Annotated in this window: 50 protein-coding genes and 1 pseudogene (1 of these 51 cut by a window edge); 31 read left to right on the top strand and 20 right to left on the bottom strand. The window is 54.1% G+C overall.

The annotated features are described in order from the left end of the window. The 4 genes from PLIM_RS14595 to PLIM_RS14580 form a co-directional block, all read left to right on the top strand. Window positions 1–283: the 3' portion of a GTP-binding protein gene (locus PLIM_RS14595; protein WP_013111095.1), read on the top strand. The gene continues 872 nt to the left of window position 1, outside the view; 283 of the gene's 1,155 nt are visible here — the last part of the coding sequence; the start codon falls outside the window, past its left edge; it ends in the stop codon at window positions 281–283. A gap of 83 nt (window positions 284–366) precedes the next feature. Continuing rightward, window positions 367–1,599, top strand: a complete 1,233-nt coding sequence (locus tag PLIM_RS14590) for a radical SAM/SPASM domain-containing protein (RefSeq protein WP_013111094.1) — start codon at window positions 367–369, stop codon at window positions 1,597–1,599. A gap of 225 nt (window positions 1,600–1,824) precedes the next feature. After that, window positions 1,825–2,871 (top strand): DUF1559 domain-containing protein, encoded by a 1,047-nt coding sequence (locus tag PLIM_RS14585; protein ID WP_013111093.1) that lies wholly within the window; start codon window positions 1,825–1,827, stop codon window positions 2,869–2,871. A 159-nt stretch (window positions 2,872–3,030) separates the two neighbouring features. Then, the gene (locus tag PLIM_RS14580; protein ID WP_013111092.1) at window positions 3,031–4,602 is read left to right on the top strand and encodes a glycosyltransferase; all 1,572 of its coding nucleotides are present in this window, start codon (window positions 3,031–3,033) and stop codon (window positions 4,600–4,602) included. A 41-nt stretch (window positions 4,603–4,643) separates the two neighbouring features. Here PLIM_RS14580 and scpB read toward each other — a convergent pair whose 3' ends face one another. From scpB to proC, 4 genes are all read right to left on the bottom strand, one after another. Beyond that, window positions 4,644–5,555, bottom strand: coding sequence for an SMC-Scp complex subunit ScpB (scpB, locus tag PLIM_RS14575; protein ID WP_041401841.1), 912 nt, complete (start codon window positions 5,553–5,555; stop codon window positions 4,644–4,646). 84 nt (window positions 5,556–5,639) lie between these two features. Beyond that, window positions 5,640–7,550, bottom strand: a complete 1,911-nt coding sequence (locus PLIM_RS23025) for a polysaccharide biosynthesis/export family protein (protein WP_013111090.1) — start codon at window positions 7,548–7,550, stop codon at window positions 5,640–5,642. Next, window positions 7,547–8,698 (bottom strand): hypothetical protein, encoded by a 1,152-nt coding sequence (locus tag PLIM_RS14565; RefSeq protein WP_013111089.1) that lies wholly within the window; start codon window positions 8,696–8,698, stop codon window positions 7,547–7,549. Before PLIM_RS14565 ends, PLIM_RS23025 begins: the two co-directional genes overlap by 4 nt. Before the next feature lie 262 nt (window positions 8,699–8,960). Further along, window positions 8,961–9,800, bottom strand: a complete 840-nt coding sequence (gene proC, locus PLIM_RS14560) for a pyrroline-5-carboxylate reductase (RefSeq protein ID WP_013111088.1) — start codon at window positions 9,798–9,800, stop codon at window positions 8,961–8,963. Between the two features lie 389 nt (window positions 9,801–10,189). Here proC and PLIM_RS14555 point away from each other — a divergent pair, with 389 nt between their 5' ends. The 6 genes from PLIM_RS14555 (at window position 10,190) to PLIM_RS14530 (ending at window position 14,623) form a co-directional block, all read left to right on the top strand. Further along, window positions 10,190–11,248 carry a prenyltransferase/squalene oxidase repeat-containing protein gene (locus tag PLIM_RS14555; RefSeq protein ID WP_013111087.1) on the top strand — a complete coding sequence of 353 codons (1,059 nt, stop codon included), beginning with the start codon at window positions 10,190–10,192 and terminating at the stop codon, window positions 11,246–11,248. Between the two features lie 14 nt (window positions 11,249–11,262). Further along, window positions 11,263–11,703, top strand: a complete 441-nt coding sequence (locus PLIM_RS14550; RefSeq protein ID WP_196349456.1) for a hypothetical protein — start codon at window positions 11,263–11,265, stop codon at window positions 11,701–11,703. A 72-nt stretch (window positions 11,704–11,775) separates the two neighbouring features. Continuing rightward, complete coding sequence (locus tag PLIM_RS24590) at window positions 11,776–11,949, top strand: hypothetical protein (RefSeq protein WP_013111085.1); 174 nt, start codon at window positions 11,776–11,778, stop codon at window positions 11,947–11,949. 435 nt (window positions 11,950–12,384) lie between these two features. Then, window positions 12,385–12,705, top strand: a complete 321-nt coding sequence (locus tag PLIM_RS14540; RefSeq protein WP_148227126.1) for a hypothetical protein — start codon at window positions 12,385–12,387, stop codon at window positions 12,703–12,705. Between the two features lie 170 nt (window positions 12,706–12,875). Beyond that, the gene (hisF, locus tag PLIM_RS14535; protein WP_013111082.1) at window positions 12,876–13,661 is read left to right on the top strand and encodes an imidazole glycerol phosphate synthase subunit HisF; all 786 of its coding nucleotides are present in this window, start codon (window positions 12,876–12,878) and stop codon (window positions 13,659–13,661) included. Between the two features lie 107 nt (window positions 13,662–13,768). Then, on the top strand, window positions 13,769–14,623 hold the full coding sequence (locus PLIM_RS14530; protein WP_013111081.1) for a M48 family metalloprotease: 855 nt from the start codon (window positions 13,769–13,771) through the stop codon (window positions 14,621–14,623). A 159-nt stretch (window positions 14,624–14,782) separates the two neighbouring features. On the opposite strand, the gene serA is transcribed toward PLIM_RS14530, so the two are convergent. Next, complete coding sequence (gene serA / locus PLIM_RS14525) at window positions 14,783–16,423, bottom strand: phosphoglycerate dehydrogenase (RefSeq protein WP_013111080.1); 1,641 nt, start codon at window positions 16,421–16,423, stop codon at window positions 14,783–14,785. Window positions 16,424–16,817: 394 nt separating this feature from the next. Between serA and PLIM_RS14520 the strand changes: the two genes are divergently transcribed. The 6 genes from PLIM_RS14520 to PLIM_RS23020 all read left to right on the top strand — a co-directional run bounded on the left by PLIM_RS14520 (window position 16,818) and on the right by PLIM_RS23020 (window position 21,694). Further along, entirely contained in the window at window positions 16,818–17,426 is a 609-nt protein-coding gene (locus tag PLIM_RS14520; protein ID WP_041401839.1) for an RNA polymerase sigma factor, read from the top strand. Between the two features lie 412 nt (window positions 17,427–17,838). Continuing rightward, window positions 17,839–18,813, top strand: coding sequence for a DUF1559 domain-containing protein (locus PLIM_RS14515; protein WP_041401837.1), 975 nt, complete (start codon window positions 17,839–17,841; stop codon window positions 18,811–18,813). Between the two features lie 195 nt (window positions 18,814–19,008). Next, window positions 19,009–20,175: a caspase family protein gene (locus tag PLIM_RS14505; protein WP_013111076.1), complete on the top strand. Its 1,167-nt coding sequence runs from the start codon at window positions 19,009–19,011 to the stop codon at window positions 20,173–20,175. Between the two features lie 137 nt (window positions 20,176–20,312). After that, window positions 20,313–20,765 carry a peptide-methionine (R)-S-oxide reductase MsrB gene (msrB, locus tag PLIM_RS14500; RefSeq protein ID WP_013111075.1) on the top strand — a complete coding sequence of 151 codons (453 nt, stop codon included), beginning with the start codon at window positions 20,313–20,315 and terminating at the stop codon, window positions 20,763–20,765. A gap of 52 nt (window positions 20,766–20,817) precedes the next feature. Continuing rightward, the gene (locus PLIM_RS14495) at window positions 20,818–21,300 is read left to right on the top strand and encodes a hypothetical protein (RefSeq protein WP_041401832.1); all 483 of its coding nucleotides are present in this window, start codon (window positions 20,818–20,820) and stop codon (window positions 21,298–21,300) included. Between the two features lie 4 nt (window positions 21,301–21,304). Then, on the top strand, window positions 21,305–21,694 hold the full coding sequence (locus tag PLIM_RS23020) for a hypothetical protein (protein WP_013111073.1): 390 nt from the start codon (window positions 21,305–21,307) through the stop codon (window positions 21,692–21,694). 162 nt (window positions 21,695–21,856) lie between these two features. On the opposite strand, the gene PLIM_RS14485 is transcribed toward PLIM_RS23020, so the two are convergent. Continuing rightward, window positions 21,857–22,093, bottom strand: coding sequence for a pepsin/retropepsin-like aspartic protease family protein (locus PLIM_RS14485; RefSeq protein ID WP_013111072.1), 237 nt, complete (start codon window positions 22,091–22,093; stop codon window positions 21,857–21,859). Continuing rightward, window positions 22,090–22,323: a hypothetical protein gene (locus tag PLIM_RS14480; protein WP_013111071.1), complete on the bottom strand. Its 234-nt coding sequence runs from the start codon at window positions 22,321–22,323 to the stop codon at window positions 22,090–22,092. Before PLIM_RS14480 ends, PLIM_RS14485 begins: the two co-directional genes overlap by 4 nt. Before the next feature lie 360 nt (window positions 22,324–22,683). Here PLIM_RS14480 and PLIM_RS14475 point away from each other — a divergent pair, with 360 nt between their 5' ends. The 3 genes from PLIM_RS14475 (at window position 22,684) to PLIM_RS23015 (ending at window position 26,039) form a co-directional block, all read left to right on the top strand. Next, window positions 22,684–23,661: a sulfurtransferase gene (locus tag PLIM_RS14475; protein WP_013111070.1), complete on the top strand. Its 978-nt coding sequence runs from the start codon at window positions 22,684–22,686 to the stop codon at window positions 23,659–23,661. Window positions 23,662–23,717: 56 nt separating this feature from the next. After that, on the top strand, window positions 23,718–24,686 hold the full coding sequence (locus PLIM_RS14470) for an inorganic phosphate transporter (protein ID WP_041403705.1): 969 nt from the start codon (window positions 23,718–23,720) through the stop codon (window positions 24,684–24,686). Between the two features lie 162 nt (window positions 24,687–24,848). Beyond that, window positions 24,849–26,039 (top strand): RluA family pseudouridine synthase, encoded by a 1,191-nt coding sequence (locus PLIM_RS23015; RefSeq protein ID WP_013111068.1) that lies wholly within the window; start codon window positions 24,849–24,851, stop codon window positions 26,037–26,039. 491 nt (window positions 26,040–26,530) lie between these two features. On the opposite strand, the gene PLIM_RS14460 is transcribed toward PLIM_RS23015, so the two are convergent. Both PLIM_RS14460 and PLIM_RS14455 read right to left on the bottom strand, forming a co-directional pair. Further along, window positions 26,531–26,887 carry a Rid family hydrolase gene (locus tag PLIM_RS14460; RefSeq protein WP_013111067.1) on the bottom strand — a complete coding sequence of 119 codons (357 nt, stop codon included), beginning with the start codon at window positions 26,885–26,887 and terminating at the stop codon, window positions 26,531–26,533. Between the two features lie 358 nt (window positions 26,888–27,245). Continuing rightward, window positions 27,246–28,265, bottom strand: a complete 1,020-nt coding sequence (locus PLIM_RS14455) for a DUF1559 domain-containing protein (RefSeq protein WP_013111066.1) — start codon at window positions 28,263–28,265, stop codon at window positions 27,246–27,248. Between the two features lie 196 nt (window positions 28,266–28,461). Between PLIM_RS14455 and PLIM_RS14450 the strand changes: the two genes are divergently transcribed. Then, window positions 28,462–28,869, top strand: coding sequence for a hypothetical protein (locus PLIM_RS14450; protein ID WP_013111065.1), 408 nt, complete (start codon window positions 28,462–28,464; stop codon window positions 28,867–28,869). A gap of 176 nt (window positions 28,870–29,045) precedes the next feature. Here PLIM_RS14450 and mqnC read toward each other — a convergent pair whose 3' ends face one another. Together mqnC and PLIM_RS14440 are read right to left on the bottom strand one after the other, a co-directional pair. Beyond that, window positions 29,046–30,254 (bottom strand): cyclic dehypoxanthinyl futalosine synthase, encoded by a 1,209-nt coding sequence (gene mqnC, locus PLIM_RS14445; protein WP_013111064.1) that lies wholly within the window; start codon window positions 30,252–30,254, stop codon window positions 29,046–29,048. After that, a complete protein-coding gene (locus tag PLIM_RS14440) occupies window positions 30,223–31,119 on the bottom strand; it encodes a menaquinone biosynthetic enzyme MqnA/MqnD family protein (protein WP_013111063.1) in 897 nt (298 codons plus the stop codon). The genes mqnC and PLIM_RS14440 overlap by 32 nt, the downstream gene beginning before the upstream one ends. A gap of 235 nt (window positions 31,120–31,354) precedes the next feature. Between PLIM_RS14440 and PLIM_RS14435 the strand changes: the two genes are divergently transcribed. The 3 genes from PLIM_RS14435 to PLIM_RS14425 all read left to right on the top strand — a co-directional run bounded on the left by PLIM_RS14435 (window position 31,355) and on the right by PLIM_RS14425 (window position 34,019). After that, a complete protein-coding gene (locus PLIM_RS14435; RefSeq protein WP_013111062.1) occupies window positions 31,355–32,668 on the top strand; it encodes a homoserine dehydrogenase in 1,314 nt (437 codons plus the stop codon). A 102-nt stretch (window positions 32,669–32,770) separates the two neighbouring features. Beyond that, entirely contained in the window at window positions 32,771–33,331 is a 561-nt protein-coding gene (locus tag PLIM_RS14430) for a DUF2760 domain-containing protein (RefSeq protein WP_013111061.1), read from the top strand. Between the two features lie 157 nt (window positions 33,332–33,488). Beyond that, entirely contained in the window at window positions 33,489–34,019 is a 531-nt protein-coding gene (locus tag PLIM_RS14425; protein WP_013111060.1) for a hypothetical protein, read from the top strand. A gap of 296 nt (window positions 34,020–34,315) precedes the next feature. On the opposite strand, the gene PLIM_RS14420 is transcribed toward PLIM_RS14425, so the two are convergent. The 5 genes from PLIM_RS14420 to PLIM_RS14400 all read right to left on the bottom strand — a co-directional run bounded on the left by PLIM_RS14420 (window position 34,316) and on the right by PLIM_RS14400 (window position 43,650). Then, complete coding sequence (locus tag PLIM_RS14420; RefSeq protein ID WP_013111059.1) at window positions 34,316–34,837, bottom strand: hypothetical protein; 522 nt, start codon at window positions 34,835–34,837, stop codon at window positions 34,316–34,318. A 74-nt stretch (window positions 34,838–34,911) separates the two neighbouring features. Beyond that, complete coding sequence (locus PLIM_RS14415) at window positions 34,912–36,969, bottom strand: TolC family protein (protein ID WP_013111058.1); 2,058 nt, start codon at window positions 36,967–36,969, stop codon at window positions 34,912–34,914. Window positions 36,970–37,126: 157 nt separating this feature from the next. Beyond that, complete coding sequence (locus PLIM_RS14410) at window positions 37,127–37,462, bottom strand: Mpo1-like protein (RefSeq protein ID WP_013111057.1); 336 nt, start codon at window positions 37,460–37,462, stop codon at window positions 37,127–37,129. Window positions 37,463–37,837: 375 nt separating this feature from the next. Beyond that, the gene (locus tag PLIM_RS14405; RefSeq protein ID WP_013111056.1) at window positions 37,838–42,349 is read right to left on the bottom strand and encodes a PVC-type heme-binding CxxCH protein; all 4,512 of its coding nucleotides are present in this window, start codon (window positions 42,347–42,349) and stop codon (window positions 37,838–37,840) included. 167 nt (window positions 42,350–42,516) lie between these two features. After that, window positions 42,517–43,650, bottom strand: coding sequence for a Gfo/Idh/MocA family protein (locus tag PLIM_RS14400; RefSeq protein WP_013111055.1), 1,134 nt, complete (start codon window positions 43,648–43,650; stop codon window positions 42,517–42,519). A gap of 406 nt (window positions 43,651–44,056) precedes the next feature. Between PLIM_RS14400 and PLIM_RS14395 the strand changes: the two genes are divergently transcribed. After that, window positions 44,057–45,217 (top strand): XylR family transcriptional regulator, encoded by a 1,161-nt coding sequence (locus tag PLIM_RS14395; protein ID WP_013111054.1) that lies wholly within the window; start codon window positions 44,057–44,059, stop codon window positions 45,215–45,217. A gap of 8 nt (window positions 45,218–45,225) precedes the next feature. Here PLIM_RS14395 and PLIM_RS14390 read toward each other — a convergent pair whose 3' ends face one another. Further along, window positions 45,226–45,987, bottom strand: coding sequence for a hypothetical protein (locus PLIM_RS14390; RefSeq protein WP_148227125.1), 762 nt, complete (start codon window positions 45,985–45,987; stop codon window positions 45,226–45,228). Between the two features lie 394 nt (window positions 45,988–46,381). Between PLIM_RS14390 and PLIM_RS14385 the strand changes: the two genes are divergently transcribed. Continuing rightward, window positions 46,382–46,927, top strand: a complete 546-nt coding sequence (locus tag PLIM_RS14385; RefSeq protein WP_230849316.1) for a division/cell wall cluster transcriptional repressor MraZ — start codon at window positions 46,382–46,384, stop codon at window positions 46,925–46,927. 371 nt (window positions 46,928–47,298) lie between these two features. On the opposite strand, the gene PLIM_RS14380 is transcribed toward PLIM_RS14385, so the two are convergent. Then, a complete protein-coding gene (locus PLIM_RS14380) occupies window positions 47,299–48,714 on the bottom strand; it encodes a hypothetical protein (protein WP_013111051.1) in 1,416 nt (471 codons plus the stop codon). A 392-nt stretch (window positions 48,715–49,106) separates the two neighbouring features. Between PLIM_RS14380 and PLIM_RS14375 the strand changes: the two genes are divergently transcribed. Beyond that, window positions 49,107–49,481 (top strand): hypothetical protein, encoded by a 375-nt coding sequence (locus tag PLIM_RS14375; RefSeq protein ID WP_013111050.1) that lies wholly within the window; start codon window positions 49,107–49,109, stop codon window positions 49,479–49,481. Window positions 49,482–49,703: 222 nt separating this feature from the next. On the opposite strand, the gene PLIM_RS14370 is transcribed toward PLIM_RS14375, so the two are convergent. Next, window positions 49,704–50,279 (bottom strand): nucleotidyltransferase domain-containing protein, encoded by a 576-nt coding sequence (locus PLIM_RS14370; protein WP_013111049.1) that lies wholly within the window; start codon window positions 50,277–50,279, stop codon window positions 49,704–49,706. Window positions 50,280–50,592: 313 nt separating this feature from the next. Here PLIM_RS14370 and PLIM_RS14365 point away from each other — a divergent pair, with 313 nt between their 5' ends. The 5 genes and pseudogenes from PLIM_RS14365 (at window position 50,593) to PLIM_RS14350 (ending at window position 57,068) form a co-directional block, all read left to right on the top strand. After that, complete coding sequence (locus PLIM_RS14365; protein WP_013111048.1) at window positions 50,593–51,138, top strand: hypothetical protein; 546 nt, start codon at window positions 50,593–50,595, stop codon at window positions 51,136–51,138. A 178-nt stretch (window positions 51,139–51,316) separates the two neighbouring features. Continuing rightward, the gene (locus PLIM_RS14360) at window positions 51,317–54,706 is read left to right on the top strand and encodes a DUF1549 domain-containing protein (RefSeq protein ID WP_013111047.1); all 3,390 of its coding nucleotides are present in this window, start codon (window positions 51,317–51,319) and stop codon (window positions 54,704–54,706) included. 33 nt (window positions 54,707–54,739) lie between these two features. Then, window positions 54,740–56,185, top strand: coding sequence for a DUF1501 domain-containing protein (locus tag PLIM_RS14355; RefSeq protein WP_013111046.1), 1,446 nt, complete (start codon window positions 54,740–54,742; stop codon window positions 56,183–56,185). Window positions 56,186–56,520: 335 nt separating this feature from the next. Further along, window positions 56,521–56,622: pseudogene (locus PLIM_RS25050) on the top strand (type II toxin-antitoxin system YoeB family toxin); the annotation flags it as partial. A gap of 56 nt (window positions 56,623–56,678) precedes the next feature. Further along, window positions 56,679–57,068 (top strand): hypothetical protein, encoded by a 390-nt coding sequence (locus tag PLIM_RS14350; RefSeq protein ID WP_013111045.1) that lies wholly within the window; start codon window positions 56,679–56,681, stop codon window positions 57,066–57,068. Window positions 57,069–57,192: 124 nt separating this feature from the next. Here PLIM_RS14350 and PLIM_RS14345 read toward each other — a convergent pair whose 3' ends face one another. Continuing rightward, a complete protein-coding gene (locus tag PLIM_RS14345; protein ID WP_041403699.1) occupies window positions 57,193–57,597 on the bottom strand; it encodes a hypothetical protein in 405 nt (134 codons plus the stop codon). Window positions 57,598–57,671: the final 74 nt, after the last annotated feature.

Below are 57,671 nucleotides of genomic sequence, written 5' to 3'. Positions count from 1 at the left end.
TCTCAAAGCGATCGGGCTCTGGGAAGGTTTCTTTGGTGTGGCCAACCTCACCAGCAGTGACGGCCCGGCTGAACTCTCCCTCCCTTCGCGATGTGCCGTCCAGGAGGCGGAAGTGGTGGTGAATGCCCGCGTCGCCATAGACCCCGAGAGTCTGCAAGATCTGGTGATCGCCAGCTTGCAGGCCGTCGCTGATGAACTCGGAGTTCAAGTCACCTTGCGACAGACGCAAAGTTTTCGGCCCGGACGCCCGAATCCGACCCATCGACTCGCCACCACAGTGTAAGATGTTTTCGATGTTGAGTCTGAAAAATCGTCGTTGATAGATCAAACATCTGGCAGAGATCTTATCGCCAGAGAGGCATGTTTATGTACCTTGAATTTGCTGCCCGCCTGTTAACCGTCACTGATAAACGCCTCGCCTGGAAACTGGCCTGGAATATGGGCGTCAAAGGCGCCCTCTCGGTGCATAAATTCAAACAAAGGCTGAAGCAGGGGGAGAGCTTTCCACCCTTTTTATACATCTCGATTATCAACAGTTGTAACCTCAGGTGTCAGGGATGCTGGGTCGATGTTGCTGCCAAGCAGCAGACCATCAGCCTCGAAGCCGCCAACAGGTTGATCAATGATGCGAAGAAGGCCGGCAACAGCTTCTTCGGGATCGTGGGTGGTGAGCCCTTCATGCATCCACAGCTGCTCGACATTCTGGCCAGCCACCCGGATTGCTACTTTCAGGTCTTTACCAACGGGCACTTTATTACACCAGAGGTCGCCCGCCGATTACGACAGATCGGGAATGTCACTCCGCTCATCAGTGTCGAAGGAACCGAGATTGTCAGCGATGAACGACGCGGCCGGTCGAATGTCCTCAGCAAAACGATGATGGGTCTGCAGAACTGCCTCAATCAACGCCTCGTCACGGGAGTTTGTACAAGTGTCTGCAAGACGAACATCGACGACCTGCTGACAGAAGCCTGGGTTGACCGCCTGATTGAAATGGGTGTGCTCTACACCTGGTTCCACGTTTACCGGCCCATGGGCCCTAATCCACAGCCTCAATTGGCACTCTCTCAAGCGGAGCAACTGCGAATTCGCCAGTTTGTCGTCAACATTCGGGCCACGAAGCCCATTGGAGTCGTCGATGCCTACTATGATGGAGAAGGGCGGGCCCTGTGCCCGGCTGCCACAGGCATTTCCCATCATATCAGTCCGTGGGGAGGCATCGAACCCTGCCCGATTGTGCAGTTTGCCAAAGAGTCGATCCACGATGAACGGCCCATTCGCGAAGTCTTCCGGCAATCAGTCTTCCTCGAAGACTTCCGCAAGCTCGCTGCTTCTTCGACACGGGGTTGCATTGTGCTCGAACGACCAGACCTGCTGAAGCGGCTCGTCGAAGATCACCAGGCTCCCGATGGCACTGCGAGAAAAACAGCACTGGCTGAACTCGAAGCGATGGAAAAACTTCCCTCTCAGGGAACTTCCACACCCGAGCAGCTCATCCCCGAGAAAAGCTGGGCCTACCGCCTGGCCAAGCGCTGGTTCTTCAACGACTTCGGCGTCTACGACAAAGCCGCAAAAGCACCTCATCGTTACATGGCGTAACGCGTTCTCTTCCCGTCTCATGCCTGTTTGTTTATTTGTTGGTGGAGATACTTAGGAAAATCACCGGTGAGTGCTGCTGTTTGCCGTCAAATTAAGGTTTTTATGTGATCTGGATCAGCGACTTCAGAAATTCTGTTGATCATCCTTTGGTCTGATGCTCATGATGCCTTGACACGTACGAGCTCGCTCGTCGCCGTCTTTATGTGTGGTTTTCGGAGCTGCAAAATGTTGCCTGCCTTGAAGGCACGATCACGTTCGAGTGGTTTCACGCTGATTGAATTGCTGGTGGTGATCTCGATCATTGCGATTCTGATGGCACTGCTGTTGCCTGCGGTACAGCAGGCACGTGAAGCGGCTCGCCGCACACAATGCCGGAACAATATCAAACAGCTGGGCATTGCACTCCACAATTATCACGACAATCACGGCACTTTGCCCCCCGGCCTCATCGTCAGGCTGGCAACGAACAACACTCAGGATCTTCCCAGTCGATTTGCTGCAGTTCTCGATCAGAATCGTCATCTGGGGACGAACTGGATGGTTTCCCTGTTGCCTTACATCGATCAGGCACCCCTTTACAATCTGGTCGATATCAACACCCCGCTCAGCGTTGCCAGTGGAAACAATGCCACAGTTCGCAGCACTACCATTTCCGGATACTTGTGTCCCTCCGATGCCTTCAATGGTGCCCCTCTCGAACGATACAACACTTTTGACAACACGGGGGCAGCAACTACAGCTGGCAGACCCTGGGCTCGCGCAAATTATGGTGCCAATCTCGGTCGCGAAATGTACGAATGGCAAATCCAGCATCGAGCCACGCCGTCACAAAAGAAAGGGGCCATGGGGTTTGGCTCAGGTTCAAAGTTCAGTGAATTCACGGATGGCACCAGCAACTCGGCGATGGTCTGGGAGATTCGTGTCGGCGTAAATAATCAGGATCCGCGAGGAGTCTGGGCTCTGGGCCGCTTTGGTGCGAGTCTCGTTGGCGGTTGCGACGTCGGGACATCTGGCCTGGCCGATTGCAGTGGCATCAATGCCCGGGATGCATTTGCTGACGATGTCGATGGTTGCACGAACGCACCGCAAAATGGAATGGGCTGTGCATTCGACCGGGGCGATGGAGAAGTGGCACCCCGCAGCATGCATACCGGTGGCGTGCATATGCTGCTGGGGGATGGAAGTGTCCGGTTCATCTCTGAGAATCTCGATTTTACTGTTCACCGAAATCTCAACAGTATATCCGGTGGCGAACTGACTTCCGAATTCTAATGACCCGGTTCTCGATAGAGCCAGGTCGTCAAGACTCTGATTGATAATGGTCTGTTTCACACGGACGATTCACTTAAAGGATCGTCCAGTCATTGAACTTCAAGAAATCTCTTAAGTGAATCCAGTTCTACTTCGAGAATGGGATGCAGGGAGACCGCAATGGTCTGGTTAATTGTTGCCGGGTTGATTGCTGTCACGTTGCTCACATTTGTGATGACAATCGCGCAACTCGACCTGTACCGTCGCTACTGGCTCTCGGTACTTCGCAAAGATCGCCAGCGCGAGGTACCACCCCTTCCTGAGTCACTACCGCGAGTGACCATACAACTCCCCATTTACAATGAGTCTCCCGTCGTTCATCGACTCCTCGAAGCCGCTTCACGAATTGACTATCCTCATAATCTCTTACAGATTCAGGTGCTTGATGACTCGACAGATGACTGCTCGAAAATTCTCGTCGACAAAGTCGCCGAGATTCAACAGCGAGATCCCAGCCTGAACATCCAGTATCGACATCGCATCGATCGTACAGGTTACAAAGCCGGAAATCTGGATGAAGGGACCACCTGGGCGACAGGTGAGTTCATGGCCATTTTCGATGCTGATTTTGTACCGAAACCAGACTATCTTCAGCAGACCATCCGCTACTTCCAGAACGAAGAAATTGCTATCGTTCAAAGTCGATGGGGACACCTGAATCCTGACTCGTCAATTGTGACTCGAGTTCAGCAATTCTTTCTGGATGGACATCTTTCGGTCGAGCAGAGAGGGCGAGGCGATAGCGATCTGTTTTTGATCTATAATGGATCCGCTGGCATCTGGCGAAAACAGGTCATCGTCGATTGCGGCGGCTGGATGACAACGGCCGCCATTGAAGACGTGGATATGAGTTATCGAGCCCAGTTGCGCGGAAAAAAGATTGTCTATCTCGAAGACTACACGACACCAGGTGAGTTACCCGATTCAATGATCGCCCTCAGGCTGCAACTCTTCCGCTGGTGGAAGGGAAATCTGCAGATCGCTATTAAGTATATTCGCCAGGTCTGGCAAAGTGATTACCCGCTTATCAAGAAGCTACATGCCACGACACACCTGTTTGGCCCTCTGATGTCCGCAGTAACATTTGCGAATATTATTCTCGCAGGGGCTGTGCCGCTGATTGTGACGTGGTACCCGGAAACTCGCTATTGGTTGGCATCGACACTACTGGGGGTAGCACTCATTCCCGTCCTGTTTCTAGTTTACGGCACCGGAAGAATCCGTTTTGGTGAAGGCAGTCGTTGGCAAAAGATATTGGGTATCATTCCTTTGGGAAGCATGCTGATGGTGCTGCATTCCGGACTATCGTGTCAGCATACGGTCTCTGCTTTTGAGGCTTTTTTCGTTAAGAAGAATGTCTGGGTCGTCACTCCCAAAGGGTTTTCCAGCACAGGCGCAACACAGGCAAAACGTCGCCGCATCAAGATTCCATGGTATTTCTGGCTGGATGCACTAGTCATTATCTACCTCATCGGCTGCGGCTGGATGGCCTTGATGTTTCAGTTTTATATGATTGCGGCCCTGCAGGTGCTTTGGATCTGTGGCTTTCTTTGGGTTCTGGGTGGATCTTTGTGGGAGGCGAACAAAGACCAGAGAGCCTTCTCTTTGTCATCTACCCAAAAAGATCGTTTAGAAAACACAGCGGCAGAACTCACACCTGGCCCACTGGAGAGTGCCAGTCTAGCGTCTTGAGCCGCATGTTCCGCATCGACTTCTGGGGAGGATCACCAGGCTTACTTCAGCGAGAATGTTTCGATGCGTGGTAGATCCGCAAGTCGGCGGAGCTGGAACAGGCTCAAAAATCTGGCTGTTGTGATATAGTGCACAACCTTCGGATTTTCAGCATCACGTTCAACAGCCAGTAGCTCATGTCGCAGAAGCTGCTTTAAGTAAGGGCCTGCAGGTACTTCGTAGATTTCATTGACTTCGCGCTCTTCAATCGGCTGGTGATAGGCCACGACCGACAGCACCTCAATCGCTTCTTGCGAAAGCTTGATTTCCTTGGGCCCCTGGCCATAGGTTTTCGCTCGAAGTTTTTCAAACTCCGCACGCAACGAAAGACGATAAACCCCCTCCTGATGAGTCACCTCATAAGGACGTTGTTGATCATCGTACATATGTTTAACTTCACCAATCGCGAGTTCAATCCGTTGATCGGTGATATCGTTACGCAGAATTTCTCGCAGTCTCGCGATGGTCACAGCGGGCTCACCCACAAACAGACAGGCCTCGATGACTGATCTGACAGTCGGCTCATGGCTGCTTGCTGTCGATGCTTTTGCTGGTGGAGTCGCAGCAGATGGATTCATTTCCGCCTGGGCCATTTTCTCCACATGAGTGTCAACGAAAGCATCATTAACCCGGTTTTCACCCGTCGTGGATACTCTCTGCTCAATTCCTCCACCTAAATGATTCGGGATCGATTGAGAGACTGCGGCAGTCGGGTCGATCGGATTTATTGCGCCGGCTGCCAGTTCATCAATAGGCTGCTGCGAGTAGGCTTCTTCAGCTGCCTCACACGCTTCGAGAGCCAGGCGGTAAGCCGCTTCAAGATCATCGACATCCCAGGTGGGTTCATTGACAATGGCGCCATCACCAGCGTCTGGCTTCTCTTCTTCCTCAGAATTGTCCGGAAAGCTGCTCATAAGAGTTCAAAGCCATACAGCGACTGGATAATCAACAGACTACGGCTTTGTTATAGATAGTCCGCTGACCACCAGTAAAGAGAATTAATTACCGTTGTTGCTGTTTAATTGTGCTGCAGCGACACCGAACAATGCGCCTTCGAGCAGATTGCGTTCAATAAAGGCTCCGCAGGCTTCGAGTTTGGTATATTGCAGTAGGATATAGTCACCCGGTTGAATGATGATCCGTTCTGCCGGATTGCGTAGTGCATGGTACAGATTGATCTGAATCGGCACCTGCGTGCCATCGGGCATGGGGCGGATCACAATCGCATTCGAGGCACTGATCGTCACATCATTATTGAGTGCCGACGTTCCACCGATTTGTCGTGATGAACCCTGCGAGCGACCTTGTCCCTGGGCAATCGCAATGGCGCCCAGAATATCAACATCGTAGTCACGGGGAAGTGTATATTGACCACCGCCTAATAGACCACCGGTATAGAAGACGTCTGTATCACGGGACTCGATGAAAATGATGTCACCATCATTGAGGGTGATATCGTGCTCGTGGAAGTCGATCTGTTCGCCCGGTTTGAGGCGAATCGGAATGCGAATGATCTCCGGGTTGTCGATCGTAGGAATTGAGTCTTCCTGGTAGCTGTCAAAAAATGCGGGTGTGGGTGCTCCGAACATCTGATGGCCCGTGGCAAACCTTTGAGTACCATCCCACGGGATCACCGGGGATCCCGTCACAACTCCATAAGTCGGTGCAGCTTCCAGTGGAGAGTTCTGAGGTGGGAGATACTGGCCATAGGGATTGGCTGTAAACGGTAATGCCTCGTGGCTCTGCTCATTTCCACGCCAGGTGGGGCCGGGTGGTGCCGCGAGCTGATCCGTCTGGTGCCGCGCAGGGATGACCGGCCCCCCTGAATTGTAAGCCGCTGATGGCGCCGCCGGTGAACTTCCATACGCCGAAGGGTTCGGGGGAGCTATCTGCGAAGTGGGCTGCGAAAAACCAGGTAACGCGGGATGGCTCGAACTGGTTGATTGCGAGGGATAGCCGCGACTAGGCTGGAGAGCAGGATCTGAAAATCCGTTGAAGTGATTCTGCCGTGGAGATCTGTTCCCAGGCCAGTTGACATCTGCGTAAGGATCAGCCGATTGTCCGCGAATCACAGGCTGATTTTGAGCGTTACGCCCTGAGTTCAAAGACAGTCTGGGCCTGGAGGGCTGTTTTTGACTCACAGGTGTCGTCTGAATCGTAGCTGGGTAAGGGGGCTGTCCATGCTGGCCAGCATGCCTGGCGCGAATGATATAGACTGCGTTTTCGGCATCGAGCCCCGGTAAACCGCCTGTATCGGTCAGTGCATGCAGAACATCATTCTTGTAAGCAGGGAGCGCGACAATCTTGCCGCTGCCCCGCTTGATGACACCGATATTGAGCTGGCCTTGCGCAGCCACATTCGCCTGCTGGCTGGCTTCCTGGCGGATCACCAGCACTCGATAGAGCCGTGGTTGTTGAAGTGCCAGGCTGATCCGTTGATGCGGCTGCAGGATCTGCTTCGGTGAACTATAGGCATGTCGAACGGCTTGTTCGGCCTGAATGATGGTTAAACCACGCACAGGCAAAGCACCAATCACGGGGAGCGAGATCGTACCATCTTCACGGACAGGGAGCGGATATCCCAATGAAGGTGGCACATCGTTCGTCAGCGGAAAGTGAACGGGCGGGACATCTTCTTTACGTCCCAGCAGACCTTCAATATAGACACCCAGAACATCGCCACTGTCGAGCAGATAAGCGGCGGGCACCGGCTGACGTAACAGCGAAAGGTCAATCGTGCGCTGATCGGCTCGCGAAGGGCCTCGCAATTCATCCGGCAGGTAGCGGGCCGGGACTCCGGACATCGGGTGAAAGGCTGCACAGCCACCCAACGAAACGATTGCCACCCATGAGAACATCATGAGTAAAGCCAGCCTGGATGTCTGCAGATGTGTGTGTGACAAACTCATCGCTGCACACTCCCGGAATACATGCTGGCATTCGCTTCTGGTGTTGTCATTTCAATGTATTGAGCGGCACGCGAGGGTTGACTGTTTGGTCCAGAAAACCCGCCCGTCATGGGGATCGCAGCTCGATTCATCCCTTGTGCCGGTGCTGGAAAATAACCTGCCTGTTGAACGGGTCGAGTCGGCCCATACCGGTTTTCACGCGATGCCCCCCAGTTCGGCTGAGCGGGAGGCGCCTGATAGACAGGTGGCGGCTGATAGCCGGGTGGTGGCTGTAATGTTGGTTGTGGCTGTGCGTGCGAGGGCAGAGCCTGATAAGGCTGTGCTTGAAACGGCTGTGCTGGCCCTTGTGGCCAGGAATTCGCACCTGCAGGAGCCGAGCCCGGTGGTACAACAGGCGGTGAATACTGGTTCATCGAGGGAGCTTCAGGCAGCGGTTGAGGTCCCTGATTCGTTCGATGGGGCTGAAAATTCCCCGGAGTCGGCGGCATTTCTGGCAGTGGTTCCATCGGATGTGGCATCGAAGTGATCGGAGCGGCTTGCGGCGCAATCACAGGTGGTGCTGACCATCCATTTCGATCGAGAGCGTTGCCCTGATGATGCTGTTCTTCCGGTGTCAGATAAGGCTTATCGGTCGAAACCACACGATTGAGGTCGGCAGCCTGACTGCGTGTCGCATAATCCAGACCTGTCGCGTAGCCATCGAACCATTCTTCAACAAGTGGCCGACCGGCTCCCGAGCGGTAATAGGCCTGCCAATAGCGAGACGGTGCCACTGCAGGGACTGCCTGAGGTGCTCCCATCGCCACATCGACAAAGGCCTGTTCAAACCCTCGGCGGAAGTCTTTCGTCACTGGCTGATTGCAGGTCGAGGAATAAGCCGCCAGATGACGGCAGGCACACTTCTTAGCAGTGTGACGCGTAAGATGATCGTCAATCCAGGGTGTGTATTCGTGGTGCAGGTGCATCTGTGATGGCGTGCAATCGATACATCCTTCCGGCGAAACTGTCGCGCAGCCACCGGCCAAAAGGCCCAGGCAGCCGGCAAGCGAAAGACTCGTGATCAGCCGGTGCATGTTTCCATCCATCCACAATGACTCACAGCCACCCATCATGGCCATGAGCACCATGGATGGTGCCAACATGTCCATTCGGCGACTTTCCCCCAGAAAAGCCGGGATGACTCCGCACCTTGAGCGCGATGACGCACTTTGAGTTGCCGAGCAACCGACTTCGTCATGTCTGGTATCGGAGGAGAACCTGCCAAAGAATGACGATTTTTCCGGATTTCTTGGTTGTGCCGAAAAAACCAGTGGCGAACATTTTGTTCGTAATCGATGGATATTACTGGGTTTGCAGCAATTCAGCCTCGCGATGGGACTCGTTCCCGGAATCCCGGCGATCCACAAGATTTTAACGGGGTGGTTGGCCGAGTTCTTTGGCTCGTTGAGTGGCAGCCACCACCGCCGTCATGAGTGCAGCCCGTAATCCTCCCGATTCGAGGGCATGCAGACCGGCGATGGTTGTCCCGCCGGGGCTGGTGACGGCATCTTTTAAAGCTCCGGGATGCTCTTTGGTGGAAAGCACCATCTGGGCAGCACCCAGCACGGTTTGTGCCGCCAGACGAGTTGCAGTCGCTCGCGGCAAACCGACTCTCACGCCACCATCACTCAAGGCTTCAATAATCTGATAGACGTAAGCCGGTCCACTGCCGGAAAGCCCGGTTACCGCATCCATCAGTGATTCCGGAACTTCTTCGGCTACACCGACCGTTTCGAGAAGCTGACGAACGATCTGAGAATCACTCGGGCGATTGGCAGATGCTGCTTGTGTCCCTTGGGAGAGCGCAAAGGCTGAAGCACCAGCTCCGACAAGTGCTGGCGTGTTCGGCATCACACGCACAATTCGACCGGGCCCGCCGAGACCTGCTTCCAGTGTGGCGAGAGTAATCCCTGCTGCAATCGAGATGATCAGCTTTTCCCGGCTGGTACTGACTTGCGAAAGTGTCTGTAAAACACCCGCCATCGATTGAGGTTTGACTGAAAGAAAAATCACATCGGCCTTCTCTGTCAGCATCGCAATCGAAGGGCAGATCTGCCCACCCGTGACTGCGGCAAACTTCTCGGCCGAAACCGACGAGACATCGCAGGCCAGGAGTTGATCTTTTTGTATCAGACCTGCGGAAAGCATCCCGCTGGCGAGTGCTGTTGCCATTTGACCGGAGCCAATGAAGCCGATTTTCCCTGAGAACATGCGTTCGTCGCCTCTGGAAGATGTCAAAAAATTCAGAAATACGGTGGGATGTTCTACCAGCGCCAGGATTTCCTTCGACAAGAGCGTATCACAGGGAGGCCCGGTTTGTCTTTCAACTCGCTTGGTGTTGCAAATCACATGGTCTTTCAGATCACAATGGCTCGCCCGAATCGGTCATCACGCAAGGAGGCAGCGTTCGATTCATCATGGTTGAGCAAAACGGCGTGCTGCTCCTTTCGAAGGAAATCAAAAGGTTTCGAGAAACATTTGACCGAAACTCGAATTGCGGGCTCATCCGGTGCGGGTTAATGTCGAAGGAACGTTTTTGACGGATCTATCATTGCCTGCTGAACATCGAAATTGGGCTGGCAAATGCAGGGAGAGTGAAGATGACCGCGAACTTCTTTCAGAACATGGCAGGCCGGGGCTTGCTGCCGGTTTGTGCGGCGATGGCTATCGTCATGGCATTGAGTCCCTGCGCATGGGCACAAAAGAAGGATCCCCAGGTCCGCATCAGTGCTCTCAAGGGATTGGACTGGCTGGCCTCTGAACAGCACCGACAAGGCTACTGGGAAGCGAATGGCGGTCAGTATCGCGTGGCGATGACGGCGCTGGCTGGTAATGCCATGCTCTGCGAAGGGAGTACCACCACTCGCGGGAAGTATTCCAAGAACATCAGTCTCGCAGTCGACTACCTGCTCGAGATGTCACAGCCCAATGGCTTGATCGGCTATAAGAACGATTATCACTACACCTACGGTCATGGCTTCTCCATGCTCTTCCTCTCACAGGTCTTCGGCGAAGAGGAAGATGCAAGGCGACGGGATCGACTCAAAGAAGTTCTCACCAAGGCCGTGCAGTTTTGCGGCGAAGCCCAGACGGCCGCTGGAGGCTGGGGTTATGTTTCAGCGAAGGATGGCAACGATTTTGATGAAGGCTCAACCTGCGTGACGCAAGTCCAGGGCTTAAGAGCCTGTCGCAACTCGGGGATTCCCGTTCCTAAAGAAGTCGTCGATCGAGCGGTCGAATACATCAATAAATGCACTGCGGCTGATGGTGGTGTGCAATATAGTATTCGAGGGGGAGGGTCGAGGCCGCCCATTACAGCCGCCGCCATTGCCTGCCTGTTTAACTCCGGCGAGGCCAATGACGATGCCCTGGCTCAAAAGTTATTGAAATACTGCGAGAAGTCGATTGTCGGCACAGGAAATCAATCCCAGTTCTTCGGCCACTGGCACTACACACACTACTATTATGCCCAGGTGCAATATCGACTGGGCGATGAGAAGTGGAATAAATACTTTCCCGAGATTGCCAAAGAGATCATGCGAAAGCAATCCGCCAACGGTGCCTGGAAAGAAGGCCACGTCGGCCCGGTCTACACCACCGCCATGAACTGCACGATCCTGCTGATCGAAAACGGCTATCTACCGATCTATCAGCGATAATGGAACGAGCCGTGGTGAATGGCAAACCGTGGCTTTATCGATGCTTCACTAAGGCGACGATTTCCACAGGCGATCAACGTCAGTATGGCCCGCGCTGGGTGACGTCACGCAGAGCCTTATTGCGTGTTTACGAAGACCGTCTTGAATGTGGCAACTGGAAGATTCCTTACGGCGAGGTCACTGATGCCGTGCTGTACTCGTTTCGGTCAACCTTTTTGAGAATCCCGGGGTACATCTTGACGGTGACAACACCGGAAAAGACATATCACTTTGGCTTGAATGGCTGGGGAAAATTCTGGAAAGGCGAATTGCCCTTTCCCGTTCGTCGCGAGCGGGGACAATTGAAATTCACCTGGTTCAGTGTCGCGGTTCGCGTCCTTCTGCTCGCTTATCTGCTCTATGCTATGGGAACGTGGCTTTGGTCCCTGGGATGGCAAACTCCATCTGGTCAGTGATCATGATGAAACAGCACAGGCCATCTAACGAACTGATCAATTTCCCATGAATGTCAAAACAGGTGGTTTGCCATGAATGATCAAGCTCAATTCGCTGTCGGCTGGGGAACACTCTCGTTGATCAACGCGGGCCTCGCTCGCGCCTATGATCGCAGTGGCCTCATCTGGTGGCTTCTCTCCCTCCTGCTCGGCCCCATCGCCACCTTTCTACTGGTGATCCTCGGGAAAGCCCGGCCATTCGTTTGAGGGTTGAATTTTACTTGGGAGTAATAACTTCGGGTGGCACGTCCCTGAGGTCTTCCGAAGGGCGTGGTTCTCAATTAATGGCGTCAAGTCGCGATCTCCGTCGGTTTCATTTGATGGGCCACTATTAAGTGAGGCCGTACCCTATTCCATAGGCAGATATGGAAATTCGATGCACATTCAAACCGATGCCGATGGCAAGCCTCTTTTCCGAAAACTCAGGAAGAGATTCGATCATCTCAGCCAACCCAGGGAACTCACTTTCTCATCCTATCGAGGCCACCAGTTCTTCTTGAAAAGGCGTCCCTGCGAATGGTTTGTGGAGTCACTTGAGGAGGGTCTGCATCAGGGGAATGTGGATCTCTGGTGCTGGGTGATAATGCCGGAGCACGTTCACCTGATCGTTTCGCCACGCGATCCCCTCCTGGAAGTCGGAACGTGGATTGGCCGAATCAAACAAATGTTTCGCGCAAAGCTGTTGCGTGGCTTAAATCAGAGGCTCCTCACTGGCTGGAGCATATCACTGTGAGGGAGGGGAACAGAAAGAAGCATCGATTCTGGCAACCCGGCGGTGGGTACGACCGCAATATCACCCACGAAACCACGCTGGAGTCGATGATCCAATACATTCATCTGAATCCCGTGCGGCGAGGACTCGTCAATCGGCCCGAGGAATGGGAATGGTCGAGTGCGGCTGAGTTTTCTGGCTTGCCTCCCAGTCATTTGCCGGTAGATCGGACTTTGCCTCATATCAAGTAAGGAGCCATCTGTCTTTAGATGAGCCGGCAGACCACGCCCTTCGGAGGACCTCAGAGCGTGCCACACATCGTCAGAGCTTACGAGCGATTTCCTCGAATGGCTGTCAACTTGCCAGAAGTGGACTTAGCTGCCATTCTTGTGCAGAAAATCGTTTCTTTCCGGGTGGTGCCATGCTTTATCAGCGAATTATTCCCTGTCTCGACGTGCATGCAGGACGCGTCGTGAAGGGTGTGAACTTTCTCAATCTGCAGGATGCGGGCGATCCCGTCGAAGTGGCTGCCCGATACGAGCGCGACGGGGCCGATGAATTGGTCTTCCTCGACATCACCGCCAGCCACGAGGAGCGAGGCATCATCCATGATGTTGTCCGCCGAACCAGCGAAGTCTGCTTCATGCCTCTGACCGTGGGCGGCGGCATCCGCAATCTCGACGACATCCGCACGCTGCTCCAGGCGGGTTGCGACAAGGTCTCGATCAACTCGGCAGCCGTCAAAGACCCCGAATTCGTACGGGCTGCCGCACTCAAGTTCGGCAAGCAGTGCATCGTCGTCAACATCGATCCCCGACGAGTCACGCAGCCCGATGGTTCCGTCAAGTGGGAAGTCCACATCAATGGCGGCCGCAAACCGACAGGTCTGGAAGCAGTCTCTTGGGCGAAAGAGGTTGAACGTCTGGGCGCTGGTGAGATTGTCCTCACTTCCATGGACGCCGATGGCACCAAGGACGGCTACGACTTTGAAATGACCCGCGCCGTGGCGGATGCCGTCGAAATCCCCGTCGTCGCCAGCGGTGGTGCCGGGCATCCCGAGCACTTAAGGCAGATTCTACAGGAGGGCCACGCCAGTGCCGCCCTGGCAGCCAGTATCTTTCATTATGGCACGCACCCCATCGGCGAAACCAAAGAGTACCTGCTCAAGCATGGTGTGCCCATCAGGCTGAATCAGCCCATTCCCTGATGATCCCGGCAAATGGAGTGGTTGAAGTCATCGCGAGCGTTGTAGACTTTAACCGTGAGTTCGATCGGCTTTCAGATGGCAAACTTTATCAAGTGTGAGGCAGTGCGATGTCTTACGGAAATCAGCCTCGGCGTCGTGGGTTTCGAGTTCAGATCCTGATTGGACTGGCGATTGCCGGGTTTGCTCTGGTGAGGTACTTCGCCAGTCTGGATGTGAACCCCGTGACGGGTGAACGCCAGTTTGTGGCGATGTCGCCTCAACAGGAATTGGCACTGGGCCAGCAATCGGCTCCAGAGATGGCGCGCGAAATGGGGGGCGTGGTTCCGCCCAATGACCCCAGAGCCGCCATGGTCCGGCAAGTGGGGCGAAAGCTCGTGGAATCTTCCAAAGCCAAAGACAGCCCCTGGCAGTTTCAATTTCATCTCCTGGCCGACCCGAAAACCATCAATGCCTTTGCACTCCCGGGCGGGCAGATTTTTATCACGATGGGGCTCTATTCTCGATTGGAGAACGAAGCTCAACTGGCGGGTGTCCTGGGGCATGAAATCGGCCATGTGATCAATCGACACAGTGCCGAGCATATGGCCAAAGGTCAATTAGGGCAGATGCTGGCCACAGCCGCTGGAGTCGCTGCCAGTGACGAAAACAGCAGTGGCAGAAATGCTCAGATGGCAGCCATGGTTGTCCACCAGATGCTGCAGATGAAGTACAGCCGGGGAGATGAATCCGAATCGGATGCGTATGGTCTGGTGGCAATGGTCGAAGCGGGGTACGACCCCTCGCAAATGCTGGGCGTCATGCGAATACTGGCGGAGGCCAGCCAGGGGAACCGTCAGCCCGAGTTTCTGGCTTCGCATCCGCATCCCGAAAGCCGGGTTCAACAAATCGAGGCCTGGCTCGAAAAGAATTATCCAAAGGGCGTGCCATCAAACCTCACCGATGGTGGTTCACTGAATTCTTAGTTGCTGGCCTGTGGCAACATGCACACTGTGCCGGGCTCATAGCCCGGGATGAGCATGCCCAATATCTCTGTAATTCATCCACAACATTGTCCCGCTGCATGCTTGCCCGGGGCTGCAAGCATGCCACGAAACTCTTGTCATTTTCTTAGGAAATGCGTTTCAAACCGATTGCGTCGTCAACCAGGGGAGTGGATTACCAGCCTTGGGAAGACGCAGCAGTTGGACGCTCGTAACAGCTGGATTTGCCTGCACTGCAGCGAGTGCTTCGGCAGAGGGTTCATTATCGAGATTCAGAATCGCCAGTGCCTCTCCACCCGGTTCATTCCGCTCGCGTCCGACAGCCATGTGGGCAATATTCACATTATGCTGACCACAGGCTGTACCGATTGTTCCAATAACACCCGGACGGTCAATGTGCCTGTAGAGCAGTAACGTTCCATCGAGATAAGCATCCAGATGGAACTGATTGACGCGAACCAGTCTGAGGAACTGACGACCGAAGATCGTGCCAGCAACACTGCATTCCCCTTCATCTGTGTAGACCGTGGCACTGATCATCGTCGAGAAATCGGAAACTTCCGAAGAGAGCGATTCCGTGATCTGGATCCCGCGCTCGTGAGCCAGCATCTCGGCATTCACAATATTGACGTTCTCGGCCAGTGCCGAAGAGAGCAGGCCGGCAGCAAAGGCGTTGGAAATCAGCTTGGTCTTTTTGGTCGCAGCTTCGCCACGGAAGGTCAGCTTGGCACTGCGGACACCACTCTTATTGAGCTGAGAGAGAACCACACCCAGTCTCAGACCCAGATCGAGATAAATTCGCATATCGGCCATCTCGGCAGAAGAAATCGGGGCCATGTTGACGGCATGGCGAACTTCGTGCCGCACCAGGAATCCAGCCATAATCTCGGCAGCTTCCACTGCCACCAGTTCTTGCGCTTCATCGGTCGAAGCGGCCAGGTGGGGAGTGCAGAGCACTTGCGGCAGTTTGAGCAGAGGATTATCCGGTGGTGTCGGTTCTTTCACGAAGACATCGAGAGCCGCTCCGCCGATATGCCCCGATTCAATCGCTTGTGCCAGCTCCGCTTCATTAATGATGCCGCCGCGGGCACAGTTGATGATGCGGACGCCTTTCTTCATTTTGGCCAGGCGTTCGGCTCCAATCAGGTTGGTTGTTTCAGGGGAGAGGGGCGTGTGCACCGTGAGGTAATCACACTTGGTGATCATCTCGTCGATATCACGGTACAACTCAATCCCCTGCTCGGCAGCACGTTCGACGGACATGAACGGGTCGAATCCGAGGACCTTCATTTCCAGACCCATGGCTCGACGGGCCACCGCCAGGCCAATCCGGCCCAGCCCGACGATCGCGATCGATTTTCCTGCCAACTGGGTGCCAGTGAAGCTCTTGCGATCCCAGACACCATCCCGAAGTTTGGAGGCTGCAGGAGCGATATTGCGGGAAAGAGCCATCATCATGGCAATGGTATGTTCAGCCGTGCTGGTGGTATTACCGGCCGGCGTATTCATGACCACAATGCCTTCGCGCGTGGCCGCAGGAAGGTTGATGTTATCGGTCCCGACACCAGCCCGCACAATGGCTTTCAGCCGCGGCTGATCCTTGAGGATCTCCGGGGTGAGCTTGGTCTCACTGCGGATGATAATGCCATCGGCGTCGTGAAGTGCGACACGAACTTCGTCGGGGGTGAGCCCTTTACGGAGATCGACTTCGATGCCGGGAGTTTCTTTGAGAATCTTCAGGCCAGCGGGAGACAAATTGTCAGTGATCAGAACTCTGTACATGAAACCACTCTAGTAAGGTAAAGAGGCACTCAGGGTGCCGGGATAATTCAAAAATGGCGGAGATTCAATGTTGTGCGTCAGCCCTGCAAGTATTGATCTGAGAGGGTTGCCCGTTCAAAAATTGATCATTTTGTCACAGCATAGCCCCATGGCCGTTGACATCAAGTCGCCATGGGTGACAAATGTATATTCTTGTGGTCGCTGTTCGAGTCTGCGGAAGGTGTTGCGAGAGCTTTCGCGTGGCAGGTCAGGAAGTTAAGGCTCATAGATTGTCACAATTTCAGGAGATCTTCAGGAAACGAAAGGTTCACTGATCTGGTATAGTGCTGAAAAGGGAATTTGCTGAGAAGAAATTGACTGACGGAGACCTTGTAACGTGACATCGGCTGCTCTCATGTCTGCAGGAACCGATTCGGGCTATTTGCGCGATCCGGATGTGCAGCTCATGCTCCGTGCCAAGCAGGGAGATGATGCTGCCTTTTCGCAGTTGGTGGCGGCTTATCAGGATCGCCTTGTCGGGATTCTGCATCATCTGGTTCAAGATCAGCAGACGGCGGAAGATCTGGCCCAGGAAGTTTTTCTAAGAATTTATCGCGCTCGCGAAAGCTATGTCGCGACGGCGAGGTTTTCGACCTGGCTGTTCAAAGTCGCCAATAATCTGGCCAGTAACTCCCGCCGGAACAAAGGTCGGCGAAAAGAAATCTCGCTCGCGGGGAATGAATCCGGTTCCATGGGCAGTCGCCCGGAAGAACAACTGGTCGTCGAGAAATCGGCACTCATGCCAGCCCGGCAACTCGACAAAGCCGAACTGCAGGCCGCTGTGCGTGCCGCCATGGAACAACTCAACAGCCGGCAGCGCATGGCTGTCCTGCTCCATAAATTCGAAGGTATGAGCTACGCCGACATTGCCGAAACCATGGATCTCACTCAGCCAGCCGTGAAATCACTCCTGGCCCGTGCCAGAGAGAACCTGCGCGAATTTCTCGAACGGTATGTTTCGTAAGGTTTTTGGATCAACAGGGTTGGTTTTCTGTCCGTAACAACACCTACGGTCCTTAGCAGTCATTAGTATGAATGCTCACGGGGTACGCGTGGAGTTTTCTTTCTGCTGGCCCCGCTTGCCCAATCGTTAGGCGAAGGTTCGCGCGAGTTCTATGCGAACGAATGTCAATAGAAAATGGATGAGTCCCTCGACCTATGTGCGAGAGGTCAAATGGCACCGCTTTGTGCCCATCAGAGAATGCTAAAGTCTGATTTGCTTGGGGTGATGAAGCATGCACATGAGCCCTTAAGTCATGTTCTCAACTTCCAGTCGCCATCACTGATGGTCATCGAGTCTTTTGGGCGCGAATATTGCTATTGTGTGTGGAATCTGGAATCGCCAATTTCCTTCTTCGATATCAAGGGTTCGAGTAATGCTGGGGAGGATTCACAAACATGGTTTCACACTCATTGAGTTATTGGTTGTCATTGCGATTATCGCGATTCTGATCGCACTCTTACTTCCTGCTGTGCAACAGGCTCGTGAAGCGGCCCGTCGGACGCAGTGTCGAAACAATCTCAAGCAACTGGGTCTGGCGCTGCACAATTATCATGATCAGGCCAACGCATTCCCACCCGGTTGGATTGGCACCAATGCAGCGGGAACTTCATATTCTGGATGGGGCTGGAATGTCATGATCCTGCCGCAGTTGGATCAGGCACCGCTCTACAACGTCCTTTCGCCGCGTTTTTCATCATCGTTTCCCTATCCGGGAGCGATTGGATTGCCAGCTGTCACCACAGCGATGTCCGACGCCCTGAGGACACCTCTGGGGGCCTTGCGCTGTCCATCGGATGTGGGTGGCCCGACCCTTTCAAATGGCAATGTTCGCATGGCCGATAATTCCGCGGTGGAAGATCAGGGCGTCAACTTCGGCCGATCCAACTATCCCGCCGTTGCTGGCACCTTTTTTTCCGGAGGAGTGGCGGCCGGTATTTCGGATGCAGCAATTCCCACATTCGCAACCTACCGTGGAACTTTCACTGAGAACAGTCGAACAGGACTGCGTGATATGACGGACGGTTCAAGCAACGTGTTGCTCGTTGGCGAACGCTATACCCCCTCCACAAATGCTTTGGACGACGACGGTCACGCCCCATGGGCCGGAGTGCTCAACCGGTCAACGGTTGAGGGCCGGGCGACTATTGGCGATACGTGGTTTCGTCTCAACAGCCAACTCACTAATTCCAACCGGGGCTGGACGCCGGGGTTCGGCAGTCTTCACACGGGAGGAGCCCACTTTCTCATGGGGGACGGCACCGTTCGTTTTCTCAGCGAGAACATGGATATCGGCACTTATCGCAATTTAGCCATGATCAACGACGGAGCCACCGTTGGTGAATTCTGATTGCGGGTTCGCGTTCATCTTCGTTTTCAATTGACTTGGCTGGGCCATCACCATCGAATGATAGTGATGGCCCGGCTCCACTTGTGAGCATGCTGAATTTCCGCTGGCGGATCCGTCCGGTTTGGAGAGCAACTTTTCCCAAAGTGGCGGAAGCTTTCTTTTCTCCCCAGTTCATGACCCTCATTGGAAGTCACCGTGACAGGTCTTCTGTTCTTCCGGTTCGAACGTTGGCTGATAGTCGCGCTGATCGTTGTGAATCTGTTGTGGTCTCGGATTGAGATTGTTACAGCCGCACAGCCCGAAGCCGGAGTTGGTGGAGGAGATGCGAACTGGCAACCGGCTCGAACCTGGGTCTTCTGTGTGGGGTTGCTGAAGTGGGAAAACCCGCAGTACGGCCCGTTCCCGCAAAAACATCGCCGTGATGCCGAGATGCTGCAGGTTCTCAAAGAGTGCGGCGTGCCAGCAGCTCAGATCACGTATCTCTGCGATGAACAGGGAACCACAGCCGCCATCGAAAAGGAGTTCACTCGATTTCTCAAGCAGCCGGCGAAAGACGATCTCGTCATCGTTTACTATTGCGGGCATGGCTACAACACGAGCGATCACAAACAGACCTTCCTCGTCAGTTATGATACGGCTGGTGCCAATCGAGGCTGGGAAGTCGCGACTATTCCTCGTGAGATCAATCGGTTGTGTCGGGCACAGCGCGTGGTCATCGCCCTCGATCATTGTTTCTCCGGTGCCATGGCCGAAGCGGTACGCCGGCTTCCCAACCCTAAAGTTTCGTTCGCAGTGCTGGCATCGGCTCACCACAATTCGAGTTCAACAGGGAATTGGACATTTACCGAAAATCTGATTTCAGCTTTTCGAGGCCGCGGTTACATGGATGATGACGGCAACGGCCAGATCACGTTCTCAGAGCTGGACGCGAATATTGAACTTGATATGGCTTTTGCCGAGCGTCAGATGTCGCAGAGTTTGTTCACGAAAGGGTTCGACCCGAACTTCGTCATTCGTGCATCTCACAAGCCGACAGACCCGGAAATTGGCCAGAGAACCGAAATCGAGTGGCATGGAAAGTACTATCGGGGCTTTGTCATCGGTCGTAATGGAGCATTGAGCCGGGTGCATTACTACGGCTATCAGGAAAGTGACGACGAGTGGGTGACTCCCGAACGTTTGAGAACGCCGACTCCTGTGACCAGGCCCATCAACAGCCCGGTTGAGATTTGGTGGAAAAGCGAATGGTATCGAGGAAGGATTATCGGAGTGAAGCACGGCCTGCATCTGGTCAAGTATGACAAATGGGGGCCCGAATGGAATGAATGGGTGACGATCCACCGTCTGCGGGATGTGAAATAGCGATTTCTTTCGGACATCATGTCGATCGCACCAACAGTTCATGCCTATAATTCGCCACAGCTTTTGCTTGCGGAAAGAAAACTCATCCGTAGAAGAGCTACGGATATGCTAATGAGAAATCGCGCGGGAGAGACTCAATGCTGACCTGGAAAGACGTCCTGAACTTTGCTCAACAGGGCAATCCTGTTCCGCCGCGAAAAGTCGAGAAGAGTGAAGCCGAGTGGAAGGACCTGCTGACAGACGAGCAGTTTCGGATCACCCGGGAAAAGGGAACTGAGCGCGCCCACAGTTCGCAAATGTGCCGGTTATTCGAGCCGGGCGAGTATGCCTGCACTTGTTGTGGGACAACGCTCTTCGATGCCAGTGAAAAGTTTGAGAGCGGGACAGGTTGGCCATCGTTTACACAGCCCCAGGATGTTGGCCATGTGGCCTATCATCTCGATAACAGTTACGGCATGGTGCGCGTGGAAGTGACCTGCAACATCTGCGGTGCCCACCTGGGCCACGTCTTTCCCGATGGCCCGGCTCCCTCAGGCCTGCGCTACTGCATCAATGCCGTCTCACTCAAGAAAGTGCAAAACCTGGCCTGAAGCGTTTTGGCTGGTGAAGCCTGTTTGAGAAGGCGAGTTGAGAATGTGCTTCATGCTCCATGCGGCATCGTCTAAGCCATTACCTTCGGTGGCGTGGAATGAAGAAAAGCCAGCTTTCAACGCCACCAATGCGGCTTGCGAAGCCGAGGCGGACTTACGGCACCATCTCTCGCTGAAGTTTCTGAAATCGATCGGTTCGAGCACGGGTTGCGGGTGCGGGTTTCGACATGCGATGTATCAGAACGGCGATTGGCCCGAGATCTGGTTTCGCCTTGATCCCGACACCCGCGTGCAGGAATTCGATGCGGCGGATCTGGCCAGGGAAGCAGCCAATCATGAGCAGTTGGCCGATTATCTGGAGGCCCAACTCAGGTCTCACAACATCATTGAGCTTTATGGCTGCTGGGAAGGGGAATGGGGCGAACCTACCGTCCATTCGGAGGCTCTCACTCCGGCGACTCTCCGCGAAGAGGAGTTCGTGTTCAAGGAGCGTGTGCGGTACATCCTGAGTGCCGATCCGATAATGACGGAGTGAGGCGATGTTTCTCCGATTCGAGACCCATGGGCGGCATGCGGAGACCGGCCTGAAGGTCGGGGTTTTCCACGTCGCGTACGAATTGTTGGACGCGGATCATCTGGAATCGCTGGAACGCCGCGAGATCCGCCTGGTGCTCGATTGGTTCGCGGAGCATTTGCCGATCCCCCAGCGGCTGGCCTGTTCGCGAAGACCCGGCGCCCATTCCAGCGGCGTCTGCTGGTTCAAATCGACCGCCGCCCGCCACGTTTCACAGGTGCGATACCTCGCGATCCTCCTGCGGCAGCAACAGATTGCCGTCATTGAAAGAAAGGCCACAAATCCCGGCTACATTGCTTACGAGGACGATTTTCAAGTCGTCGCGGAACCCTTCGCCGAGATAAGCCGGAGATAGCCAGTACTCACGCTAGGTCGTGAACAGGCGATTTGCCTACAAAAGGGACAGCACTTTGGATTGGTAGTCGCTGAGGAGTTGACGGCCGGCCAGCAAGCCAGTTCCCAGCAAGGGGAAGCGACCATCGTTCGCGATGACCTGCATCGCCTGCCAGCGCCCGAATCATTCCATATAGCAGACATGTGTTTCGAGTGTGACACGGGTTCCATCCGCGAGGATCGCCTCTGTTTCAACGAGTGATTCCAGTTGCAATTCTCGAATCAGCGTTGACGAAAAAACAAGGTGACCATCGAAAGGGGTGTCAATCCAGGCCGTTACTCGCGATGTCGGACCTCGATATGTTTGCGAGACTTCGATTTCAATCAACGCCCGATCATCGTCGTCGACGACCCCGTTCATCGTGACGCTGCTCCGATATGAAATGCGGCTTCGTGACCCACTCGCAGGACGAAGGCCTTGCGGTCGGGGAAAGCCTCTTTGACTTTGAGTGCGGCTTCGATGAAGGATGATCCGAGAAAGAAGGCGTGCGACTCGGGTTCGATGGCGACGAACTGTTGGGGATGCTCCTGCTCCATACGTTCCCGCAGTTCCGATTCGTAAATGGCTTTGGCTCTTTCCGCGATGGACATCTGCATTCCCCTGCCGGAAGCGTTACTTCAACTTTCGCCTGAGTCTACCGTCCGGAAGGTTTCGCCACCATATTTTTCCTTGCTGCCACATCCGGCTGAACAGAAAGCGTGATTATATTTTTCTGCGCGAAGTCGGCGTCAGGTTCTAGCGTTTGGCCGAGTTTGGTGTTTTCTCTGCCTGGCGATGGAGGCCTCCCAGCCGTGTATTGGCAATGCCGTTGAAGTCGTGGGGGTGAAGCCGACCGCGCCGTCTGTGGAATCAGGTGAGTGGCAGCAATAATCTAATGGGCGTAAGATTGTTGGCGAGTCCGACCCGCAGAGGTGTCGGTGGAAACATCAGCAGCGGGATGGTCTTAATCCATGAGAAACACCCTGAAGACATTTTTGCATGTCGCTTTGCTCCCTTTCGCCATGCTCTTCATCGGAGAAGTGTTACCAGCCGAAATCGGTATCATTTCTCCGCAGGATGCAGTCAAACTCATCGAGCATCCCGATCCTGCCAAGAGGCCTGTCGTGCTCGATACACGCGGTGGCTACAAAGATTACTTCCGTGGCCATCTGCCGACAGCCCATCATCTGAATTTTGATACGTTGCGAGGGACAGATCTGGGGGTTCCCGTCCAGTACCTTCCTGATGATCTGACGCGAGCACTGTTGGTACGCGCTGGCGTTCATCGCGACCGGACACATCTGATCTACGCGACAGGGGAAGCACTTCCCAATGACGAGATTTTGAGTGCCACCATGGTGGCTTATGTGCTCGAAAAATTTGGTGTCGAGGATATCCGCATTGTCGATGGCGGATTGCCAGACTGGAAAGCCGCCGGTTTGCCCGTGACACAAGAGTATTTTGGTAATCCACCAGGGCTCCTTCCCGTTAAGGGTCAGCCCTCAATTGCACTGACTGTCGAAGAGGTGTTGGCTCGCAAAGGAAAACCCGGCGTGGTCCTGGTCGATGCCCGTCCTAAGAACGAGTATCTGGGTCAGGATGACGTCTGGCTGAGGAAGGGGCATATCCCCGGGGCCATTAGTTTTCATTGGGCGAGGCTGATGGAGGAAGAGAATACACACCAGTTCAAACCCTTCGAACAGGTTCAGGCAGAACTGAAAGCCGCTGGACTGACTCCCGACAAAGAGCTTCTGGTCTATTGCGGGACATCACGCGAAGGGAGCCTGTTGCGATTTTATCTGAAGCATATTGCCGGCTATCCGAACGTGCGGCTCTACGAAGGCTCCTGGAAAGAATACGCTTCACTCAAGCAGCACCCGGCAGAGTTGGAAGAGTCCCGGATCGGTGAAGAGTCCGGGGCAAGTGGAGTATTGAAGAGTTCCCGGTAAAGCCTTGCTTCAGGACTGATCGCCTTTTCGGATACGACGGAAGCGGGGTGCTCGCCGTGCTGACGATCTTGTTGATACTTGCTGTTGGCTTCGTGGCATTTACGAATGGCGCTAATGCCAACTTCAAGGGTGTGGCCTCGCTCTATGGCAGTGGTACAGCCACCTTAAGGCAAGCCCTTTACTGGGGGACGGCCACGACTTTGGCCGGTTCAATGGCCTCCATTTTTCTTGCAGAAGGCTTACTGAAGGCTTTCAGCGGGAAAGGGATTGTCCCTGATGAGTTGGTTCGGTCTCCGGGCTTTTTGAGTGCAGTCGCTGTGGGGGCTGCGTGCACCAGTTTTCTGGCGACAAGACTGGGCTTTCCCGTCTCGACCACACATGCCCTGGTCGGTGGGATCACCGGGGCCGGTCTGGCTGGGAGTGGTACGAATGTCGAGTTTTCAGCACTGGGTAAAACGTTTCTTTATCCACTGTTCTTCAGCCCGGTCGTGGCTGTCATTGTTGGTGGCATGGCTTATCTAACTTTGAGGTTATGCCATCTGGCACCTGATCATCGCACGCGAACACTCGATGTCCTGCACTATGCCAGTGCGGGGGCTGCCAGTTTTGCGCGGGGTTTGAATGATACTCCCAAAATGGTCGCACTCCTGATGGTGTTACCCGAGATGAAAGAATCAACAGGGTTCTATGGAGGATATCTGGGTGTCGCTGTGCTGATCGCGCTGGGCGGGTTACTGGATGCCGACAAAGTGGCAGAAACGCTGGGAAAGAAGGTCACCGCCATGAATCCCGGTCAGGGGTTTGCTGCCAGTCTGACGACAGCGCTCCTGGTAACCACTGCCAGCTTTCACAGCCTGCCCGTCAGCACCACGCATGTCAGTGTGGGCTCGCTGCTGGGAATCGGCATCACCACCGGCCAGGCCAAATGGCGCACGGTGGGAGAAATTCTGCTGGCCTGGGTCAGCACAGTCCCCGTTGGTGCTCTCCTGGGGGCATTGGCGTATGTCGTCATCTCGCGGATCTGAGCGACGGCAAAAGAAACCTGTGTCGAAAGACTGGCAATGAGCAGTCATTGAACTGGATCCACGCGCCCTGCAGATCGTTTCGCGTTATATTCTCAATTCCAGCCAAGGCATTGTATCGGCTTTGGTTGCCGCGACTTGATATTTGTATTCATGGAATCGCCCGTGCCTCGTCCAGTTCCTTCTCCTGTGGTTATGCCTCCTGTCGTGGTCGATTCTTCGCTCGCTGGCCAGACGATTGTTGCCACCTTGCGGAAACTGCTCCCTGATCAAAGCTGGAGTGCAGTCCGTAAAGTGATCGAGCAGCGGCGGGTGCTCGTCAATCGGTACGCCTGCTTCGATGAAACCCGCCGTCTCACAGAACGTGATCGAATCGAAGTTCTCGCTCATCCCGCGGCTGCATTGCCTGATGAAAACTCGATTGAGCTGATTTATGTCGATGAGCAGATCGTAGTCGCACTGAAGCCTGAAGGAATGGTCACAGAGCGCCGGTATGACGATCTGCCAGATGCTCCCGAGTTACGCTGGCGTGCGTTGACGCTCGATGAAGCGGTCACCATTCGTTTGATGGGAGGGCGGGAGGCCACCATTGCCGGAAGGGCAAATCCTACATCGCCGGGCAGGCCGCCATTGTTACCCGCCGGTCAACGCCCCGTTCATCGTCGAGACCAGATGCGTCGTGATTCTCAGCGGCGCGATGCGACAGGAAGTTCTGCAAAATCGAGATTACACACCCCGAAAGCCCCGCCGTGTCATGTGCGAGCAGCTCACCGGCTCGATCGTCAGACGAGTGGACTCGTTGTCTTGAGTCGGGTTCCCGAAGCGGGAGCAAAGCTCTACGCTCAGTTTCAAGCGCACGATGTGCTGCGAGAGTACGAGGCTCTGGTCTGGGGCTGGATAGAGCCTCAACGACTGGAAAGTGAACTGATTCGAGACCGGGGCGATGGTCGCCGAGGCAGCCGCCAGCCGGTAACTATGCTCGAAGCGGGGGCTGAAGATAGTCCCGCAGCCAATCCATTACCAGCTGGAAAAATGGCTGCGACCAATCTCGTGGCCAGTCGGCAGGGTCACTTCAAGTCAGGAACTGGTGAGTTGGCACCTGTCAGCTGGATCCGCTGCCAGCTTGAGACCGGGCGCACACATCAGGTACGAATTCATCTCTCCGAAAAAGGAAACCCGATTGTGGGAGACGATGTCTACGGGACACATTCTCTCGATGGAGTTCCCCGGCTCTACCTGCATGCAGCCCGGTTGGGATTTATCCATCCGATGACTGGTAAGCGACTGGAATTCAGTTTGAGCTGGCCTGAAGTTGATCGCAAGTGGCTCGAAAGCCACTTTGAAGATAAATCATGAGTCATGCACTTCTGTGAAATGATATCGCTCTGTGTGCCATGCTTGCCGCTCCGAGCAAGCATGTCTTAACACTCGATGACTGCTGCTGTAATCACGAGTTCGACTGAGTGGCTGGGGTCAAACGTCCTCGTTTGCCCCCAGGTTATTGGACTTTGATCGTTGATGGCGAACTTGCCATTAAGTCAGGAAAACATGTTGCGGATGAATTCGTGCTGGTAACGCCGTGGAACTGGGGGCGAATGAAGACATCTCACCCCAACCCCCTGCCAACTCTACAGTAAATTGAATTTGACGTGGAAGGACGTAAAGACCACGCCCTTCCGCAAAACCTGCAGGGTCGTGCCACCCAATGCCATGTGAAAGGTTTTGGCAGGGCATGCGCATGGCGCGGCTTCTTGTCATCGTACAAAGTACGACAACCCGGCCACCAGTTGGCCTGGCCACCCTTGGGTAACAGTTGTTTGTAAAAGACGGCTCCGAGCGAGGTTGCCTTAACGCTCGATGATTGCTGCGGTGAGCACGAGTTCGACTCGATAAGCAGGATTGACCAGTGCCGCATGCAAACAGGCACGCGATGGGGCATGGCCTTCGGGGATCCAGTTGTCCCACTGGCGGTTGAACTCGGCCAGATCCTCAGGATAAGGCAGGTAGACCATCACCTGCAGCAGCCGGTCTAAGCGACTCCCGACACTCTGGAGCGTGGCTTCGACCTGCTGAAAGACTTGTGACAACTGTGCCTCTGGAGCGGCCGCTGCATCGGCTGGAACTTCGACGAAGTAAGCGACCCCACCATGCACGACGACATCAGACCAGCGGCGAGTTGTTCCGTAGCGGGTGATTGCAGTCATTAAATCTCTCAGAGAACCGAGGTTCTGTATATCGATCATTGGATTGACGAGGACAGGTATGATTTACGGACACCACAATAAAGTGTTGAACTATTGAACAGAATTGTTGTGGAAGCAAGGCTGAGTCGAAATCGCTCATCATCACAAAGGAGATACTTCGGCCAAAAAAAGCCCACGCAGGATCGGCATCTTGCGTGGGCTTACGGAGTAAGTCAGAGTTCATCCGCGAAGGCAGACAACCTGTTGATATCGCAAATACAAGTTCGTTCTACGACAGTCAACTTTCATACTGGTGCAAAACTCAGGCTTTCAATTTCAAACGCTCGACTCACGCCAACACGCTGGCATGGAACTAGGTCTAGAACTCACCAACCTGCTCGCCACCAGCCACGCTGTTCAACGCGCGGTGAATGTTGAAATCAATGTTGTCGCTAATGAAGCGGACGGTCCCGTCTCCCAAAAGGGCATGCACACCCCCGGTGTGTTGGCTGCGTGGTGCACCTTGTCCATCCGCGCCGTTGAAGCACCCCATGCGAATCCCTGTGTCGTTGTTACAGCCGTGAACATCTTCCGAATTGCTGTTGCCAGGGTTGATACCTGGGCAGTCCCCGACATTATCGCAACCGCCCACCATGCTGGTGCCTTGACGACCCAAAGCCCACGTGCCGCGGGGATCCTGGTCACTTGTGCCGGCACGCATTTCCCAGACCATGACTGTATTGCTGGTGCCGTCAGTGAAGTCTCGCATGCGAGCGCCGCTTCCGTAACCCATCGCACCTCGGCGATCGCCGGTATCAGCAGCATATTGAGATGTGACTCCACCTCGTTCGCGTCCCATGTTGGCGCCGTAGTTTCCACGTGCCCAGCGAGGGCCGGCAGTACCCGCTGTACCAGCATTATCGAAGGTGTTATAGCGGTTTAACAACGTGCCGTTAAACGAATCGGAGGGGCAGAGATAACCACTGATGATCGTACTGCGAATGGTGGCGTTGTTGCCGGTATTGATCGACATCGCGCTGTTGATGTCGAGAAGATTGTAGAGGGGGGATGAATCGATGAATGGAAGGATGAAGACCATCCAGTTGGGGCCCAGGTTGCGGTTCTGATCCAATGTATCGCCATTGTTCGAGGGGCGGTTCTGATTCGTGCCGTTGAGTCGCCAGATATTGCCTGGAGGAAGGATGTTGCTGTTATCGTGATAGTTGTGAAGTGCCAGCCCCAACTGTTTGAGATTGTTGCGACACTGCGTGCGACGGGCAGCTTCTCGTGCTTGCTGAACTGCGGGAAGCAGCAGTGCAATCAGAATGGCGATGATGGCGATGACCACCAGAAGTTCAATCAGAGTAAAAGCTTTTCGTGACGGAACGGCGTGATTCATGAGAATTCCTGAACAATAATGAGAAGGGGTGGCGGCTCAACGAAGGTCGACATATCTCCCGATATCGCCACAAAAACAATTGAACATTTATGCATACGAATGTAGCTTATGAATTCATTGAACGCAACGAAAAATCTGGGTTCCTCGTGCGTTGATGCTCGTGCCAGTTTTGCCTGTAGGGATTTGGGAGAATTTCATGAATAGAAATATGTGGTCTTACTCGTGTGCTATGGTGTCTGTACTGATTCTAGGGGGCTGTGGAGGCAGTACTGACGCACCGCCAACAGCCAATGTCTCACTCACTTTGACGGTGGGTGGCACCCCCGTACCAGCGAAGACGATTGTGAAGGTCTCACCAACTGGAAAGGGACAACCTGTCGTGCTTGAGACAAATGCTGATGGAGTTGCTTCGGGGCAGGCTGTTGTGGGGGCGGCGACTGTTTCAGTCGTTGCTGTCGGTACGCCAGAGGGTTCTCATGGCAGCCTGAAAGCCTCAGGAATTGACCCCAAGTTTGGGAACGAAAACTCCACGCTCAAACTGAGTGTCAAAGCCGACGGTACAACCAGGGAAAGCTTCGAACTCGGCGCTGCTAAGAAGAAATAATATTCTAAAGCTTTTGGGTATTCGACTTTTCTCGGGATCTCAGTGGCTATAATTGAACGTCGCTTGTTCAATGACAGAGTCATCTTCCGACACTATCACAGCCTGGTCGGAAGTGCTGGCAGACCATAACTCTTTATGCCGGTATCATTATTCGTCAATTTTCAGGGAACGTTTCTTTAATTAAGGACGGGAAGTAGCTTTTTATTGAGGTCGCTAGTGATATTCGGATCGTCAGTCATCGCGGGTGTCACAGGTAATGCTGTTGGATGAGGAAGCGGTAACTCGGGTAAGGTTGTCCCGGGCGCTGGTGGATATTGGTCGATATACTCGTAGAAGACATTGCGTTGTCTGGGAATATAGCCTGCATCTTCAATAAGTCGGCGAATTGTGGCCAGTGTCAAATGATGGACTGTCCCGGCTTGTGCCACCACGTTCTCTTCGATCATCAGGCTTCCCATATCGTTGGCCCCGTAGAACAAAGCGAGGCCTCCAATTTTCTCACCTTGAGTGACCCATGAAGACTGGATATTAGGAATATTGTCGAGGTAGAGCCTCGCGACGGCCTGAGTCTTCAGATATTCAAAAGCGCCAGCCGGTGGAATGTGAGCCATCTCGGTATGATCGGGCTGGAAAGACCAGCAGATGAACGCGGTGAAGCCGCCGGTTTCATCCTGCAGCTGACGCAATCGTTCGAGGTGCTCAATTCGTTCCGCCAATGTTTCGACATGACCGTACATCATCGTGCAGGTCGATTTCCCGCCAAGCTTGTGCCACTCACGATGCACGTCGAGCCAATCGTCGGTCAGCACCTTACCGCGGGTGATCTCCTTGCGAACGCGATCGACGAGAATTTCACCGCCACCCCCGGGCAAACTCCCCAAGCCAGCCTCTTTGAGCCGTTCGAGAATGGTCTTCAGTGGAAGCTTATTGACCTTCGTAAAGTGGTATATCTCGGGAGGGGAGAAGCCGTGAATGTTGACCTGCGGAAAGGCCGACTTGATCCCGCTCAACATCTCCTCGTACCACTCCAGTTTGTACTGAGGATGCAATCCCCCCTGGAGCAGAATCTGATCGCCACCAAGCTCGACAGTCTCGGCAATTTTCTGGTGCAGTTCTTCTTTCGAAAGCACGTACCCTTCGGCATGTTTGGGCGGTCGATAGAACGCACAGAAATCGCAGACAGCCGTGCAGATATTGGTGTAGTTGATATTCCGGTCGATGTTATAAGTTCGAAATGGTTCGGGATGGAGGCGATGGGTCACACGATGAGCCGCATCTCCAATCGCAGGTAAATCGTGCGATGAGATCAGGGCAAGGCCTTCATCAAACGACAGGCGATCTCCCTGGACGGCTTTATCGAGAATGGACTGGATCGCAGAACTCACATTGAACTCCTGACGGGGCCAGATTCAGGCGGGTGGCAAGTTGATAGTACAACTGCAGTCCTCGCTTTTCGTCTGGCCCCATAGTGAAAAACAGATTCTCAGTAAAGTAGCGGACAATCTCTTCAGTTGTCAGCCGCATGTGTTGTGCTTCTCGGGCAGCCACAGCTTCACAGCGAGCCACGCCTCGATCGCGGGCTTCGGCAAGCAAGGCAGCCAGATGGTCGAGATGGAACGGCTCTGAGGCATCAGGATCGGTCGGTTGATGAATTCGGTCTGGCTTGATGTGTGAGGATTCTACCAGTCTGCCAGTCGCCACCCACATGGCGAACACAAAGGGCAGGTTGGTATCTCGATGCCACTCTTCGCCCAAATCCCACGCATCGAAGAATGTCTCTCGTGGGGCTGACATCGCGCGATCACCAATCATCAGTACTGCGTCGGCAGCAGTCTCTTCGATCGATGAACCCAGAGGAAATGACGTGAGTTCTGGTTTCAGTCCCAGGCGTTCATGCAGCAGAATTCTGGCAAGTGTGGCACTGGTACGAGAGCCTTCATCCAGCGCCAGTGTGCGAACTTTATTCCAGGGGACTCTGCTGTAGAGTTTCACGCTGTGCACCGGGCCGTGTGTGGCCACACAGGCGTCGGAGACAATCCTGCAGGGAGTTTTTGGTGCCAGCCGGAAGTATTCGATGGATGGAATGAGTGCCACATCGAGTTGATGGGCCGCCAGAGCATCCGCCAGTCGGCTGGGATAATCGAGCTTTAACGTGGAATTGGGAAAAAGTTCAGGCAGATCTTCAATCAGCGGCTTGGAATTCAGATAAGTCACCGCTCCCACCTGGAAAGCAGGGGTTGTGATGGACATGCCCAAGTCTCCTTTCAAAGTGGAAGGTGGAAAACTAATAACAGTGGATCAGCCGGATTGTCACGGATGTTCAGTGGGTGGTCGAGTTGAAGTACGCCTGTAGTGTGGCAGGACATCTTCACCGCCATTACGATGACAACATTATTGGGTGGCGAAAAGCTGTTTCTAACATGACTTCTCTCTATTCAAAACCGAATTCTGCAAGCGCTCTTAACTGTTGTATGTCGGAGACCCCATGGCGGTCGCACCATTGAAGGTTGGAATCGTTGGTTTAGGCAACGTGGGCACAGGCGTGGCTCGGATTCTCACGGATCACCCGCATCGCATTGCCGAGCGGGCTGGCCGACCCATTGTCCTCAAGCGGGCAGTTGTTCGTAACCTGAACAAGCCAAGGGACATCCGCCTCGAAAGCGGTGTCTTGACGAATGATATTCAGGCTGTGATCAACGACCCGGAAATTACGGTCGCCATGGAGCTGATGGGGGGGATTCATCCCGCACGAGAAGTCATTCTGGCACTTCTCAAAGCGGGAAAAGACGTCGTCACGGCCAATAAAGCCCTCTTGTGTGAACATGGGAATGAGATTTTCCAAGCCGCCAGAGAATACGGGCGTACAGTTTGCTTTGAGGCGGCTGTGGCGGGTGGAATTCCCATTATTGCGGCTGTCGGGCAGTCGATGGCGGCCAATCAGATCATTGGCATTCAGGCCATTCTGAATGGAACCAGCAACTACATTCTCACGGAGATGCAGGCCAACCACCAGCATTATCACACGGCTCTCAAACAGGCCCAGGATCTTGGCTATGCCGAGTCCGATCCAACCTTGGATGTCAATGGGCTGGATGCTGCCCAGAAGCTGGGGATTTTGTGCCAGCTGGCCTTTGGCACCCGCGTCACCACCAGCCAGTTCGAAATTCAAGGGATCGATTCGCTCGATTTGAGCGACCTCAAATGTGCCAGTGATCTGGGTTATCACATCAAGTTACTGGCACAGGCCCGGCTCACCAATCGCGAGTTGGAAATGAGTGTCCGGCCCACTTTGATTCGCAAGGATACGCCTCTTTCGCAGATTTCTGGCCCGTTTAATGCCGTTTTGCTCGAAGGCGACATGGTTGGCAAAATGTGGTATTCGGGCCGTGGAGCAGGGCAGGCTCCGACGGCATCGGCATGTGCTGCTGACTTGATTGATCTCGCGGTGGGTCGGGCACAACTGACTTTCGAGAGGCTCGATCTTTGGCGTGAGCGTCCCGAATACCCGGTGATGCCGGCCGATCAGACGACGAGCCGCTATTTCCTACGATTGCGGGTTGAAGATAAACCGAACGTGATGGCCGAAGTCACGGGCATTCTGGGGGCTAAGGGCATCAGCCTCGCTTCGATTGTGCAGCCGGAAGCGCCTGAAGTCGATGCCAAGAGCAACACCCCCGTGGTGCCGCTCGTGATCATGACGCATCGCACGACGGCTGGCCAATTGCAAGAGGCGATGAGTGAGCTGGATCTTTCGAGTAGTGTTCGCGGCCCCAGAATCTGCCTTGCTGTGGCGGATTGAACTGCAACCGATTGTTTTGTCAGGTGTTCTGGACGGCTCATCAATTGATCGTTGAGTTCGGAAAACTGCGAGCCTCAAGAGATAGGAAATGAAGGAGCAGTCATGATCCACCTGGGAACAGCATTTCGAGCCTTCTTTGGCACACTCTTCAATGATCAGAAAGCCGCCTTGGTTGAAGAGGCGCTGGGGGGGAAAAATGTCGCTGCGTCATTGCCGGCACCAACAGCCCGTGAGACGAGCGTTCCTCAGGCGACTCCACCTGCGCGGTCTCCGGTGGTTGAGCCGTCGCAGAACCCAGCGGTGACATTCCTCTCGATGCTGCAGCGCGAGGCACGTTTTGTCGATTTCCTGCAGGAAGATCTTGGCGGCTTTGATGATGCCCAGATTGGGGCTGTTGCCCGGGATATCCACCGCGATTGTCGCACGGTCGTTAAGCGAGTTTTTGCTCTCGAACGAGTGGAGTCGCGGGAAGAAGGGAGTCGCGTGACCATTGATGCGACTCAGGCCCGTCTGTGGAAAGTGACTGGCAAAGTCGAAGGTGGGCCGCCTTTTACCGGAGCGATTGTGCATTCCGGCTGGCGAGCGACCCGCTGTGAATTGCCGCAATACGCAGGATCTGTCGAGACTGCTCTCCTGATTGCTCCAGCCGAACTGGAAGTCTGATTTCTTTGTAAGGGTTTTGAACCTGCGCCGGATCTTTGCCAAACACATCTCGCCAGACTCGCTGCATCGTCGTATACTTGGCCTGAGCAAAGACTGATAACAGTTTTTGTGATGTTCTCGAAAACGATTCTCAACAACATTGAGATTCAGGTTTCAGATGCTTCGATTTCTGGCTGTCACTCTCTGTCTGCTGCAATTCAGTTCCGGGTTTGTCCCGGGGCTGCTGTTGACTCGTTGCTGTGTGACTTCTCAAATCGAATCTGCTCAAAACGAGAGTTCTGCGGAAACTTCAAAGAGCTCTATTGCTCAGATGCCGCATGAGGCACTCCCGGCCTGCTGTCAGTCAAAAAATTTGACCTGTCATGACGTTGTGCCGACGAAGGACGCCAGCACAGCCAGTCCATCCGCACGTCTCGTTCGGCTGCATTGCTGCCTGGATCCTTATGGTCTGATCAATAAAGATCGTCCCTGCCCGATGATCGAAGCGGCTGATCCTGATCGCGCGATCATGGCTGAAACCTGCAACTTTCGAGTTACTGATTTCAGCGCCATCATTACCTGGCTGGCCGTTCCCAGTGATGTGTGGCCTTGTGGTAAACAGCATTCTTTCCGGGTGATGAATCCTTGGGATTTGCCCCATGCCATGCCCCCTGATCGGCAGATTCTCCATTGCTCGTGGCAATGTTGAGATTCTCGTAGCTGATTGGCAGGCTCTCACAAGTTCTTCGGGCACGCTGTTTGTGCGTCCGCTGCTCATCGATTGAGAGATCTTTTGAGTCACGAGAGTGTGCCTGAATTCCTGTGGCCAATCAGGCTCTGTGGGTGCTGAATCGAATTGCACCGGCATTCTGCTGAATGCTGTGCACAGATGCTCTTCTTAAGAAAAATAGTGCCATGTGTGCCATGCTCGCAGCTCTGGGCAAGCATGTTTTAGTAATCAGCATCGCGCTGTTGTTTCCTGAGAAAAGAATGACATATCTGTTTTTACAAGTTGTTTTTCCAAATGTGTTTTGCTCCCTTTTCGAGAGGATTGATCATGAATCGTCGTATGGCTTTGAATTCTATGCTGGGTGCGATGGCTGCTGTGGCTGCATTAAGTGCGGGAGGCATTTCGATGGGTGCTGCCGAAGCTCTCAACGCTGAAGACAGTTGTGCCAAGCACTGCCGCGAATGTGCTGCTGTGTGTGCAGACTGCATTGAGTGTTGCAAGAAAGATCGTCCAGAATGTGCGGCCTGTTGCGAGATCTGCTCGTCGATGTGCACTGTTTGCGCTGGAATGGTTGAGACGAAGAATCCCAACTGGAAAGCGGCCTGTGCTCTTTGCGAACAGACCTGCCTGGACTGCGTGAAAATGTGCGAAAAGAGTTCGAAGGCCTGCTGTAAGGAATGCGCTGAGATGTGCGCCAAGTGTGCCAAGGCCTGTGCCAAGATGCTCGGTAAGTAATCAGAGCTCTGTAAGGTAAAGTCCGTAACGAAAATTGCAGGGCCGGTCGAATGTTCTTGCATTCGGCCGGCCCTGCTTGAGTTATCCGTTGGTTGTTTTCTGGTGAAATCACACTGGATTTTGCCAGGATCAGCCTTTATGGGGTCTCATCTAGCGGTGGCACAACTGGTGCCACTGGTTGTTCCATCCCAGGTGCTGGTGGAATGGTTGCACCGGCTGGTGCTGGCTGTGGAATTAACCCATCATCCCCATTGATCCCTTGCCAGGTGAGATCTGTTTTGGGGTAAGGCACAGGGGAGGAAAAATCTTCGGGGCTGGCCTTGAGCAAAGGATTGCGGAAGGCGTAACTGCGTGCCCAGGCTTTCTGAAGTGCCTGCTGCTGGGCTTCGTATGTCCATTCGCCTTCGCCCAGGCTGATATTCGAATTGTCGAGAATTGTCCCCTTGCGATAGTTCAGATCGTTAATCGCTTTATTGTAATTGACCAGACTGGTGAACAACGCAATTTCAGCAAGTGCCTGGCTGGCCTGAGCCCGCAGCACCAGGTCAAGTGTGGCATCGCGGACACCCGCTTCATATTCGGCCTGTGTGGCTTCTACCCGGCGGGCTGAAGCAATACGCCGATCGAGGTTTGTACGGGCGGTCACAAACGCTGTTTCGAGTTTTTGAATCGCGTTTGCCAACTCATGAGAAATATCCTGTTCCTGAGTGGCCAGTGCCGCACGGGCCTTGGTCAGTTGCAGTTCGGTGTTCCGCAACTGGGCATAAGCCTGGCGGAACCCGATGGGCATGGAGAGCTGAAAGCCCAAGGTCCAGTTTTCGAGATCCCGATCTTTCATGGTTCCGTAGGCACTGTTGTAGTTGGACGTCTGCTCAGAGATGAGTTTGTTTCCAAAAGCATTCAGGCCATACTGAGACACAAAATTCAATTGAGGATTCGTCAGGCTCTTGGCGGCAATGGTCTGCAGTTCCAGACTCTTGATCTGCCACTTCTGCCGACGCAATTCGACACGGCGAACCAATGCTTCTGTCAGGCTGGTTTCCCAGTTGACGAGATACTCACCTTCGACGGGACTGTCGGCAGGCCGGATGATGCGGCCATCATTCACACCCAGGCCAATCAGGCGGCGGAACTGGTTTTCGAGATCATAAATACTGGCCAGTGAGTTCTCGACACGGGCGCGAGTATCGAAATAGTTTTCGCGGGCCTGGGCTTCGGCAGCAGCGTTACCACCCGTTGCACCGACTTCCATCCGCGCTTTCACTTCCCGCCATGATCGGAGTGAGCTGTCGCGGTTGGCCACATCGGCATCGTACTGCCGGTAAGCCAGGTACAGATCCCAATACAGATCTTCCACATCCCTGACCATATTGATCACGGAGTTTTCGAAATCGGCCAGAGCGATATCTTCGTTAATGCGGGCAATGACCACACCTTGAGAAACACCGGTAATCGCGCCTAAACCACCACCACTCGGCCCGGCAATGCGTGTGTATTCCACGCCCGAACCACCCCACAAGGGGAGCGTGTAGTTAATATTCGCCGAACCCGTATAACTCGATGGATACGTGGTGAAGGGCTGATTGGTCCCCAGGTAATTCATACTGTGGTTTAAAGTGACGGTGCCACCATTCGCCATCGTCTTCTGCAAAGCCGCATTAAAATTACCGGTTTCCTGGGAAAGTCCGAACAGCGGGGAAGTTCCGAAGGAACTGTTGGCAATGGTTTCGTTACGTCCCCAGAGCATCGAACTGGTGAACTGAGTATCGAAGTCAGCCAGTGCTGCTTCGACACCACGTGTGCCAAAGAGGAAGCCAGTCTGCCTCAAAGCAGGGTCATAAATCGAAGGTGCCAGAGCCGGGTTCACCAGCAGTTGACTCTGAGCAAGGAACTGTGCCCTGGTTCGAATCATCTTGTTATTGGCAATGGACATGTGGATCGACTCCATCAAGGAGAGATCCCAGATTTCGTCCTGAGTACGATCCCGAATCGTTCGCGGACGATCCGAATTGACGATATCAAGCGGAGTCGCCTGATCAACCGCAGCGTACTCGGTCGTCAGCGAAGCGTTCTTGTAGTAGTTCAGCTCTGCATCACCCAGATACGAAACATTTCTGTTTGTTCCTGAGCAACCTGGCAGTAGAACTGCCGTCAAAGCCAATGCGATCGATTTTTTCCAACGTTGCCACGGCATGAAGAGGCTCCCTTGCCATCATGCATGTCTGGGGCTGACGATTGGCTCCTTCCAATCATCGATGAAGGCTGCAAATGCAGCCTGCGGATCAAGGGTTCCACCCTTCATCCGGCAATCCACAGCGAGTGTGGATCAAACCCCCAAATGCATGCCTCTGCTATTGGTCGTTGGGTCTATCGTCGCTTGCTGCTGCGAACTTGTTTGAAAACTGTGTCGCTTCATCAGGCTTCTGAGGAGCAACCTCTACGAACGGTATACCCCGCATTTTCCTCACAACAATCACTTCGCCAGGGTCGTTCCCCTCCCACGCATGTCCAGTGAACTGCAGTGCGTACCCTGTCAAAAAGAGGCTCCAGGCGCTCACCAGTTCTCCACCATTCACCAGCCACACAACAGGGGCCACAAAGGTGAGTGGCAGCCCCACGACATGCAGAACAATATTGACTGGATCTCGATGTCGCGAAAGGTAGTTACGGAAAAACCTCTTCAGCATTCAATTACGTTTCTTCAAAGGGTTGACTGGTGATTCGTTCACAGCTTAGCCGGTGGAAATGCCTCGGGAAGAAGCTTCCTCAACTCTTTGAGTGACTGTGCTCATCAAGCGGCTGCTCACTCTTAAGATTGATCTTTCCACCTTGGAAGAATGTAGCGATTGGATCGATGATACCAGATTTCTGGACATCGTTCCTTAAGCTCTGTCCCGTGTGCCAATCACCTCATAAAGCCTCTGCTTCCGACTCGCGGCCACATGAGATCAGCACATCACAACAAAAAATCCCGTTCTCGCTTTGAGAACGGGATTCCGCGGCAGAACGTAAGCGAGTCTCGCCAAGGTTGATGACGAATCCATCAGCTCCTTTGTGGAAACTTATTCCTTTTTGGCGGCAGGTTGCTGTCCCATCTCCAGTGTGACGGCCATGACCACAGGGGCTGTCCCGTCGTTTCCTTTGATGAGTTCAATTGTCTCCAGAGGGAGGTCTTTGCCGCAGTTAATCGAGACGGTGCGCAACTGCTGCCCACGAGCCGAGAAGGCAAAGGTCGATTGAGGGACATCCACCCGGCGGATGTAGTCAGCAATGTGTTCTCCATTGATCAGCTTGTGATCTTCAGTCGAACCATCGCTGTACTTCAGCCGGACAATCATCGAGGTGGTCCCTTTTTCCGAAGCAGGGAAGGCCCAGCCACCCACGCCACCCAACAGGTGAATCGTCTTCACCTTAAGGCCACAAGGCAATGTGACTTGCTTCGGCATTTCGGGAGGGAACTTGCCATTCGCACTGTAGAGCATGATGGCATTGGGTGTGGCTGCACCCTTCGGGTCAACGAATGCAAAGGGAACATCGCCCACATTGCGGGGGGCATAGTTCTCCAGGATCAGCCGTTCTGCCTGAGCATCCGCACTGTAGAACATTCCCCGAGTCGTATTGATGGTGGCAAACTTCTCCAGTGGCAGGGGGAGATACTTCCCGGGCTGCTTGAGGAACTCCAGCAGATCGCGCATCCCGGCGGGAGTGATCTGCTTCTCGAAGCCTTCCGGCATCAACGATTTCGTCGAAGCAACGAGTTCTTCGATCTCGTCCCGCTGAATCGATTGAGGCTTACCTTCGGCATCGAGCAATTCAATGGTGGTTCTTGTTTCCGAAGCGAGCAGGCCTGTAAAGACACGACCATCTTCCAGCACCACGGAATAGGCCCGATAGTTCCCTTCGACACTGCGGCTCGGGTCAAGAATATGCACCAGTAACTCATGCTTCGGATGCACCGACATCCCTGTCAGATTCGGCCCGACTTTTTGACCCAGATCACCATAGACGTGGCACTTGGCACACTGCTGAGTATAGATCAGCTTCCCTGCGACAGGATCGCCCGTCTCTTTCGTCACATGATCGAGTTGATCAATCACCGCCTGCCGGTCAGCACTGGCCAGGCCACCGCCCTTGGCGAGAATTTCGCGAGCTAGTTTCTGAATTTTAGCATCGGGATGAGCTGCCAGAGACTGCTGCTGATCGAGTGGCAATTCACCCAGACTCAGTTTGCCGGCCTGACTGGCTTCAAGGAGCGAAAGTGTCCAGTCGTTGCGAGCGAGCAGCATGCGCAAAGCCTGCGGACGTGAACCGGGAGTAATGCTTCCCAGATGATTGATCAGGGCCACACCTGTCATGGGCGATTCGGAAGCCGTGAGTGCAGACAGAATCCCATTGGTCAACTGCGGAGTTGACTTGACCGAAAGCTGATCCAGGAGCTGGCCAGCAATCTCGGCATTGGTGGGAAGGAGTGCAATTGAATCGCGGGCGGCCGCCAGTCGTTCTGCTTCGGGCAGTTTGGCGTCTTTCACCTTAGCGAGAAACTGTGCAGCCAGTTCGCCGGAATACTTTTCGAGCACATTCAGCCCCATCCGCTGACTCAAGGCGAGAAGCTGCGAGCGGCTGGCTGGTGATACCTCGCGATACAATTTTGTAATGGCCTCAACCTGCTCGGGTGTTGCATTGGCTGCCTCTGTTGACTTGCGAGGCCAGCCTGTCGACAGACCGGCAATGATCGCTTCGGCGGCATCTTGAGGCATTTTTGAAATCTGAGCGAGCATCGCAGAACCAGACTCGGATTTGTCGCTGCGGGCCGAATGTTCCGCTACACGCTTCAATAACTCCAGAGCAGGTCCGGCAAGTGGGGTTTGAGAAGGAGTGGTCTGAGCGGTCTTTTCAGCCAGAGCCTCAATGACCAGGACATCGTTACGAGCAGCCGCTGCTGTTAAGGCTTCAGGTAAATATCGATCAGCAAAGACCGCAGGATCACGCAACGCACCGGCGATGATGGTTGCCGATTCGCTGGTGGCTGGTGCATCGGACAGTGCCAGAAAAGCCGCCAGCCTGACGAGAGGTTCTTCATCGGTTGCCACATGCGTCTTGGCAATCAATGAAGGTGTCATGGGGACAGGTGGCAACGTTTGAATCACATTTCTGCGGACGGCTGCCGAGGGATGAGTCAGGCCCGCTGTGACAGCCTTGACTGTCGCGGGATCACTGAGACTTTCAAGTTGACCCAGCCCCTTGAGTGTCCACGCACTATGGATGGCGCCGGGGTCGAGCCCAATGGCATCGACGTGGTGTTCTCCCAACCGGGCCAGCAGTGCGGGTGCGACGGATTGATCCTGCTGCTCCACCAGCAGACGCTGGGCTTGCTTTCGCCAGAAGAAGTTATTGTCTTCGAGGGCTTTGACGAGAGTCTGTGGATCAGCACCTGCGAGGCTGCGTGTGGTCGATTGATCGGCAGTCACAGCACCCGGACGGTTATTCCAGATCAGACGGAAGATGCGGCCATGCTTCTTATCCCGCAGATCAGTTTCGTACGCATTCCCTTTACCGGTTTTGAAGCCAGCGGGCGTCGGATTATGCTGCACGATGTAGTTATACCAGTCGAGGATCCACATGTTCCCATCTGGCCCGACTTCCGCCATGATGGGGGCGGCCCACTCATCATCACTGGCCACGAGGTTATTCGGGCTGGTGGATGAGAAATCTGTCCCGTTCTGAGTCAGTACAAAGGTGCCCACGAGGTGACCTGTGGGGCCGCACACAAACGCTGTGCGATTCCACCAGGATTCGGGATAGTTGCGGGCGGTATAGAGTGCGTGGCCGCAACCGGCGGTGTAGCCACCGTGATGATCGACCTGTCGTATTTTGGTTGTAATCGGCTTGAAAAGATGGGTATCGGCAATTGTTCCTAATCCGCGAGCGGCCCAGCCACGAACCTGCTCATAATATCGATTAGGGATCGGCATATAGACCGAAGGATTGTGGTTGGCTGTCGAGCCAAAAATCAGCCCATCTTCGCTGATACCTAACCCCCATGTGTTGTTGTTGGTCGAACGGATGAACTCCAGTTCGTTGACTTCGGGGAGGCCATCAGCACTGACAGAAACCTTGAAGCGGAAGAAGCCCTGCTTGAATCGACCAGCCGCCTGACCATTGGTCAGGATTGGCTGTGAATCGTTATAGCCTTGCATGGCCCAGATCCAGTTATCGAGCCCATACAGGAAGTTGCTGACACCGCCGTGGGTATCGCCAATGGCCCAGCCACTGATCAGCAGTTTGCGGACATCAGCTTTCCCATCGCCATTGGTGTCCTTGAGGAAGATCGTCTCCGGGCCGTCCTGCACAATGGCACCACCGCGGACACAAACAATCGCAGTCGGGATACTTAGTCCTTCGGCGAAGATGTCAAAACGGTCGGCCACGCCATCGTTATTCGTATCGGAGACAATACGAATGCGGTCGCGGCCTTTGCCTTTAGGCTGCAGCTCATTGGGGTAATCCATGGTTTCACAAACCCACAGCCGCCCCGCTTCATCCCAGTTGAATGCAATCGGTTTGCCACCCAGCTCTGGATCGGCAGCAAAGAGTTTGAGCTGGCTCCCTTCCGGACTCACATAATGCTCGAGTGACTTCTCAGGCGGTAAAGGCAACTGCATGAGTGACAGTGGCTTTTCCTGCTTACCCCATTGAGCACCAGCGACGTAGTTGGGAATTTTGCTTCCGACATCGATGTACTCAAATGAAGCCGCTGAGGGCTTGATGGCTGTCATAGCTGGGGGCTGGAAGCTGGCTTTTTCTTTGTATTCCGGGACTGTGCTTTCATCTTTGGCTGCCCAGCGAATGCCACGTTCGACCAGATTCTGAAAACCAGGGTTGGAGAACGTTCGCCCGTCGTGACCCCAGGCGGTGTAAAAGACGCGGCCTTTGCCCTCATTGCGAACCCATGTCCAGGGCTCTTCCGCCAATGCCTTGGGATCTTTCTTGAGCTCGTCGGCACTCAAAGGATGATACTCGAGGACTGTGCGGCCCATGGGGTTGTGCATCGAGTGACGATATGTTTCGTCCCAGCTCTTGAAGCCGGAAAAACCTTTAAGAATGGGATGATCGATGGCTTCGAGCCGAGTCTCGACGACGCCTGTTCCATGCTTGGAAAATTGGGCACCAACCAGAGCCACATATTTGGGGGAGTTGCGGAAGCAGAACGAAGCACAGTGGAGTGGCACAAACCCACCACCATTCTGTACGTACTCGATGAGAGCCGTTTCCTGCTCGGGCGTGATCTTGTCGATATTGGCGTAAACGACCAGGGCTTTGTACGGAGCTAGCCCGGCAGCACTCAGAACACCAGGGTCTTCTGTGTAAGTCAGATTGATGCCACGCTTGGCCAGTGCAGGCTGCAGATCATTGAAGCGTGCCTGGGGCTGATGATGGCCTTTGTCCCCCAGGAAGAGGACATTCAGGGGCACATTCTCGGCCCCAAGTGTCTGCGTTGGCCAGTTCATCAAAACCAGACTGGCCAGCAGTAAAGAGGCCAGCATTCGCTGAGAGAAATTCATGAGTTGTCGCATAGAAGACCTGCCGACTGGAAAAATGGTCGATCAAAAGAAAAGTTTTTTCACTGATAGATTCTGGTAAGAGAATTCAGGATGACCACTAAGGCTTGTATTCCCCGTTGTGCGGGTAAAATGATGCCTCGATGGGTCGTGATGGACTCCCTCGTCCGTGGTGATCTTTCTTACTTCAAAGTGAAGGCCGGGAGTTTGACAATTTCACCTCCCTTGAGTGCTGATTGATGGGCACATAATCCAACACATGTCCAGTTGGCAGACTGTGTGGCATTAGGCCAGGGGTCGCGATTCTGAGCTAAAGCGGAGAGGAATTCATGGACCATGTGCGGGTGAGAACCTCCGTGCCCGCCTCCCTGAACGAAGGAAAGATGCTCAGCATCCTGAATCGTTTTCGTAAACATACGAATCGGTTCAGGAAGTAGATGGGCAAAATCGGGAACTTCGATTTTTGAAGGAATCTCGGGTTCAGGTTTTTTTGCCGTATGAATCACGTGGGGTTCATCTTCCACCAGTGTCCACTCGAAGCTCTTTTTCGTGCCATAGACATCGAAGCTTTCGCGGTACTGGCGAGCCACGTCGTACAGGAATCGCCAGATGTGAGCGACGACATCGCTATCCTGCACCTTGATGTGGCAGGTTTCTACTGCAAAGCGATTGCCCGATTTTTCACGAATATCATCTCGAACCTTACCGGAACCAAAGCAGCTCACGTACTCAGCCCGTTTATCGAGCAGACCCAGACAGGGGCTGACGACATGCGTGGCATAATGCATGGGGATCATCTTTTCCCAGTAAGCTGGCCAGCCATCCATATCCTGAGGATGCGAAGCCGCCAGATGCTGAATCTCGCCCAGTTCTCCCTTAAGATACAGATCCTTGATGAACAGAAACTCGCGGGAATAAACCACGGTTTCCGCCATCATGTACTTCTTGCCAGTCCGGGCGACCGCTTCACAGATCTGATCGCACTCTTCAATTGTTGTGGCCATCGGGACAGTACACATCACATGCTTGCCCGCTTCCAGGGCCTTCAGTGACATCCACGCGTGATCGGGAATGGGCGAATTGATATGGACGAAATCGACTTTGGGGTCGGCCAGGACATCATCGTAGCTGGTGTAACGCGTGCCAATTTCGAAGCGATCGCCGACTTCATGCAGGTGGGCTTCGTTCCGCTGGCAGATGGCGTACATCTCGGCACCGGGATGCCGCTGGTAAATGGGAATAAACTCGGCTCCAAAACCAAGCCCGACAATGGCAACACGAAAGCGGGGTGACGAGGAAGAATTCGGGACACTCATGATGATCTCGGCTCGATGAATTCGGAGTGGTTGGCTGGTAACAGTGGGATATCGCGGAGCATAAAAGCGTCGATTTCAGGGGGATCGAGCGGAGAGCGACGACAAGCGTCGTTCAGACTCGATGCATTTAACATAACTGGCGGGGATGACGTCACAATGAGGTTTTGATTCAAATAGTTGAGAAAAATTACCTGAGCAAGAAAACGTGAAATCTAACGATCAAAGCTTGAAATGAAGTGGGCTTCAACGCAAAAGTTATTGATGATATGAGAAAGATCACTTGTTCACAGGTGCTGCCTGGATTCTTGAACGGGATGATCTTTTCGTTGGACTCGTCTGGATCGCGTCAAATCTGTTGTTTGTGGTGAAGCTTTGACACTTCCTTGGAAGGAAGAAATTTCCATCAATGCAAACTCCTCCCCGGCTGCGTGTCGCATTACTGATTGAATCTTCGAATGCGTATGCCCGTGGAGTGCTCATGGGGATTCAGCAATATGTCCGGCAGCAACACAGGCGCTGGTCCATTCATTTGACCGAACAGGGGCGAGGGGATGCGCCTCCGGAGTGGCTTTCGAAAACAAACTTTCATGGCGTGATTGCCCGTGTCGAGACGCCTTTGATTGCGGAGCGACTGCAGGCGCTGAAGATCCCTGTTGTCGATGTGAGTGCGGCCCGCTTGTGGCCACAGATTCCGTGGGTGGAAACAGACGATGTGGCGATTGCCGAAATGGCTGTCGCTCATTTACTCGAACGAGGCTTTCAGAATTTTGCCTATTGCGGCGACAGTTCGTTCAACTGGTCGAACTGGCGAAAGCAGGCATTCCTGGATGCTGTTCTGGCGGCTGGTGGCCGTTGTGAGATGTTTGATCATCAGGGGTTGGACCCCGAAGTTGCCGAGAAATCGCTGATTGAGTGGCTGCGTCTGTTGCCCAAACCTGTCGGTGTCATGGGTTGTTATGACAGCACGGCTCGTCAGGTGCTCGATGCCTGTCGAGATCTGGGGCTGTCGGTCCCCGATGATGTCGCTGTCATTGGCGTGGATAACGACGAGTTATTGTGCGAACTCGCCGATCCTCCCTTAACGAGTATTGCACCCAACGCCGTGAGAGCAGGGGCGGTGGCTGCCCAATTCCTCGATGAACAGATGCAGGGAGTCAACCTGAAGGAGGATTGTCTGCGGGTACCTCCGCTGGGTGTGATCACGCGGCAATCGACCGATGTCCTGGCGCTCGACGACCGCGATGTGGCTCTGGCTTTGCGGTTCATTCGCGAACATGCTTTTGAGGGCATTCATGTGAACGATGTGCTCAAAATTGTGCCTCTTTCCAGACGCGTTCTCGAACAGCGGTTTGAACGGCGGCTGGGGCGCACTCCTCATGCCGAAATTCTGAGATTGAAGCTCGAGCGAGCCCGTCAGCTCATGGTTGAGACAGATCTTTCCCTCTCCACGATTGCACATCGCTCAGGTTTTGCTCACGACGAGTATTTCAGCGTAGCCTTCAAGCGGGCGATGGGTGTGGCCCCCAGTGTGTGGCGCCGGGAACAGACTGAGCCTTACCGCAGGTAACACTTCGTTCAACTCAATTGGCGATCGATCCATAACAGTGACGGGCCGATGACATCGCACTCTTCGAGGTTCAAGCCCTCCCAGGTGCAAACGACTTCTTCGTTCTCGGTGATCAATGCGAGAGTGAAGATGCGTGAGGCTTTTTCATAAGGCTCAAGCTGCCCAGAGCTGCGAGAGGAAGTCCGGTGGCGCTTCCTGCTTTTCCCGTCAGGGGCTTCGTCCTGTGGTGTGTAAGTCACATCGATTCGTGCCAGCCACTGGCGAGGATAAGCCCAGGTGTAGCCAATGCCAAACCAGGCGAGGCGGCAGACGATCAGAACATTGCCATACTCCCAGGTGCGGGTATGAAATGGCTCGACCAGTTCAAGAATCAGCAGCAGCAACAGAAACAGGCCAATCACACCAAAGATCGAGAGGAAAGCTGCTTTCATCAGCCAGTCGATGTTGAATCGTTCAATACCTGGTTTGAGCAGAGCTTCCCACGAGACCAATACCACGACTCCATTCCAGAACAGATTCAGCAGGAACAGAACTCCCAACCCCTGAAACGTCCAGCGTCCGCGTGAAGTCAGGCAATAACCATCCATGGTCGTCCTGATCCTCCAGCGAGTGGCATTGGGCGGCAAAACATCAGGCACCTCAACGTAAGTCTTCAGCACAACAGGCATCTGACTCTCCGTTGAAGAGGGTTCGTTGGAGAAGTGTGAATCTCTTTCGTGCTCCTGCTGAGACAGGCGGCTGGGGAGGCTGTCATCGAACTCAGACGACATGGCAGGTTCCATTAAAATCTGTTCTGTAATGCCATCGGCTTCTGAATCGGATCGTCAACTGAGTGCCGTTGAACGTTCTGTAATGAGTGGTGATTTTCGAGATGCTGGAGAGGTCTTACTCAACGGCATGCCGCGCTCACAACAGGAGTGCTCCTGCGAACCGGCAAAATCATTGAAATCGTAAAAAACGATAAAAGTGGAGCAATTTGTTTTGAACTTCCGATTGCCCCTCGGTAGGATTCTGCCGATGTGGGTTTTTTACCCAAAAGCTCTTTGAAAAATGATTTAAATGTGGATTTTAAGCCCAGATCCTAAGATCTTGTGGGTGGTCAGATCCTTTGTTGTGCATGTGCTTCAGAATTGAGAGGCTGGATTGGCAGGAGCTTTGCCACCGTTGGATTCAGGCTCATCGCCGGGAGGAACTTCGCCTGTCGAGGATTTTCTCCGCGGGGATGTTCTGGTGGCACAGGGTATGATTTCGGGCGAAGTGAGCCGGACTCTCGACGAGCGATTTCGACTGACTTTACCGCCGGAATTTGCTCAGGCGATTGCTGATGACAGTGGCCAGACGATTCTGGTTAAAGAGCGAGCCGGGTGTTTGAGTTTGTGGCGGGCCAGTGATTGGCAGCTCAAGCTGAAGCAGGGGGTTTCCCTGATTCATCAGAAGATTCAGGCTGGCCGTATGGAGCAGCGCTATGCCGAAGTGCAGCGACTGGGGCGACTGCTTTCGACGCGTTTTCGGACAGTCCAGCTGGCGAATCGATCTCGTCTTCTGTTACCCGATGGATTTCGCGAGTTCCTCGGAGTTTCGGCCAATCAGGAAGTGATTGTCGTGGGTGCTGTCATCTGCGTTGAGCTATGGCAACCGGCAGCCTGGTTAGAACATTTGAAGGCCGAGATGCCTCAGTTCAATCCGCTCTTTCAGGATTTAAGCCAGTAGCTGCTTGGTCACCTCACGAGCTCGCGAAAGAGCAGAGACAGCCCGCATCGAATGCCGTCAACGGTGTTCTACTGCAAACTTAAAATCCATATTGTTGCTTGATGTCTGCGAGAGAAGGACAGGCCCCTCTTCGATCCCTCTTTCCCACCACGTTGAGATCCCAGGGATGGTCTGTCGGCATGGATGCCACTTCTCTCTCGCAGGCCGCGAAGTATCAGCCACCAATAGCTCGTATAGAGTGTTTATTATTAAGTAGGGTGCAAGAAGTTCCGACGGATTGCACCAGCTCACGTCATGATAACTCAGGTAGTTATGATGACTTCAGTAGGGCATGCTCCCGCATGCCATCGCCAGCTATGACGCCTTGGCAGCTACTTTCCTGCAGCGTTTTCTTTCCGTGCGGGAAGAGTTTCTACAGGCTCGCCAATTGAAGGCGTGCGGACACTTTCTGTTGCTCTTTTAATCTTGACAGCCACAGTTCCAGTGTTGTCCTGAAGTGCGCCCCAACCCTCGTGACAACGTAAATATAAGGCTCCGTCACTGGGTGCTGTCCAGCCGTTGGTCAGGTCGATCAGGAAGGGTTCGCTTAACTCGTAATCGTTGAAGAGGACTCCTGCCAGTCGACCAGTTTCTGATTCGGCATTTGCGGGTGAAATCGCTTCCCCTTCAGTCCCTGTTTTCCAGGTGCCAGTCGTCGTGAATTGATACGTTTCACCGGCTTTGGCCAGGAGCCTCGACGCCTGCCATCCCTTTTTGGCATCAATCTTGGATTGGACGGTGGCTGTCCCTTTGACAGTCACCGGTTTGGTCTGCCAATCCCAACTGCACAGATCGGCTCGAAAGCCTTGTTCCAGGTGCTTGAGGAAGAAATCATATTCAAAACTGATTTCGCGAGCCGATGGGCCATAGGTCAATTCAAAGCTTCCCGGCCTGCTGGAAAGTAGCGAGAGTCCCAGGGGCCGAAAACGTGCCGCATAGTTGGTGTTGTTCGCCAGTAAATGACACAGAGCCCAGCGCCAGGCATAGTTTTCCCAGCTATCTCCTGTCGTCTGACCAGGAGCAATAATCTCATCTAGCGACTTGAGTTCGGATTTTTTGAGATAATCGAACACAACCGGGTGGATTGCTACAGAAGTGTCTTTTTCTTTCCAGTATTGCCCCATCTCGGCCATCCCTTCCGAATACCAGGTGGGGCCGGTTCGTCCAAAATTCAGTTGGCAGTAGGCATGAACTGCTTCGTGCTGCGGTGTCCCGCGGTCGGCCACTGAGTAAACGACCGCCTTGGCATCAATGGCCTCGTTTCCAATGAACGCCGTCTGACCCAGTGTGACTCCTGCACCCGCTTCGATGCTTTGCAACCCGCGCCCATCGATCGAACCAGGCGGCCAGACCGAGAGATCTTTCACGACATACATTTCGATGACTGCTCGATTGGGTTTGCCCCAGTATTTCGAGATCAAGGTCAGCATTGTTTCGAGCCGGGTGAGTAACTCTTTCGCCTCCTCCGGCGGAAGATCGGTATGCATGAGAAAGTTGCGAGATGTGTAATCGCGCACACCCGGCGGTAATGGTTTCCCGCGATTGCGATCGGGAGTTTGTGCGGCCTTACCCGCAGCTTTCGCCTTCGGTTCACCTGGAGGACTGGTCTGTGCGACAACCCTGTCGATCATTGTGAGGCACAAAAGCGTCACGCAAAGACAGAGCTTCAGCATGATCCCGACTGGCGACTGCTGGCGGCTCGGTGAAGTATTGCTGATCAATTGCGACTTGGGCAGTTCAGTCTGCATAAGCGGCAGTTCTCAAACGGGGGGGAGAGAAACGAATCAGGGGCAGAAACAGTTCAGGAGCCCTGTGGTGCGTTATTCTTAGTTAAGTATCGTGGGATGATGTCGACTCAAAACGCAAGTTGAAAACTGGCTCTGGACGGTTTGGCGTCTTCTTGCCCTATCGGGGGATCACAACACGGTTTCTTGGCCGATGACAACGTGTTGCTTTCGACATAATCCTTAGAATCGGAAGAATCGATGCGGCCGCAATGTTTCCGCAGATTATCAATTCGTCAAAGAAGTTGAACTCAGCCTGATCGAAAAAGATATGGGCATAATCGAATATCCCCCATGCATGTGTCTGATGAAACAGACGGATGCGTCTTTACCCTCATTCGATTCAGGAATTACAAATGCCCCGATCTGCGACTATGGATGCCGCCAAACTGGATGCGATTGCCAAGACGGAGCAGCGAAACCGCAACCGCCGTGTGGTTGGCGAACGTCGCTCGAAGGTCGAAGAAAAACTCGCCAGTGGCGAAAGGCGTGCTGCTGCAGCACCTCGCCGCAAAGTGGAGCGTCGCCGGATGATTGATCCGACCACCTGCGAACGCGATTACTCAGGCGATGAAGTCGAGTTCATGAAGGCCATGGACGACTACAAGCGCAAAAGTGGCCGCATGTTTCCCACGTGGAGCGAAGTGCTGGAAGTGGTTCGCAGCCTGGGTTACACGAAGCCTTCCCATCGCGAGCCAATGGTTGGCGAAGCCGTCATTGCTTCGAACTGAAATGAATAGAAGTCAATAGCTCATTCGCCGCATTCGCTCAGGACGTGGCTGGCATAACGTGCGCCAGAAACGATGGCTTTAAGGAGAAAGCACCACGGGGGAAAGCCGATTTGCGAGCGATATCTACCAGGACTGGCCCCTTGGCGGGGGCCAGTCCTGCGGTCTTTTATGAAGGGTGAAAGCAACGGGTGTGATGGAAATCATTCAACGGAAAGATAGGGATTAGGATTGGTTGTCGTTAGCGACCCGTACCAGTTCTTTGAACGTTTTTCTTAACGATTTGTGGAGATGTCGAGCAAAAGATGGATCGAGTTGACGAATGGCAATCAGTTCCACAACGTCCGCAAAATCCTTGTGAGTTCTGCGAAGACTTCCTGTTCCGCAGGCGATTTTCATTTCAATCAGCCTCGATAAACGAACCACATTCAGACCTTCTTTATGCTCGACATTCAGTTCGCCAGTCGGTTCGGGAATACGAACTTCCGCATGTTTCCCTGCCAGGTGACCGGCAATCAGAAACTGAATGGCAATTCCGTCAGGACTGTGAAACTCCACTTTCTCAGGCAACCATTCAAAGCCAGCATGAACTAAAGTTTCCCTGACTCGCTGAGAATCATTCGCCTGGATAATGAGACCGATGTCTGTGGTGTTCCTTTGGTATCCGTGCAGGCAGACCGCCACTCCACCAGCAATCGAATAAGGGATTTTTGCCGAATCGAACAGTTCGTGACAACGGGTTGCGACGTGCCACAGCGATTCCTTACCAAGCATGATGTAAGCTTTCTGGGCACTGGTCACGATCACGTCTTCCTGAGAGTGAAAGGTTCACTCCTTGCTCAAAATTGTTTTGGTAATCCCATGATTCGTCACGAAAACATCAAGATGAATCCGAAGCTGAAGCAAGATAAGTCTGTCCCAAACGTATTGGGATCTCGGAAACAACTTCAGCCCTGTGATTTCCTGCGAGCGGAGCGTTGGATTTGCTCTCTGGTGAAAACTCTCTTCAATTCATTATGTTGATTGTTATCGCGATGGTACACCAAAAATAGCAGCGCGATGATTGTTCCCTGCCAAGTTGTCTACGGTGAATAGAGCCCAAGGTGCAGTGATCATGAGTGCTTGTGGAGGCCAACCGCGGTGGATCGAGCAGACAGCGTCGGCAGCGAGATTCCTGACATCCTTCTGGCTTGGGGCAGCGGCACTTTTTGTTGCTGCCGGGGTTCGAGAAGTGACCACTCCCGAGCTTTCTGAGACTGTGAAAGATCTGCTTGTCAGTCGCCGTTTCCCTGTTTTTTACGGCTTTCAGTGGGTCTGTCTGGCTGGTGCCATCAGTTGTGCAGGCGTTTTGTGCTGCTTCAGAAAGTGGGGCCGCGATCGCGTTGTTTTCGGTTTATTGCTCCTCGCGGGAACTCTTGCCGTCAGCGATTACCTGCTGGTCTATCGACCACTACTGGAATTGATCACTCCGCCCGGTCAGCCGCGATGCGATGCTTTTCATTCACTTCACAAAACCTCAGAAATTGTGAATTCGGTCGGCTGGTTGCTGGTCTTCGTAGCCGCATGCCTGCTTCATGCCTGCCCGCAGGCTTTTGGCTGTCATCTGCCGGGTGGTTCTCAGTTGGTCGATCTGCAAACCAGACCAAAATCTCCAGCTTGATAAAGCACGCAAAATTTAATGCGAAATACAATTTTTGCCGCGTGACGATGTTTCGTTCGGTATTCCAGAATTCATCGCTCAGCAGGAATTGAGGCCACCCTGCTGGTAGTGTAATCTCTTATGATGCATCACAATTTGTTGATGAATCGACAGGCCGGGGTTTGCGAGGGATTTTGCCATGTTGAATCGATCAACCAGGATCGAGCCGAATGCGGGAGAACCCGGTTTTCTCATGGCTGACTCATGGCTCACAACATGCGTTGTCTGGTGTAAAACGCCATGTCTCGCCGCATTGATTCTGTTCCTCGTGGTTGCCTGTCACTGGGCGCGTGCTGCGGATGAACCGGCTCCTGTCCAAACCAACTCTGTGTCCTTCACACCAGAGCAGTTGAACTTCTTCGAAAAGGAAGTTCGCCCAGTGCTTGTTGAGCATTGCTACAAATGCCACTCTTCGGACAAGCAAAGCGGAAACTTGCGGCTCGACAGCCGGGAGTTTCTGCTGACTGGTGGAGAATCCGGGGCGGCACTCGTTCCCCATCGACCCGCCGATAGCGTGTTGATCTCAGCCATCAACTACGATGGTTACGAAATGCCACCCACGGGCAAACTCCCCGCCCAGCAGATTGCCGCAATCACCCGCTGGGTCGAAATGGGTGCTCCGTGGCCTGCGGGAGAAAAGGTCAAAGCCAGTGGTCGCCGCCCGGGTGTAATTACCGCCGAAGATCGCCAGTGGTGGGCCTTTCAGCCACTCCCCGTTCTGTTTGAAGGGGCACAACCCACGCCAGAATTTGCTGGCCATATTCACGATTCGACCAGTCAGGTCATTGATGATCGCATGGCTCAAAAGCGGGCTCAGGAAAACTTTCCTCTCGACCCTGCAGGGGAAGCCTCCCGGCAAGCTCTGATTCGCCGTGTGACATTCGACCTCACGGGCCTCCCACCCACCTGGGACGAGGTCGAGCAGTTCATGGCCGATTCGGCTCCTGATGCTTATGAGCGTCTGGTGGATCGTTTACTGGGCAGTCCTCGTTATGCCGAACGGCAAGCACGGTTCTGGCTCGATCTCGTCCGTTATGCCGACAGCGATGGTTATCGGCTGGATGCTGCCCGGCCACATGTCTGGCGATACCGGGATTATGTCATTCGCTCTTTTGCTGACGATAAGCCCTACGACCGCTTCGTGCAGGAGCAACTGGCTGGGGATGAACTCTTCCCACACGAGCCCGAAGCGATCGTGGCGACTGGTTTTCTCCGGCATGGAATTTATGAGTACAACAGCCGCGACGTACGCACCCAGTGGAATCTCATCCTGGATGACATCACCGATACCACGGGCGATGTCTTTCTCGGCTTGGGCATGCAGTGTGCCCGTTGTCACGATCATAAATTCGACCCCATTTTGCAGAAGGATTACTTTCGGCTGCGGAGTTTCTTTGCCGGAATTCAGACGCACGAACAATTTCTGATTCCGAGCGATGCTGAACTTGCGGCTTACCAGGAAAAGCTCGCCCCCTGGGAAGCAGCCACCAAGTCGATTCGCGAGGAGATTTCTGCACTCGAAGCCAAATATCGAGATCAAGGTCAGAAGCAGGCCGAAGGTCGCTTCCCCCCCGATATTCAAGCGATTCTCGAGAAGCCGGTTGCCGAGCGAACGCCCATCGAGAAGCAGTTGGCGGCGCTCGCCTTTCGTCAGGTGGAGTACGAATGGGAGCGATTGGATGGTCGTCTCAAAGGTGCCGATAAAGAGCGGATTCTGGCTTTGCGTAAAGAACTGGCCAAGTTCGATTCCATCAAGCCGCCAGCACTTCCTTTGGCCACCTGTGTGACCGAATGGGGTCTCGATTGTGCTGAGATCACCATTCCGAAAAAGGGAAAAGAACCCATTGAACCCGGGTTCCTGACCATTCTCGATGCCTCGCCAGCCACGGTACTTCCGATTGACACGCCACGAGGCAAGTCGTCTGGCCGGAGGGCGGCACTCGCGAACTGGCTCACTCGCCCCGATCATCCATTGACGGCCCGGGTGATGGTCAATCGTATCTGGCAGCAGCATTTCGGACGGGGCCTGGCGGCCAACGCCAGCGACTTTGGCAGACTGGGTTCTTTACCGACACATCCTGAGTTGCTGGATGATCTTGCTTCGCGTTTTGTGGCGGGTGGCTGGCGGATGAAGCCACTTCATAAAGCCATTGTGCTGAGTGAAACCTATCGCAGATCTTCCTCACATCCCCAGTTGGCCGAACTTCAGAAGATCGATCCCGAAAACACGCTTTACTGGCGAGGTGATGTCCGCAGGCTCGATGCCGAACAGTTCCGGGATAGCAGCTATCTGGTTTCGGGAGAACTCTCGCTCAAAACCACCAGTGGCCCTGGTGCACCCGCCGAAGCTCCTGTCCGTTCGATTTTTCTGCGAACGATGCGAAACACCCGCAATCCTGTGCTCGATGCTTTTGATGCTCCCTTCTGGATCACCAGCAGTGCTTCCCGGCACTCGACCACCACTCCCGTGCAATCGCTGCTCCTTTTCAACAGCCAGTGGGCCTTACAACGGGCGAAGGGATTGGCCGAACGTGTGACGAAAGCTCAGGGAGCGAAGCCTGCGGTGGATGACCGCCAGATCATCACCGATCTTTATCGGATGACTTTGGGCCGAGACCCCGAATCGTTCGAGATCGACGCCGCCCTCGACTTCCTGGGAACCCAGGCCAGCACGATCAACATCGCCGAAGCGACCTCCGCCGAAGCGAAGTTCCTTCACGATAAAATCCCCTTCCGCGATGGACATGCCGCTGTCGTTTCCAGCAAGCAGCTTCCCTTTATCGGGCCCGTCATCAAATCACCGGAAGGAAGCGACTTCACCATTGAGTCGTACTTCGTGGTGCGTTCGATCTACGAGACGGGGGCTGTCCGTACGATTGCCGCCTGCTGGAATGGTGACATGGCTGAGGCTGGCTGGAACTTTGGAATTACCGGCAAGGGAAGCCGGCGCAAACCTCAAACGCTGGTCATGCAGATGGTCGGGAAGACAGCCGATGGCAAGACGGCTGAGGCGGCACTGTTTTCTGATCATCATATTCAGCTCAACCAGCCCTACTATGCGGCCGCAGCCGTCAAGCTCGCTCGTAATGGGCAACCAGGGCAGGTCACGTTCTATTTGAAAGATCTGGCCAATGACGATGAACCATTGCTGATTGCGACAGTGCCTCATCAACTGGTGGGTGGGATCTGTGGAACCAACAGGCCTCTCATGGTGGGTGGCCGCGATCGCACGGAATCAGCCCGGTTTGATGGCCTGGTCGATGATGTCCGGATGAGTGCTGAAGCCCTGACACCTGAGCGACTCCTCTTCACCAGTGATACTTTGCAGCCCAGTACCATGGCCTTCTGGCGGTTTGAACCCACTCCCGGCCCCTTTGTCGATGCCTCCGGCCATGATCGCCATCTGGCCGATCGACCACCCAAAGGCGAAGGGGGGGCATCGAGTTCACAAAAGACGGCCATCCGCGAAGTGCTCATTGATTTCTGTCATATCCTGCTGAACTCCAGCGAGTTCATGTACGTTCAATAGTCAATTTTGTCGATCCCCTTAGAGGGCGTTGTTATGTTCTGCCATCGTCAGGATCAGCCAGTCAGCCGCCGCGATCTTCTCGCGAGTGCCGGGATGGGTTTTGGAAGCCTCGCACTGGCCTCGATGCTCTCATCGAAGGGAATGGCCGCCTCGACGGCGAGTGCACCATCGAGCGGGGTTAAGTCACCGCTGGCTGCGCGATTGCCCCATTTTGCTCCGAAGGCGAAGAGCTGCATTTTCCTCTTTATGGAGGGTGGCCCCAGTCATCTCGATACGTTTGACCCGAAGCCATTGGTCAACAAGCTGGCGGGCCAGCCTTTGCCTGATAGCTTCGGCAAAGTTATCACCGCCATGGGGGAAGCCAGTGCTCCACTTCTTGCTTCGCAGCGTAAGTGGGCTCAGCACGGAGAATCGGGTCTGTGGGTCTCGGACTGGTTGCCACATACCGCCAGACACGCCGACAAGTTGGCCGTCATTCGCTCCTGCTGGGCTGATGGGATCAACCATTCGGCGGGCGTGTGCCAGATGAATACCGGCTCGATCCTCGGAGGGCGGCCTTCTCTCGGTAGTTGGGTGACGTACGGCCTGGGGACAGAAAACACCGATTTGCCGGCTTTTGTTGTCATGCAGGACAATGTCTCGCAGGTGGTCAACGGGCCGCGCAACTGGAGTGCTGGTTTCATGCCGGCCCTCTATCAGGGGATTCGGATTGAAGGGGGGCAGGATCCCATCCCCAACCTGATGACCCCTGCGGGAAAAACCGCCAGCCAGCAGCAGGGGAAGCTCGCTTTTCTCAATCAGATGAATCGCGATTTCGCCGGTCGGCATCCCCAGCAGACCGAACTGGATGCCCGCATTGAAAGCTATGAACTCGCTTTCCGCATGCAGGCCGAAGCCCCTCAGGCGATTGATCTGGGAGAAGAGACCGAAGCGACTCAAAAGCTGTATGGCCTCGACCGGAAGGAAACCGCTTCCTATGGCCGACTATGCCTGCTGGCGAGGCGGCTGGTCGAGCGGGGGACGCGCTTTGTGCAGCTCTATCATGGAGCCGGCAGCAAATGGGATGCTCACTCGGGGATCGAGAAAAATCACACGTCGCTGTGTGAAGCCATGGATTTGCCGGTGGCGGGTCTTCTGGAAGATCTATCCGCGCGGGGGCTACTGGATGAAACGCTGGTCATCTGGGGAGGCGAATTTGGCCGCACACCGATGAGCGAACAGGGGAACGGCCGCGACCACAACCCGACGGGGTTCACGATGTGGATGGCGGGAGGCGGCGTTGCTGGCGGGCAGACGATTGGCGAGACGGATGAAGTGGGCCTGCACGCGGTCTCGCAGAAGATGCACGTCCACGACCTGCACGCGACGATCCTCCACCTGATGGGCCTGGGCCACATGGACCTCGTCTACCAATACAAAGGCCGCCCCGAACGCCCCACGCTCAACGAGGGTCATCCGTATGTGAAGATTACAGGGTAGGGGAGTGGTGGGTTGATGGTTGGTCGTGAGTTGATCGCGAATCGAGTTGAGTGGCACGTCCCTGGAGGCTTTGCGAAAGGGCGTGTTCTTCCTGACTCGCAACAAATTCCCACGTCTTCCTGAAGTTGCGTAGGGTGGGTTAAGGCTCTGCGCAACCCACCAGATGAGAATTTCCCGATCCAATGAGCGATTACCGCACGAAATACTACAGTCGGACGTTCTTCTTTACGGCCGTGACAGGCTGATAGTCCAAATGTCGTTCTAAATGTCCGTGTGACGTAAATAACAAATCATATGATGGTGGGTTGCGCAGAGCCTTAACCCACCCTACCCGGCTGGCTGGATTCTGGTCGCGACGCATGACCGATGAACACCGCATCGTCTACCGAATCGAAGGTGACAGCTTGTTGATCGCCCAATTACGCTATCATTATTGAGTCAGCGCGATCGATGGTGTCCACAAGTCAGAAGACTTCAATGAAATGTCATCATCATGAATAGGGAATTCTTTGCACAGATTCTTCGTGGTGTGACACTGGCTGTCTGTATTCTATCGATCATGCAATTGCTGTTGTTTGACGGAGCGCTTCTCGCCAATCTCATTGGCGGATCGCGCGATGACGGCTTTGTTTTTGTTGCATTGAAAGTCGTGATCGCCAAAGCGATTCTAATCATACCTTCGATGGTCATCCTCTCATTGCTCTATCTGCTGGCAATGATATTGGAGGTGTCTCATGCTTTGAGGTATGTGAAAACCGTCATTGTCGTGATTGCGATTGCCCAGCTTTTAATACTTGGTATGGTTTTAAGTTCGTTCTTGATGTCGCGAGCTGGAACTGGCACGTTTGTCGCAGTAAGTGTCGATAGCAGTGGGGCAGTATAGTCTTACGAATGCCCACAACTGATAGGCGCTGCCATACGTCGATGAGTCAGCATGGCCTGCGGGAACGCGGCCTTACGCGGCGATCATTACGCCGTGCGATCCAGTCACGTTCTGCGAAGATGCCTTATTTGGAAGTGACAGCGAAGTCGATGGTGTTTTCGCCTGAGCTTTTGACGGTTGCCGTCAGCGTGGTGGCTCGGTTGTACTTCGCGGGGATCCGAGATTTGTAATCGGGAAGGCCGTCGGCAGCGGGTTTATCTGCTTCCACTTGTGAGGTGATTTCGACACGCTTCTCACCGGCCGTACATTTCAACTCATACTCGCCTTTCACTACAGGTCCGGCATCAGCTCGCCCTTTTCCATCGATGGGAACAAAGAGCACATTGCCGGTATCGAGAGGCTGGCCATCCAGAGTCACTTTCCCCTTCACAACGACTAGTGTAGGAGCATCGGAAACTCCGCCGCACCCTGAGAGCAGCAGCAGGCACCCGGCCAGAATAGATGTTGAGAAACAGTGAGGCAGCTTCATGAGATCCGCTTTACTAATGAGATCGAGCAAAAATAATGGCCCGTGATCCCATGACCACGGGCCACACATGCATC

Origin of the sequence: Planctopirus limnophila DSM 3776 (genome assembly GCF_000092105.1) — a bacterium.
Taxonomy (GTDB): Bacteria; Planctomycetota; Planctomycetia; order Planctomycetales; family Planctomycetaceae; genus Planctopirus; species Planctopirus limnophila.
Note: the sequence above shows the minus strand (reverse complement) of the source record. Positions and strands in the feature narration are given on the sequence as shown.

What these genes read in the sequence shown, in the direction of transcription:
- PLIM_RS14410 (WP_013111057.1), bottom strand. Translation starts at nt 37,462, where the DNA reads ATGCTGAAGAGGTTTTTCCGTAACTACCTTTCGCGACATCGAGATCCA.
- PLIM_RS14495 (WP_041401832.1), top strand. Translation starts at nt 20,818, where the DNA reads ATGCTCCATGCGGCATCGTCTAAGCCATTACCTTCGGTGGCGTGGAAT.
- PLIM_RS14485 (WP_013111072.1), bottom strand. Translation starts at nt 22,093, where the DNA reads ATGAACGGGGTCGTCGACGACGATGATCGGGCGTTGATTGAAATCGAA.
- PLIM_RS14580 (WP_013111092.1), top strand. Translation starts at nt 3,031, where the DNA reads ATGGTCTGGTTAATTGTTGCCGGGTTGATTGCTGTCACGTTGCTCACA.
- scpB (WP_041401841.1), bottom strand. Translation starts at nt 5,555, where the DNA reads ATGAGCAGCTTTCCGGACAATTCTGAGGAAGAAGAGAAGCCAGACGCT.
- PLIM_RS14440 (WP_013111063.1), bottom strand. Translation starts at nt 31,119, where the DNA reads ATGTCCATCACAACCCCTGCTTTCCAGGTGGGAGCGGTGACTTATCTG.
- PLIM_RS14375 (WP_013111050.1), top strand. Translation starts at nt 49,107, where the DNA reads ATGCCCCGATCTGCGACTATGGATGCCGCCAAACTGGATGCGATTGCC.
- PLIM_RS23025 (WP_013111090.1), bottom strand. Translation starts at nt 7,550, where the DNA reads ATGAGTTTGTCACACACACATCTGCAGACATCCAGGCTGGCTTTACTC.
- PLIM_RS14520 (WP_041401839.1), top strand. Translation starts at nt 16,818, where the DNA reads ATGTCTGCAGGAACCGATTCGGGCTATTTGCGCGATCCGGATGTGCAG.
- PLIM_RS14585 (WP_013111093.1), top strand. Translation starts at nt 1,825, where the DNA reads ATGTTGCCTGCCTTGAAGGCACGATCACGTTCGAGTGGTTTCACGCTG.
- PLIM_RS14480 (WP_013111071.1), bottom strand. Translation starts at nt 22,323, where the DNA reads ATGTCCATCGCGGAAAGAGCCAAAGCCATTTACGAATCGGAACTGCGG.
- proC (WP_013111088.1), bottom strand. Translation starts at nt 9,800, where the DNA reads ATGTTCTCAGGGAAAATCGGCTTCATTGGCTCCGGTCAAATGGCAACA.
- PLIM_RS14345 (WP_041403699.1), bottom strand. Translation starts at nt 57,597, where the DNA reads ATGAAGCTGCCTCACTGTTTCTCAACATCTATTCTGGCCGGGTGCCTG.
- PLIM_RS14390 (WP_148227125.1), bottom strand. Translation starts at nt 45,987, where the DNA reads ATGTCGTCTGAGTTCGATGACAGCCTCCCCAGCCGCCTGTCTCAGCAG.
- PLIM_RS24590 (WP_013111085.1), top strand. Translation starts at nt 11,776, where the DNA reads ATGAATGATCAAGCTCAATTCGCTGTCGGCTGGGGAACACTCTCGTTG.
- PLIM_RS14400 (WP_013111055.1), bottom strand. Translation starts at nt 43,650, where the DNA reads ATGAGTGTCCCGAATTCTTCCTCGTCACCCCGCTTTCGTGTTGCCATT.
- PLIM_RS14555 (WP_013111087.1), top strand. Translation starts at nt 10,190, where the DNA reads ATGACCGCGAACTTCTTTCAGAACATGGCAGGCCGGGGCTTGCTGCCG.
- PLIM_RS14435 (WP_013111062.1), top strand. Translation starts at nt 31,355, where the DNA reads ATGGCGGTCGCACCATTGAAGGTTGGAATCGTTGGTTTAGGCAACGTG.
- PLIM_RS14455 (WP_013111066.1), bottom strand. Translation starts at nt 28,265, where the DNA reads ATGAATCACGCCGTTCCGTCACGAAAAGCTTTTACTCTGATTGAACTT.
- PLIM_RS14415 (WP_013111058.1), bottom strand. Translation starts at nt 36,969, where the DNA reads ATGCCGTGGCAACGTTGGAAAAAATCGATCGCATTGGCTTTGACGGCA.
- PLIM_RS14460 (WP_013111067.1), bottom strand. Translation starts at nt 26,887, where the DNA reads ATGACTGCAATCACCCGCTACGGAACAACTCGCCGCTGGTCTGATGTC.
- hisF (WP_013111082.1), top strand. Translation starts at nt 12,876, where the DNA reads ATGCTTTATCAGCGAATTATTCCCTGTCTCGACGTGCATGCAGGACGC.
- PLIM_RS14405 (WP_013111056.1), bottom strand. Translation starts at nt 42,349, where the DNA reads ATGCGACAACTCATGAATTTCTCTCAGCGAATGCTGGCCTCTTTACTG.
- msrB (WP_013111075.1), top strand. Translation starts at nt 20,313, where the DNA reads ATGCTGACCTGGAAAGACGTCCTGAACTTTGCTCAACAGGGCAATCCT.
- PLIM_RS14365 (WP_013111048.1), top strand. Translation starts at nt 50,593, where the DNA reads ATGAGTGCTTGTGGAGGCCAACCGCGGTGGATCGAGCAGACAGCGTCG.
- PLIM_RS14515 (WP_041401837.1), top strand. Translation starts at nt 17,839, where the DNA reads ATGCTGGGGAGGATTCACAAACATGGTTTCACACTCATTGAGTTATTG.
- PLIM_RS14360 (WP_013111047.1), top strand. Translation starts at nt 51,317, where the DNA reads ATGTTGAATCGATCAACCAGGATCGAGCCGAATGCGGGAGAACCCGGT.
- PLIM_RS14475 (WP_013111070.1), top strand. Translation starts at nt 22,684, where the DNA reads ATGAGAAACACCCTGAAGACATTTTTGCATGTCGCTTTGCTCCCTTTC.
- serA (WP_013111080.1), bottom strand. Translation starts at nt 16,423, where the DNA reads ATGTACAGAGTTCTGATCACTGACAATTTGTCTCCCGCTGGCCTGAAG.
- PLIM_RS14590 (WP_013111094.1), top strand. Translation starts at nt 367, where the DNA reads ATGTACCTTGAATTTGCTGCCCGCCTGTTAACCGTCACTGATAAACGC.
- PLIM_RS14380 (WP_013111051.1), bottom strand. Translation starts at nt 48,714, where the DNA reads ATGCAGACTGAACTGCCCAAGTCGCAATTGATCAGCAATACTTCACCG.
- PLIM_RS14395 (WP_013111054.1), top strand. Translation starts at nt 44,057, where the DNA reads ATGCAAACTCCTCCCCGGCTGCGTGTCGCATTACTGATTGAATCTTCG.
- PLIM_RS14355 (WP_013111046.1), top strand. Translation starts at nt 54,740, where the DNA reads ATGTTCTGCCATCGTCAGGATCAGCCAGTCAGCCGCCGCGATCTTCTC.
- PLIM_RS14350 (WP_013111045.1), top strand. Translation starts at nt 56,679, where the DNA reads ATGAATAGGGAATTCTTTGCACAGATTCTTCGTGGTGTGACACTGGCT.
- PLIM_RS23020 (WP_013111073.1), top strand. Translation starts at nt 21,305, where the DNA reads ATGTTTCTCCGATTCGAGACCCATGGGCGGCATGCGGAGACCGGCCTG.
- PLIM_RS14530 (WP_013111081.1), top strand. Translation starts at nt 13,769, where the DNA reads ATGTCTTACGGAAATCAGCCTCGGCGTCGTGGGTTTCGAGTTCAGATC.
- PLIM_RS14420 (WP_013111059.1), bottom strand. Translation starts at nt 34,837, where the DNA reads ATGCAAGAACATTCGACCGGCCCTGCAATTTTCGTTACGGACTTTACC.
- PLIM_RS14425 (WP_013111060.1), top strand. Translation starts at nt 33,489, where the DNA reads ATGCTTCGATTTCTGGCTGTCACTCTCTGTCTGCTGCAATTCAGTTCC.
- PLIM_RS14565 (WP_013111089.1), bottom strand. Translation starts at nt 8,698, where the DNA reads ATGGACATGTTGGCACCATCCATGGTGCTCATGGCCATGATGGGTGGC.
- PLIM_RS14450 (WP_013111065.1), top strand. Translation starts at nt 28,462, where the DNA reads ATGAATAGAAATATGTGGTCTTACTCGTGTGCTATGGTGTCTGTACTG.
- PLIM_RS14430 (WP_013111061.1), top strand. Translation starts at nt 32,771, where the DNA reads ATGATCCACCTGGGAACAGCATTTCGAGCCTTCTTTGGCACACTCTTC.